The 54450-nt window shown below is 68.2% G+C and carries 61 protein-coding genes and 1 pseudogene (2 of these 62 cut by a window edge); 25 read left to right on the top strand and 37 right to left on the bottom strand.

Annotation, left to right across the window (positions count from 1 at the left end; all coding sequences use genetic code 11):
- The 5 genes in view from ACFXKA_RS30655 to uraD are tightly spaced (at most 42 nt apart) and all read right to left on the bottom strand, a layout consistent with a single transcriptional unit that may run on beyond the window.
- On the bottom strand, positions 1 to 201 hold the 5' portion of the coding sequence (locus ACFXKA_RS30655) for an 8-oxoguanine deaminase (protein ID WP_379429953.1). The gene continues 1152 nt to the left of window position 1, outside the view; the window shows 201 of its 1353 coding nt (coding positions 1–201); it begins with the start codon at positions 199 to 201; the stop codon falls past the left edge of the window.
- Complete coding sequence (locus tag ACFXKA_RS30650) at positions 198 to 671, bottom strand: (2Fe-2S)-binding protein (protein WP_354846807.1); 474 nt, start codon at positions 669 to 671, stop codon at positions 198 to 200. The genes ACFXKA_RS30655 and ACFXKA_RS30650 overlap by 4 nt, the downstream gene beginning before the upstream one ends.
- Positions 671 to 1543, bottom strand: a complete 873-nt coding sequence (locus ACFXKA_RS30645; protein WP_379429952.1) for an FAD binding domain-containing protein — start codon at positions 1541 to 1543, stop codon at positions 671 to 673. Before ACFXKA_RS30645 ends, ACFXKA_RS30650 begins: the two co-directional genes overlap by 1 nt.
- Positions 1544 to 1585: 42 nt before the next feature.
- Complete coding sequence (gene uraH, locus ACFXKA_RS30640) at positions 1586 to 1885, bottom strand: hydroxyisourate hydrolase (RefSeq protein WP_354846801.1); 300 nt, start codon at positions 1883 to 1885, stop codon at positions 1586 to 1588.
- Positions 1882 to 2397: a 2-oxo-4-hydroxy-4-carboxy-5-ureidoimidazoline decarboxylase gene (uraD, locus tag ACFXKA_RS30635; RefSeq protein ID WP_379429951.1), complete on the bottom strand. Its 516-nt coding sequence runs from the start codon at positions 2395 to 2397 to the stop codon at positions 1882 to 1884. Before uraD ends, uraH begins: the two co-directional genes overlap by 4 nt.
- A 164-nt stretch (positions 2398 to 2561) precedes the next feature.
- Here uraD and ACFXKA_RS30630 point away from each other — a divergent pair, with 164 nt between their 5' ends.
- The gene (locus ACFXKA_RS30630; protein WP_379429950.1) at positions 2562 to 4070 is read left to right on the top strand and encodes a PucR family transcriptional regulator; all 1509 of its coding nucleotides are present in this window, start codon (positions 2562 to 2564) and stop codon (positions 4068 to 4070) included.
- Between the two features lie 134 nt (positions 4071 to 4204).
- On the opposite strand, the gene ACFXKA_RS30625 is transcribed toward ACFXKA_RS30630, so the two are convergent.
- From ACFXKA_RS30625 to ACFXKA_RS30615, 3 genes are all read right to left on the bottom strand, one after another.
- Complete coding sequence (locus ACFXKA_RS30625; RefSeq protein ID WP_354846794.1) at positions 4205 to 4561, bottom strand: ferredoxin family protein; 357 nt, start codon at positions 4559 to 4561, stop codon at positions 4205 to 4207.
- Positions 4558 to 6153: an FAD-binding protein gene (locus ACFXKA_RS30620; protein WP_379429949.1), complete on the bottom strand. Its 1596-nt coding sequence runs from the start codon at positions 6151 to 6153 to the stop codon at positions 4558 to 4560. Before ACFXKA_RS30620 ends, ACFXKA_RS30625 begins: the two co-directional genes overlap by 4 nt.
- A gap of 149 nt (positions 6154 to 6302) precedes the next feature.
- Positions 6303 to 6734 carry a MarR family transcriptional regulator gene (locus ACFXKA_RS30615; protein WP_354846792.1) on the bottom strand — a complete coding sequence of 144 codons (432 nt, stop codon included), beginning with the start codon at positions 6732 to 6734 and terminating at the stop codon, positions 6303 to 6305.
- Between the two features lie 91 nt (positions 6735 to 6825).
- Here ACFXKA_RS30615 and ACFXKA_RS30610 point away from each other — a divergent pair, with 91 nt between their 5' ends.
- A complete protein-coding gene (locus ACFXKA_RS30610; protein WP_379429948.1) occupies positions 6826 to 8385 on the top strand; it encodes an MFS transporter in 1560 nt (519 codons plus the stop codon).
- Positions 8386 to 8692: 307 nt separating this feature from the next.
- Here the strand turns inward: ACFXKA_RS30610 and ACFXKA_RS30605 are convergent, their stop codons facing one another.
- Positions 8693 to 9151, bottom strand: a complete 459-nt coding sequence (locus tag ACFXKA_RS30605) for a MarR family winged helix-turn-helix transcriptional regulator (protein WP_379429947.1) — start codon at positions 9149 to 9151, stop codon at positions 8693 to 8695.
- A gap of 152 nt (positions 9152 to 9303) precedes the next feature.
- Here ACFXKA_RS30605 and ACFXKA_RS30600 point away from each other — a divergent pair, with 152 nt between their 5' ends.
- Positions 9304 to 9951, top strand: a complete 648-nt coding sequence (locus ACFXKA_RS30600) for a nitroreductase family protein (RefSeq protein ID WP_379429946.1) — start codon at positions 9304 to 9306, stop codon at positions 9949 to 9951.
- A gap of 150 nt (positions 9952 to 10101) precedes the next feature.
- The gene (locus ACFXKA_RS30595) at positions 10102 to 11091 is read left to right on the top strand and encodes a diiron oxygenase (RefSeq protein WP_379429945.1); all 990 of its coding nucleotides are present in this window, start codon (positions 10102 to 10104) and stop codon (positions 11089 to 11091) included.
- 130 nt (positions 11092 to 11221) lie between these two features.
- Here ACFXKA_RS30595 and ACFXKA_RS30590 read toward each other — a convergent pair whose 3' ends face one another.
- Complete coding sequence (locus ACFXKA_RS30590) at positions 11222 to 11521, bottom strand: Scr1 family TA system antitoxin-like transcriptional regulator (protein WP_379429944.1); 300 nt, start codon at positions 11519 to 11521, stop codon at positions 11222 to 11224.
- Positions 11522 to 12241: 720 nt separating this feature from the next.
- Between ACFXKA_RS30590 and ACFXKA_RS30585 the strand changes: the two genes are divergently transcribed.
- The 5 genes from ACFXKA_RS30585 to ACFXKA_RS30565 all read left to right on the top strand — a co-directional run bounded on the left by ACFXKA_RS30585 (position 12242) and on the right by ACFXKA_RS30565 (position 16111).
- Positions 12242 to 12706, top strand: coding sequence for a YbaK/EbsC family protein (locus ACFXKA_RS30585; protein ID WP_354846768.1), 465 nt, complete (start codon positions 12242 to 12244; stop codon positions 12704 to 12706).
- 223 nt (positions 12707 to 12929) lie between these two features.
- Positions 12930 to 13838 carry a Ku protein gene (locus ACFXKA_RS30580; protein WP_379429943.1) on the top strand — a complete coding sequence of 303 codons (909 nt, stop codon included), beginning with the start codon at positions 12930 to 12932 and terminating at the stop codon, positions 13836 to 13838.
- Positions 13839 to 13912: 74 nt separating this feature from the next.
- Positions 13913 to 14491, top strand: coding sequence for a GNAT family N-acetyltransferase (locus ACFXKA_RS30575; protein ID WP_354846763.1), 579 nt, complete (start codon positions 13913 to 13915; stop codon positions 14489 to 14491).
- A 30-nt stretch (positions 14492 to 14521) separates the two neighbouring features.
- On the top strand, positions 14522 to 15016 hold the full coding sequence (locus tag ACFXKA_RS30570; protein ID WP_379429942.1) for a hypothetical protein: 495 nt from the start codon (positions 14522 to 14524) through the stop codon (positions 15014 to 15016).
- 171 nt (positions 15017 to 15187) lie between these two features.
- On the top strand, positions 15188 to 16111 hold the full coding sequence (locus ACFXKA_RS30565; RefSeq protein ID WP_379429941.1) for an SMP-30/gluconolactonase/LRE family protein: 924 nt from the start codon (positions 15188 to 15190) through the stop codon (positions 16109 to 16111).
- A 2-nt stretch (positions 16112 to 16113) separates the two neighbouring features.
- Here ACFXKA_RS30565 and ACFXKA_RS30560 read toward each other — a convergent pair whose 3' ends face one another.
- The 3 genes from ACFXKA_RS30560 to lexA form a co-directional block, all read right to left on the bottom strand.
- A complete protein-coding gene (locus tag ACFXKA_RS30560; RefSeq protein ID WP_379429940.1) occupies positions 16114 to 16737 on the bottom strand; it encodes a hypothetical protein in 624 nt (207 codons plus the stop codon).
- Positions 16738 to 16847: 110 nt separating this feature from the next.
- Positions 16848 to 17303: a DUF4189 domain-containing protein gene (locus tag ACFXKA_RS30555; RefSeq protein WP_354846753.1), complete on the bottom strand. Its 456-nt coding sequence runs from the start codon at positions 17301 to 17303 to the stop codon at positions 16848 to 16850.
- 52 nt (positions 17304 to 17355) lie between these two features.
- Positions 17356 to 18018: a transcriptional repressor LexA gene (gene lexA / locus ACFXKA_RS30550; protein ID WP_379429939.1), complete on the bottom strand. Its 663-nt coding sequence runs from the start codon at positions 18016 to 18018 to the stop codon at positions 17356 to 17358.
- Between the two features lie 323 nt (positions 18019 to 18341).
- Between lexA and ACFXKA_RS30545 the strand changes: the two genes are divergently transcribed.
- On the top strand, positions 18342 to 19430 hold the full coding sequence (locus ACFXKA_RS30545) for an ADP-ribosylglycohydrolase family protein (protein WP_379429938.1): 1089 nt from the start codon (positions 18342 to 18344) through the stop codon (positions 19428 to 19430).
- A gap of 188 nt (positions 19431 to 19618) precedes the next feature.
- Here ACFXKA_RS30545 and ACFXKA_RS30540 read toward each other — a convergent pair whose 3' ends face one another.
- Genes ACFXKA_RS30540 through ACFXKA_RS30510 form a run of 7 tightly spaced genes read right to left on the bottom strand, consistent with a single transcriptional unit; the run spans position 19619 to position 25997 of the window.
- The gene (locus ACFXKA_RS30540; RefSeq protein WP_354846745.1) at positions 19619 to 19975 is read right to left on the bottom strand and encodes a metal-sulfur cluster assembly factor; all 357 of its coding nucleotides are present in this window, start codon (positions 19973 to 19975) and stop codon (positions 19619 to 19621) included.
- 2 nt (positions 19976 to 19977) lie between these two features.
- Complete coding sequence (gene sufU, locus ACFXKA_RS30535) at positions 19978 to 20451, bottom strand: Fe-S cluster assembly sulfur transfer protein SufU (RefSeq protein WP_364612878.1); 474 nt, start codon at positions 20449 to 20451, stop codon at positions 19978 to 19980.
- A 3-nt stretch (positions 20452 to 20454) separates the two neighbouring features.
- Positions 20455 to 21708 (bottom strand): cysteine desulfurase, encoded by a 1254-nt coding sequence (locus tag ACFXKA_RS30530; protein ID WP_379429937.1) that lies wholly within the window; start codon positions 21706 to 21708, stop codon positions 20455 to 20457.
- A complete protein-coding gene (gene sufC, locus ACFXKA_RS30525) occupies positions 21709 to 22506 on the bottom strand; it encodes a Fe-S cluster assembly ATPase SufC (protein WP_354846736.1) in 798 nt (265 codons plus the stop codon).
- A gap of 37 nt (positions 22507 to 22543) precedes the next feature.
- Positions 22544 to 23722, bottom strand: coding sequence for a Fe-S cluster assembly protein SufD (gene sufD, locus ACFXKA_RS30520; protein ID WP_379429936.1), 1179 nt, complete (start codon positions 23720 to 23722; stop codon positions 22544 to 22546).
- Positions 23722 to 25158: a Fe-S cluster assembly protein SufB gene (sufB, locus tag ACFXKA_RS30515; protein WP_354846731.1), complete on the bottom strand. Its 1437-nt coding sequence runs from the start codon at positions 25156 to 25158 to the stop codon at positions 23722 to 23724. The genes sufD and sufB overlap by 1 nt, the downstream gene beginning before the upstream one ends.
- The gene (locus ACFXKA_RS30510; RefSeq protein ID WP_354846728.1) at positions 25155 to 25997 is read right to left on the bottom strand and encodes a metalloregulator ArsR/SmtB family transcription factor; all 843 of its coding nucleotides are present in this window, start codon (positions 25995 to 25997) and stop codon (positions 25155 to 25157) included. Before ACFXKA_RS30510 ends, sufB begins: the two co-directional genes overlap by 4 nt.
- Positions 25998 to 26143: 146 nt before the next feature.
- On the opposite strand from ACFXKA_RS30510, the gene ACFXKA_RS30505 reads away from it, so the two are divergent.
- The gene (locus ACFXKA_RS30505; protein ID WP_379429935.1) at positions 26144 to 26971 is read left to right on the top strand and encodes an NAD(P)H-binding protein; all 828 of its coding nucleotides are present in this window, start codon (positions 26144 to 26146) and stop codon (positions 26969 to 26971) included.
- A gap of 130 nt (positions 26972 to 27101) precedes the next feature.
- The gene (locus ACFXKA_RS30500; protein ID WP_379429934.1) at positions 27102 to 28109 is read left to right on the top strand and encodes an LLM class flavin-dependent oxidoreductase; all 1008 of its coding nucleotides are present in this window, start codon (positions 27102 to 27104) and stop codon (positions 28107 to 28109) included.
- 17 nt (positions 28110 to 28126) lie between these two features.
- On the opposite strand, the gene ACFXKA_RS30495 is transcribed toward ACFXKA_RS30500, so the two are convergent.
- From ACFXKA_RS30495 to ACFXKA_RS30475, 5 genes are all read right to left on the bottom strand, one after another.
- Complete coding sequence (locus ACFXKA_RS30495) at positions 28127 to 29395, bottom strand: glycosyltransferase 87 family protein (RefSeq protein WP_379429933.1); 1269 nt, start codon at positions 29393 to 29395, stop codon at positions 28127 to 28129.
- 485 nt (positions 29396 to 29880) lie between these two features.
- Positions 29881 to 30450: a peptide deformylase gene (locus ACFXKA_RS30490; protein WP_379429932.1), complete on the bottom strand. Its 570-nt coding sequence runs from the start codon at positions 30448 to 30450 to the stop codon at positions 29881 to 29883.
- Positions 30451 to 30519: 69 nt separating this feature from the next.
- Complete coding sequence (locus ACFXKA_RS30485; protein ID WP_379429931.1) at positions 30520 to 32262, bottom strand: pyruvate dehydrogenase; 1743 nt, start codon at positions 32260 to 32262, stop codon at positions 30520 to 30522.
- 116 nt (positions 32263 to 32378) lie between these two features.
- Positions 32379 to 33698: a cryptochrome/photolyase family protein gene (locus tag ACFXKA_RS30480; RefSeq protein WP_379429930.1), complete on the bottom strand. Its 1320-nt coding sequence runs from the start codon at positions 33696 to 33698 to the stop codon at positions 32379 to 32381.
- 47 nt (positions 33699 to 33745) lie between these two features.
- Positions 33746 to 34177 (bottom strand): DoxX family protein, encoded by a 432-nt coding sequence (locus ACFXKA_RS30475; RefSeq protein WP_379429929.1) that lies wholly within the window; start codon positions 34175 to 34177, stop codon positions 33746 to 33748.
- Between the two features lie 29 nt (positions 34178 to 34206).
- Between ACFXKA_RS30475 and ACFXKA_RS30470 the strand changes: the two genes are divergently transcribed.
- On the top strand, positions 34207 to 35103 hold the full coding sequence (locus ACFXKA_RS30470; protein ID WP_379429928.1) for a sigma-70 family RNA polymerase sigma factor: 897 nt from the start codon (positions 34207 to 34209) through the stop codon (positions 35101 to 35103).
- Here the strand turns inward: ACFXKA_RS30470 and ACFXKA_RS30465 are convergent.
- The 5 genes from ACFXKA_RS30465 to ACFXKA_RS30445 form a co-directional block, all read right to left on the bottom strand.
- Complete coding sequence (locus ACFXKA_RS30465) at positions 35093 to 36112, bottom strand: zinc-binding dehydrogenase (RefSeq protein ID WP_379429927.1); 1020 nt, start codon at positions 36110 to 36112, stop codon at positions 35093 to 35095. The genes ACFXKA_RS30470 and ACFXKA_RS30465 overlap by 11 nt on opposite strands.
- A gap of 40 nt (positions 36113 to 36152) precedes the next feature.
- The gene (locus ACFXKA_RS30460; RefSeq protein WP_354846702.1) at positions 36153 to 36746 is read right to left on the bottom strand and encodes a TetR/AcrR family transcriptional regulator; all 594 of its coding nucleotides are present in this window, start codon (positions 36744 to 36746) and stop codon (positions 36153 to 36155) included.
- A 59-nt stretch (positions 36747 to 36805) separates the two neighbouring features.
- Positions 36806 to 37201 carry a DUF302 domain-containing protein gene (locus tag ACFXKA_RS30455; RefSeq protein WP_379429926.1) on the bottom strand — a complete coding sequence of 132 codons (396 nt, stop codon included), beginning with the start codon at positions 37199 to 37201 and terminating at the stop codon, positions 36806 to 36808.
- Entirely contained in the window at positions 37201 to 37437 is a 237-nt protein-coding gene (locus tag ACFXKA_RS30450; protein ID WP_379429925.1) for a DUF2892 domain-containing protein, read from the bottom strand. The genes ACFXKA_RS30455 and ACFXKA_RS30450 overlap by 1 nt, the downstream gene beginning before the upstream one ends.
- 61 nt (positions 37438 to 37498) lie before the next feature.
- Positions 37499 to 37768, bottom strand: a complete 270-nt coding sequence (locus tag ACFXKA_RS30445; RefSeq protein ID WP_354846695.1) for a metal-sensitive transcriptional regulator — start codon at positions 37766 to 37768, stop codon at positions 37499 to 37501.
- A 230-nt stretch (positions 37769 to 37998) separates the two neighbouring features.
- Here ACFXKA_RS30445 and mptB point away from each other — a divergent pair, with 230 nt between their 5' ends.
- Positions 37999 to 39681, top strand: a complete 1683-nt coding sequence (mptB, locus tag ACFXKA_RS30440; protein WP_354846692.1) for a polyprenol phosphomannose-dependent alpha 1,6 mannosyltransferase MptB — start codon at positions 37999 to 38001, stop codon at positions 39679 to 39681.
- Positions 39678 to 40610, top strand: a complete 933-nt coding sequence (locus ACFXKA_RS30435; RefSeq protein ID WP_354846689.1) for an ABC transporter ATP-binding protein — start codon at positions 39678 to 39680, stop codon at positions 40608 to 40610. The genes mptB and ACFXKA_RS30435 overlap by 4 nt, the downstream gene beginning before the upstream one ends.
- 29 nt (positions 40611 to 40639) lie before the next feature.
- On the opposite strand, the gene ACFXKA_RS30430 is transcribed toward ACFXKA_RS30435, so the two are convergent.
- Positions 40640 to 41884, bottom strand: a complete 1245-nt coding sequence (locus ACFXKA_RS30430; protein ID WP_379429924.1) for an RNA-guided endonuclease InsQ/TnpB family protein — start codon at positions 41882 to 41884, stop codon at positions 40640 to 40642.
- A 59-nt stretch (positions 41885 to 41943) separates the two neighbouring features.
- On the opposite strand from ACFXKA_RS30430, the gene ACFXKA_RS30425 reads away from it, so the two are divergent.
- From ACFXKA_RS30425 to ACFXKA_RS30410, 4 genes are all read left to right on the top strand, one after another.
- The gene (locus tag ACFXKA_RS30425; protein ID WP_354846684.1) at positions 41944 to 42726 is read left to right on the top strand and encodes an ABC transporter permease; all 783 of its coding nucleotides are present in this window, start codon (positions 41944 to 41946) and stop codon (positions 42724 to 42726) included.
- A 130-nt stretch (positions 42727 to 42856) separates the two neighbouring features.
- Positions 42857 to 43834: a heme A synthase gene (locus ACFXKA_RS30420; protein WP_379429923.1), complete on the top strand. Its 978-nt coding sequence runs from the start codon at positions 42857 to 42859 to the stop codon at positions 43832 to 43834.
- Between the two features lie 52 nt (positions 43835 to 43886).
- Complete coding sequence (locus ACFXKA_RS30415; protein WP_379429922.1) at positions 43887 to 44117, top strand: hypothetical protein; 231 nt, start codon at positions 43887 to 43889, stop codon at positions 44115 to 44117.
- A 117-nt stretch (positions 44118 to 44234) separates the two neighbouring features.
- Positions 44235 to 45386, top strand: coding sequence for a serine hydrolase domain-containing protein (locus ACFXKA_RS30410; RefSeq protein WP_379429921.1), 1152 nt, complete (start codon positions 44235 to 44237; stop codon positions 45384 to 45386).
- A 117-nt stretch (positions 45387 to 45503) separates the two neighbouring features.
- Here the strand turns inward: ACFXKA_RS30410 and ACFXKA_RS30405 are convergent, their stop codons facing one another.
- The gene (locus tag ACFXKA_RS30405) at positions 45504 to 46052 is read right to left on the bottom strand and encodes a TetR/AcrR family transcriptional regulator (protein WP_379429920.1); all 549 of its coding nucleotides are present in this window, start codon (positions 46050 to 46052) and stop codon (positions 45504 to 45506) included.
- A gap of 173 nt (positions 46053 to 46225) precedes the next feature.
- Here ACFXKA_RS30405 and ACFXKA_RS30400 point away from each other — a divergent pair, with 173 nt between their 5' ends.
- From ACFXKA_RS30400 to ACFXKA_RS30390, 3 genes are all read left to right on the top strand, one after another.
- Positions 46226 to 47041, top strand: coding sequence for an alpha/beta fold hydrolase (locus ACFXKA_RS30400; protein WP_379429919.1), 816 nt, complete (start codon positions 46226 to 46228; stop codon positions 47039 to 47041).
- A 115-nt stretch (positions 47042 to 47156) separates the two neighbouring features.
- Positions 47157 to 48122, top strand: a complete 966-nt coding sequence (locus ACFXKA_RS30395) for a DUF1152 domain-containing protein (protein ID WP_379429918.1) — start codon at positions 47157 to 47159, stop codon at positions 48120 to 48122.
- 312 nt (positions 48123 to 48434) lie between these two features.
- A complete protein-coding gene (locus ACFXKA_RS30390; RefSeq protein ID WP_354846657.1) occupies positions 48435 to 48821 on the top strand; it encodes a hypothetical protein in 387 nt (128 codons plus the stop codon).
- Positions 48822 to 48827: 6 nt separating this feature from the next.
- On the opposite strand, the gene ACFXKA_RS30385 is transcribed toward ACFXKA_RS30390, so the two are convergent.
- Together ACFXKA_RS30385 and ACFXKA_RS30380 are read right to left on the bottom strand one after the other, a co-directional pair.
- Entirely contained in the window at positions 48828 to 49043 is a 216-nt protein-coding gene (locus ACFXKA_RS30385; RefSeq protein WP_379429965.1) for a hypothetical protein, read from the bottom strand.
- Positions 49044 to 49135: 92 nt separating this feature from the next.
- Positions 49136 to 49630, bottom strand: a pseudogene (locus tag ACFXKA_RS30380) (class I SAM-dependent methyltransferase); the annotation flags it as partial.
- A gap of 151 nt (positions 49631 to 49781) precedes the next feature.
- Between ACFXKA_RS30380 and ACFXKA_RS30375 the strand changes: the two are divergent.
- Positions 49782 to 50708 carry a sigma-70 family RNA polymerase sigma factor gene (locus ACFXKA_RS30375; RefSeq protein ID WP_379429917.1) on the top strand — a complete coding sequence of 309 codons (927 nt, stop codon included), beginning with the start codon at positions 49782 to 49784 and terminating at the stop codon, positions 50706 to 50708.
- A gap of 171 nt (positions 50709 to 50879) precedes the next feature.
- On the opposite strand, the gene ACFXKA_RS30370 is transcribed toward ACFXKA_RS30375, so the two are convergent.
- Complete coding sequence (locus ACFXKA_RS30370; protein ID WP_379429916.1) at positions 50880 to 51728, bottom strand: class I SAM-dependent methyltransferase; 849 nt, start codon at positions 51726 to 51728, stop codon at positions 50880 to 50882.
- Positions 51729 to 51799: 71 nt separating this feature from the next.
- On the opposite strand from ACFXKA_RS30370, the gene ACFXKA_RS30365 reads away from it, so the two are divergent.
- Together ACFXKA_RS30365 and ACFXKA_RS30360 are read left to right on the top strand one after the other, a co-directional pair.
- The gene (locus ACFXKA_RS30365; protein WP_379429915.1) at positions 51800 to 52390 is read left to right on the top strand and encodes a TetR/AcrR family transcriptional regulator; all 591 of its coding nucleotides are present in this window, start codon (positions 51800 to 51802) and stop codon (positions 52388 to 52390) included.
- Positions 52391 to 52530: 140 nt separating this feature from the next.
- Positions 52531 to 52902 carry a limonene-1,2-epoxide hydrolase family protein gene (locus tag ACFXKA_RS30360; protein WP_379429964.1) on the top strand — a complete coding sequence of 124 codons (372 nt, stop codon included), beginning with the start codon at positions 52531 to 52533 and terminating at the stop codon, positions 52900 to 52902.
- A gap of 3 nt (positions 52903 to 52905) precedes the next feature.
- Here ACFXKA_RS30360 and nagB read toward each other — a convergent pair whose 3' ends face one another.
- Entirely contained in the window at positions 52906 to 53688 is a 783-nt protein-coding gene (gene nagB, locus ACFXKA_RS30355) for a glucosamine-6-phosphate deaminase (RefSeq protein ID WP_354846641.1), read from the bottom strand.
- On the bottom strand, positions 53676 to 54450 hold the 3' portion of the coding sequence (locus ACFXKA_RS30350) for an N-acetylglucosamine-6-phosphate deacetylase (RefSeq protein WP_379429914.1). Its footprint extends 392 nt past the window's final position; the window shows 775 of its 1167 coding nt (coding positions 393–1167); its start codon lies off the right edge, out of view — the gene reads right to left on this strand; its stop codon occupies positions 53676 to 53678. The genes nagB and ACFXKA_RS30350 overlap by 13 nt, the downstream gene beginning before the upstream one ends.

Below are 54450 nucleotides of genomic sequence, written 5' to 3'. Positions count from 1 at the left end.
GAGGTGGTGGTGGGTATTCACCAGGCCCGGGGTCACCAGGCAGCCGGTGCCGGAGAGGCGTTCAGCACCCACCACCATCGGCGCAGGTCCTGCACCGAGAGCTTCGATCCGGCCGTCGTCGCCGACGATCAGATAGCCATTGGGGATCTCCGCACCGACAATCGGTGCGATATAAGCGTTTTCGATGACGAGCTTGCTCACTTGGCCGCAGCCTTCCGCTCGGCCGCCAGGCGAACGGCATCCAGAATCTTCTCGTAACCCGTACAGCGGCACAGGTTTCCGGCGAGCGCCTCACGGATCTCGACGTCCGACGGGTTCGGCACCCGATCGATCAGGTCGTGCGCCTGCACGATCAGACCCGGTGTGCAGAAACCACACTGGACCGCGCCGGCCTCCACGAAGGCCTGCTGCATGGGGTCCAGCTTGTCGCCGTCGGCCAGGCCCTCGACGGTGCGGACGGAACGGCCCTCCACCTGACCGGCGGCCACCAGGCACGAGCAAACGGGGGTGCCGTCCAGATAGACGGTGCAGGAACCACATTCACCCTGCTCGCAAGCGTTCTTGGAACCGGGGAGGCCGACCCGCTCACGCAGCAGGTACAGCAGGCTCTCGCCTTCCCAGACGTCGTCGGCGGTTTCCTGGGATCCGTTGACGGTGAAGTTGATACGCATCAGGCCGCCTTCCTCTCCGCGGTGTAGTCGTTCCACGCCCAGCCGAGGGTCCGGCGGGCCATCACCGACAGCGCGTGCCGGCGGTAGTCGGCGGTGCCGCGCACATCGTCGATGGGCTTGGCCGCGGCGCCGACCAGACGGCCGAACTCGCGGGCCAGCTCGTCGTTCAGCGCGCCGGCGTTGTCCCAGTCCAGGTTGGCGGCCAGGAAGTCCTGCGCCTCCACCGGACGGATCGGGGTCGGACCGGCCGAGCCGATGCCTGCACCGACGGTCCGCGAATCCGCGTGCAGCGCAACGGAGAACGAGCACACCGCGATCACCATGGCGTTGCGGGTGCCGACCTTCGAGAAGTACTGGGGGCCGCCGGCGGGCTTCAGCCACACGGCGCGAATGAGCTCGTCCGGCTCGAGCGCGTTCTTCTTGACCCAGACGTAGAAGTCGTCGATGTCGATCATGCGGGTGCCGCGGGCGGCCGACTCGACCTCGACCACGGCATTGGCGGCCAGCAGGGCCGGGTGGGCGTCACCGGCGGGCGAGGCGCCGCCCAGATTGCCGCCGACGGTGCCGCGATTGCGGATCTGCGGAGAACCCACGGTGCGCGACGCCTGGGCCAGACCGGGCAGGCGGTCCTGATACCGGTTGATGATCTTCACGAACGGGACGCCGGAGCCCAGCCGGATCCGGCCGTCCTCCTGCTCGTCGACGGTGAAGACCTCACGGCACGGGTTCAGGTCCAGAATGGCGGCCGGACGGTGCCGGTCGAAGTTCAGCTCGACCATCACGTCGGTGCCGCCCTGAATCGGAACCGCCTCGGGGCGTTCCGCTTTCAGCTGGAGCGCTTCGGCCCAGCTTCCCGGTTGTAGGAAATCCATTGCAATCCTCTAGATATCGGTTCGACGCAGGTACGACAGCACTCAGCTGCCCCGGTACGTAGAGAAGGAGTAGGGGCTCAACAGCAGGGGTACGTGGTAGTGCTCATCCGGATCGGTGACCAGGAAGTCGATGGTCACCGTCGGATAGAACGGGCTGACACCGGAGGTGTCGAAGATCAGGCGGTGGGCACCGGCGCTCGGGGCGGGCAGATCCTTGACCCGGCCGTCGTCATCGGTGTGGCGCTCGGCGAGGACCTCCCCCGCCGCGTTCTCCAGCCGCACCGCCATGCCCGCGGCCGGGCGTCCGGTCGCGGCATCGAGTACGTGCGTGGACAGACTCATTTGTCCTCCAGGAGTTTCCGGATCCGCAGGCCGGTGATGTCGGCGAGCTCGCGGCGGACCGTCAGCTGCTCGTCGGCGACCGAGTTGCCGAGACGACGCTGGAGCTCCGAGAGCATCTCGGTGGCGCTGCGCCCGGCGGCCCGGATCAGGAAGACATGGCCGAAGTGTTCCTCGTAGGTCACGTTCCAGGCGGCCAGATCGGCCTTCACCTGATCGTCGGCGTCGGAGGCTCCGGACTGTTCGTCGGCGGACCACTTCGCCTCACGCTCGGACTGGTGGGCGGCGGCCGTGCGCTCGCCGATCCGGGGGTGCGCCGACAGCGCCTCCTCGACATCGGTCCAACTCAGCTCGGTGACCCCGGTCACCGCCGCGGCGATCAGACTCGACTCGTCCGCGTACGGCCGGTTCGCCACCATCTTGCGTGCCCAGGTCCGCGACGCATTGCAGGTCAGCAGGTGCGTCTCGGCCTCTTCCAGGGGCAGCGAACCGAGCCATTCCAGGCGACTCGACATCCGACCTCCATCCGTCATTGGCGTGTGTCAACCACTTAACCCGGCGGGCGGTCATGCCCGAAAGGACGAGACCTCCGAACCTGTGGCCTGCTTCACAGGGGCGCGTTCGTAGTTACATCCAAGTTCGGTAACCGGGCCGTCACCGACTGTTAGCCTCGGGCATCATGCGGTTACGTTCCCTGCTGACCATGCACGATCTGGGCTTGCGGCTCGTCACCGGAGAGGACGAGCTGGACCGCTTCGTACGCTGGGTGGTAACCACCGACATGCTCGATCCCGGTCGATACCTCTCCGGCGGCGAATTCGTCCTGACCGGGCTGCAATGGCGGCATTCCCCCGAGGACAGCGAGACCTTCGTGAGCGCGCTCGCCCGCGCCCGGGTGGCCGCGCTCGCCGCGGGTGACGCGCTGTACGGCGAACCGCCCGACGATCTCGTCGCGGCCTGTAAGAAACACCGAATCCCGCTGTTCCGGGTCGAGGAGCAGATCGCCTTCGCCACCGTCACCGAGCAGATCAACCGGAAGCTGTCGTCCGGACGGGCCGCCGACCTGAGCGCGATCCTGGACCGGCACCGGCAGCTGGTGTCCGGCGGCGGGCTGGATTCGGTGCTCGACCTGGTGCATCGCACGCTGGGCACGCGCTGCTGGGTGGTGTCCGCACTCGGCCGCGTGGTGGCCGGGCCGACCCGCGACCTCCCCGAACAGGTGCGGTCGGCGTTCCTGGGCGCGCGGCGGATGCCGCATGTGCTTTCCCACAATCAGGTGCGGTACTCGCTGTTCGCGGTGGACGCCGACGGGACCTCACGCATCGCGGACTGGTTCCTGGTGTTCGAGAGCGACTACAAGGATTGGCCCGAGGAGCGGCGGGCCCTCATCGGGGAACTGGCCGCGGTGGTGTCCCTCGAACGTGCCCGGCAGGACGATCGGCACAGCGCCGAGGGGCGGCTGGCCCAGGAACTGATCGAGCTGATCATGTCCGACGCCAAATCCGCCGACATCATCTCCCGGCTGGAGTTGACCGGGCTGGGACTGTCCGACCGGTACCTCGCGGTCGCCGCGACCGCGGATTCCGGGGCCGTGCGGCCCGGTGAGTTGCGCGCCGTATTGCGCGAAATCCTTTACGGCAGAAGCCCTGCCGTCGGTGTGGTCGACGGCGAGGTCATCGTGCTGGTCGCCCTCGGTGACGACAAGGCCCTCGACGACCGCATCCACCGGGCCATCGAAGCCCTCGAACCCGGGCTGCAACTGAGCCGGCTCTCGGTCGGCATCAGCGGCGCGGTCGACGGCGAGGGGCTGCGCGGCGCGGTCGAGGAGGCCCGCTACGCACGGCGCATGGCCGCCGAACGGCAGCAGCCCACCAGCGTGGTCCGCCACGACGAGCTCGCCACCCACATGCTGCTGCTGGCCAGCGTCCCCGACGAGGTCCGGCGCATGTTCCGGGTGCGGCTGCTGGATCCGCTGCGGGTCTACGACCAGGACAATCGTGCCGATCTGGTGCACACCCTGGAGACCTTCCTCGAGGTGTCCGGGTCCTGGACCAAGTGCGCGGATCTGCTGCACCTGCACGTGAATACGCTGCGCTACCGCATTCAGCGCATCGAGGAACTCACCAACCGCGACCTGTCCCGGCTCGAGGACCGCGTCGACTTCTTCCTCGCCCTCGCCCTGCGGTGACCGCGCGCCCGGATCGACGGGCGCGATCTCCGATCACTGTGCCGGACACCGTAATCGACACACCGGCTCGGCTGGGTACAGCTCGGCCGGAGACAGGTGCGAGCAGCAGCGCTCCGAGTATGCGCGGCGGCCACTCATCGAACCAGTCGACCGGGCTCGATCAGCCGCGGTGGCAGGGCGCCGTGCGGCAGGGCCGGGCCGAGGGCGACGAGGCTGCCCGGTGTGCGGCCCCGGCCCCAACCGAGTTGCTCACGGTAGCGACCGATGTGGGATTCGGGGATCGCGCTGCGGTCCGCGAGCGGCGCGGCCTCGGGTGAGACGTAGAGGGCGTCGGCCGGGCAGTACGCCTCACACATGAAGCAGGTCTGGCAGTCGGATTGCCGTGCGATGACCGGTATTCCGCTGTCGGTGCGGTCGAAGACATCGGTCGGGCAGACGTCGACGCACTTGTCGCAGGCGATGCAGTCCTCGGCGCGAACCAGTTCGATCACGACGCCACCACCGAGGTGAGACCGGTGGCCGCGGCGGTCGAGGTCCACACCCGGTCCAGGCCGCCGGACAGGATGTGGTGGTGCTGCGCCGGATCCAGGTCCGGGTGGTCGGCACGCTTGCTCATTCCGCGAGTTTCCTTGCGCGCCAGCGTGGATCGGTACATCAGTCGGCCGACCGCGGTAATGGCGGCGGCCTGCCGGGCCCGGATCCGCTCGGCGCCGGTTCCGCCGCCGAGCCCGCGCGCGGCCCGCTCCCAGAGCTCGTCCAGTTCGGCCAGGGCGGGGCGGATGCGGTCACCGTGACGCAGATAGTTCTTCTCGAACGGGATGAGTTCGCGCTGCGCGGCCGACACGACCTCGTCGGCGGACACCGATTCCGTTGTCTCCGGCCGTAATCCGACCCGCCCGGCTCCGTGGACGCCGGAGGGATCGACGCGCCCCGATCGCCGGGCGAAGGCCGCCGCACCCCGGCCCGCCCAGCTTCCGGAGGACATGGCCCAGGCCGAGTTGTGGCTGCCGCCGCCGGTGAATCCGCCGCAGATTCGTTCCCGGGTCGCGGCGTCGCCCGCCGAGTAGAGACCGGGAACCGTTGTCGCGCAGTCGTCGTCGACGATATCGATGCCCCCGGTTCCGCGCACCGTGCCCTCGGCGAGCAGATCCACCTCGAAGCGGTCGGTGAACGGGTCGATCCCGCGCCGGTCGAACTGGAGGAAGAAGTTGGGCTGGCCCAGCCGCATCCGCGCCTGCACCTCGGCGTCGGCGCGGTCCAGCTGCGCGAACACGGGCTCCGACAACAGGGTTCGCGCGATGACCGACCGGCCCTTGGCGGAGCCCGCACCCTCCAGCACCCGGCCGTCGGCGTGGAAGAAGGTGGCGTAGCCGTAGTAGGCGGTCTTGGTGATGGTCGAGCCCTTGGGCACGATGGCGTAGGCGTTGGAGAACTCCATGCCCGAGAAACGCGCGCCGGCCTCGGCCGCCATGAGCGCGCCGTCGCCGGTGTCGACATTGGTGCCCAGCGCCCGCGACAGGAAGGCGCATCCGCCCGTGGCCAGCACCACCGCGCCGGCGGTGATCCAGTAGTCCTGCTCCGCCTGCCGCCGATAGCCGGCCGCCCCGCGCACCACCCCCTCGGCATCGACCAGGAGTTCCAGCGCGGGCGAATGGTCGAGGATCCGCACGCCGAGGCGTTTCACCCAGGCCCGCATCCGGCGCATGTATTCGGGCCCCTGCACCCCGGTGCGCACCGGCTCGCCGGTGCCGGGATCCACCGGGAACGGGTACCGGCCCTCGACGGCCAGCCGGTTCATGTTCACGTAGGTCTGGTCGAGGACCCGGTCCATCCAGTAGTGGTCGGCCAGATGCCCGCCCAGCGCCTCCCGGGCAGCCTTGGCATTGGCGCGCGCTGCGGCCTCGGGCGCGACGTACCAGACGCCGGTGCCGGAAGGCGCTGTGGCGCCGCTGGTTCCGCAGTAGCCCTTGTCCACCAGCACCACCTCCGCGCCCGCTTCCCGGGCGTGCACCGCCGCCCAGCACGCGGCGGGCCCGCCGCCGATCACCAGCACGTCGGTACTGATCTGCCATGGTTCGCTCATCGGCACGTTCCTCCCGGGAGAGTTGGTGTCCGGAACGGTAAGGCGGCCGGTCGTACTCGCCGAAGGGTTCGAATCAGGACGATCCTATGGCGGCGGAATTTTCCATATCGTGGAAAGCCGCTTGCTTCTCGCGGCGGGATCGGCGCGGGTCAGCGGCAGGCTTCGGCCATGCCGCTGAGCCATTCCCGGACCGCGACGCGTTGTTCGGGGGTGAATCCGGCTTCCAGTTCGGCCTCGCGGCGACCGACGGCGGCGTGGGCCTCGGTGTAGATGGCGCGGCCCGCGTCGGTCACGTAGATCTGGTGGGTCCGGCGGTCGGTGGGGTGCGGGCGGCGCTCGATCAGGCCCGCCTTCTCCAGGCCGCCGAGCATCTCGTTCGCGGCCTGCCGGGTGCTGCCGACATCGCGGGCGATATCGGTGACCGACTTCCCGGGCTGTTTCTGCGTCATCATCAGCGTCGCGTACTGCGAGGTCGTGAGGCCGAAATCCTTGAGTTCCTCACCGATGGCGGAACGCATGCTCAACCACACCGTGCGGACCATGAAGGTCAGGGATCCATCCTGCGATCCGGAACAGCTCACCGCGACAACCCTTTCCAGAGATTGACAGGTTCCTGACATTCACGGCACACTGGCGATCGTCAGGTTCCTACCAATCTTATCGAAGGCATCCATGACCGTGCCCGCGACGCTGCCGAGATCCCGGCAGCGGCTCATCCTCGCCGTCCTCCTGCTGTCCTCCCTGCTGATCTGGCTGGACAACACCATCCTCGCCACCGCGCTCGAGACCCTCGCCGATCCGGCGCGCGGGCTGGGCGCGAATCCCGCTCAGCTGCAATGGGCCTCGGGGTCCTACACGCTCGTGTTCGCCGCGCTCATGTTCACCGCCGGGGCGCTGGGCGACCGCTACGGGCACCGGACCGTGCTCGTCGCCGGATTGATCGTCTTCGCCGCCGCCTCGGTCTGGGCGGCCTATGCGGGTGATCCCGGAGGGCTCATCGCCGCCCGTGCGGTCATGGGCGTGGGCAGCGCGCTCATCATGCCGGCCACCATGGCGACGGTGACCTGGACGTTCACCGGTCCGGCGCGGGCATCGGCCATCGGGCTGTTCTCGACCTCCGCGGGGGTCGGACTGGCGGCCGGGCCGCTGCTGGCCGGGGTCCTGCTCGACCACTTCTGGTGGGGCTCGGTGTTTCTCGTGAACGTGCCCGTCGTCGCGGTCGCACTGATCGGGATCGCGGTACTGGTCCCGAACTTCCGCAGCCCGACGCCGCGGCCGCTGGACCTCGGCGGACTGACACTGTCGGTGAGCGGATTGGCGGCCCTCGCCTACGGGCTCATCCGGGCGGGTCAGGTCGCCGCGTGGACACCGGTGCAGGTGTGGGCGCCCATCGCCGCCGGGCTGGCCCTGCTGGCCGCGTTCGTCGTCGTCGAATTGCGTTCCGGACAGCCGAGTTTCGATCCACGGCTGCTGGCGCAGCGGGTCTTCGGCGGCGGCAACGCGGCCCTGGGCCTGCTGTTCCTGGCCATGACGGCGGCCGGCTTCTACGGTGCGTTCTACCTCCAGGGCGCCCGCGGCTTCTCACCGCTCGCCGCGGGTCTGATCAACTCCCCCGCCGCCGTCGGCGTCATCATCGGCGGTCCGCTCGGCGTCCGCCTGGTCCGCCGCTTCTCCCTGCGCGCGGTGACCGCGACCGCCCTCACCGTCGGCGCGCTCTGCATGGGCAGCGCGGTCTTCTTCGGACTGCACACGCCCATCATCTGGAACGTGGCACTGGCTGCGGCACAGGGCTTCTCGATCGGCATGGTGATCGGTTCGGTCACCAGCGCCCTCATGAGCACGCTCCCACTCGACCGCGCCGGCGCAGGATCGGCCGTCACCAATACCGTCCGGCAAACCGGCAGCGTCCTGGGTATCGCGCTCGGCGGCACCATCATGGCCATCACCTACCGAACCGGCATCCAGGGCGCGCTCACCGGCCTGCCCGACACCGCCCGGGAACCCGCCCAGGTATCCGCCGAACAGGCGCGCCATGTGGCCACCGCCATCAACCGCCCCGACCTGTCCCACGCCGCCGATAACGCCTTCATCCACGCCATGCACGTCGGCGGTATCTGGACCATGATCTTCGCACTCGCGGGAGCCGTCGTCCTGGCCCTCACCCTGCGACCCCGCCCCACTCCGCCCACCCCGGAGCCCGAGCCGACCCTCGCGGCCGCCGGTCGGAACTGAGCCGACCGGCCCGCTCTCACCGAGCGCCACGCCACGCGTCCTGCGCCACCCGACGGCGGCGCAGGACGCTGCGGTCGTCATCCCGACCCCGATGGGCCTGCACCAGTTTCGAGCGCACGCGCCGTGCGTGCCGCAACGATTTCCGGATCGACATGGCCCGGCTACCTTCCGTTCCGCGGGCACGGTGTTTGCGCCTTCTGCCTCGTAAGACGGTCCGGGACAGGGAAAATCAGCGCCTCGGGCAACCCGGTTCGGCGGATTTCCCTGTCCGCGCGAATCACGCACGCGCGCAGCGGTGGAACGTTTGCTACTCGGATGCCCCTTCGGTACCGAGGAGCTTCCCGAGCAAGGTCGTCAGCTGGACCCGCTCCTCGGGAGTGAGCGCGGCGAAGGCGCCGGCCAGGAAACCCGGGATCGCGACCTCGGCGGTCCGCAATCGCGCCCGCCCCGCGGCGGTGATGGTGACCGCGTACGAGCGCCGGTCCTTCGGGTTGCGTTCCCGGCGGATATGTCCCGATCGCTCCAGGTCGTCACAAACGGTCACCATGACGCTGCGATCGATGCGGAGTTCGGCGGCCAGCGTCTGCTGGGCGCAGTCGCCGACCGCGTCCAGCATCTTCAGCACCAAATGCTGTCCGACCCCCAGTTCCGTTGCGGCGGCATGGGCTTCACCAGCCTTGGCCACCGCGGCAGAGGCGCGGCAGAGGGCGATATCGGGGCGTTCGGCGGCGAGAGCCGGGAAGTAGGACGGTCTGGCGGCAGGCATGGTCTCCTCGTTCGATCACGGCCAGCCTACCAAAACCATCTGTGTACAGATCATTTGACAGCAGATGATTACCACGCCTACCGTCCAATCGTCTGGGCGCAGATGATTTTCGCGCAGACGATCTCGGAACCCGTTGGGCCACAGGAGCTGCCATGACGCTTGATCTCTCCCCCGATGAACTGCTGTCGACTACCCGGGCCGTGCGTCGCCGGTTGGACTTCGACCGGCCGGTGCCGCGCGACCTCATCGAGGAGTGCGTCGATCTCGCCACCCAGGCGCCCACCGGACGTAACCGCCAACGCTGGCACTTCCTGGTCGTCACCGAGGCCGCGCAGCGCCGGGAGGTGGCCGAGATCTTCCGCCGGGCGCTCGCGCTCAGCGAGGCCGCGCCGCTGTCGCGGGACGACCTGGCGCGCATGCACGTCCGGCCGGGCAGTATGGCGCGGGTGTTCGACGGCGTGCGCCATCTGGCCGACAACATCCACCGCGTGCCCGCGTTCGTGATCCCCGCCGTCGAGGGCCGCACCGACGCCGCCTCGGTCCAGGTCCAGTCCGGCACCTGGGGATCGATCCTTCCCGCGGTCTGGAGCTTCATGCTCGCCGCCCGCGCCCGCGGTCTCGGGACCGTATGGACCACGGCCCAGGCTCCACTCGAGCGCGAACTGTCGGCAATCCTGGGCGTGCCCTACGACGAGGTCATGCTCGCCGCGTTCCTGCCGCTGGCCTTCACGCTCGGCACCGAGTTCAAGCCCGCGGTCCGCGTCCCCCGCGACCGGGTCCTGCACTGGCAGCACTGGTGACGGGCGGGGCACCGGGCGATCCTGGGACTCGCGGGCATTCCAGGGTTGTCTGTAACCCTAGTTAGCACTTACCTTGGAGTGTGTCGCACCGCACAGAGCGGCCTCGGCTTCGGCTTCCGGGCGGCGCGGCACAGAGACGAGGAGGCAATGATGGCTCTGACTACGATGTCGGGCTCCGTTCCGGCGGCACGAGACTACGCGGATGTGCTGCACACCCTGTCGGAGGGATCGGTGTACCGCCGATTCGATCCGTATCTCGATATCGCCTGGGACTCACCCGAATTCGCGATCGACCCCCAGGACCCGCGCTGGGTGCTGCAACCGGACATCGATCCGCTCGGCGCGACGCAGTGGTATCAGAACCTGCCCCTGGAACGGCAGATCGAGATCGGGCGGTGGCGGATCGCCAATGCCATCAAGGTCGGCGCGGCCTTCGAGAGCATCCTGATCCGCGGCATGATGCAGTACATCATGAAGCTGCCCAACGGGTCGCCGGAGTTCCGCTACTGCCTCCACGAGATGACCGAGGAGTGCAACCACATCCAGATGTTCCAGGAGCTGGTCAACCGGATCGGGGTAGACGTCCCGGGGATGCGGCCCATCTTCCGGAGACTGTCGCCGTTCATCGGCGTGGCCGGCGGTTACGCCTGGCCGATTCTGTTCATCGGCATTCTCGGCGGCGAGGAACCGATCGACCACTACCAGAAGGCGGTCATCCGCAATGGCGCGAAGCTGCCGCCAGCGGTGGTGCGCTGCATGGAGATCCATATCGCCGAGGAGGCCCGGCACATCTCCTTTGCCAATGAGTTCCTGAAAGAGCATGTGCCAGGTTTCAATCCGCTGTATCGCAATGTCTGCGGTATCGCCTTCCCACTCGCCATGCGGTGGCTGGCCGGTGAGATCATGGCTCCCCCACCGGAATTCGCCCGCACCTTCGGCATCCCCCGCGAGGTCATCAAGGAAGCGTTCTGGCGCTCCCCCACCGCCTCGAGAATCCTCTCCGGATACTTCGGCGACATGCGCTCCCTCGCCGGCGACCTGGGCCTGATGAACCCGGTCACCAAACGGCTGTGGAAACTCCTGCGCATCGACGGCGACCAATCCCGCTACCGCAGCGAGCCCGAACGCCGGGCCGCCTGACCCTCGGGGATACCCACCGGAATCACGCGTCCGAAGTACGATGGGGAAGTGCGGTCCATTTGGAAGGGCTTTCGGTAGCGACGAAATCGCGAATACCGAAGGCCCACGCCAGGACCGACAAACAATCAGCTCAAAGGATGATGCCGAGCGAGATGTTCGGTAGCGACATCGACTCGAGTAGCCGTCCGAGCTGCCCCGCCTGAACTTCGGCGTCACCGAACCGCGTTCGCAGCGCTTGTTCCTCGAGCACCGTCACGAACCGCTTGCCACCTCGCTGCAGGATCCGCTGACGCTCCATCCTGACGGCGACCGCGGCATCGATGTCGTTTGGTGTACCCAGGAACCGAATCCAGAACGACAGCATGGCGGCGGAGTGCTCGGCAGTTCGACACAGGCCCGGGATCACGTTGCGCTCATAGATCCGGAACACCTTCGTCGCCTCATACCGCTGCTGGGTGTGAGCGCCGAGATCTCGCTTCAGGCCGGCTCGGCTCCCGGAACTCGAGGTAGGCCGAATCGGCTGCCCGCAATGCCGCGATGAGATCGGCCACCCGGTCTCGGCGCCGCAGACGCGACACCGCCGATGAAGCTGTATGCCTGCTTGCGGTACCAGCGGGCTTGCGCGGCCATGAGTTCGGCGGCGGCGTAGCGGGCGAGCTCGGGAGTGCAGAAACATTAGCCCCGCTAAATATGCTGATTCGTGCCATTTGCAGCATTCCCTATGGACATAGGCGTCCCGATATGAATTCATTCCGATCAGGCAAGGTCAGTTACCTATAAACGGATTTGCAGGATGCCTCGCCAACGCGCTTCCCCGCGTGTCACCGAGACCATACGACAGCCAATCGCACACGACTCGCTTTCGAGGCGAAATGCCGACACGACACAGGCGTTTCACCGCTTCTCGATTCTCCGGCCGAAGGGCTGGATGCGATCCGAGGCAGATTCGGGGTGAGCGGGGTCGCAGGCTCGAGCAACCCTGCTGGCCGCCCTGGATAATCTAGGCGTCGGGTTGATTGCCAGGCTTTGGGCCGACGTGAAGGCAAAGGGGTGCAACGCGATTCCATCCGCGCGAATGCGATCTATGCTGAACGACACCGGCACAAACACAATATTCACCCGAGACGTTGAGACGAGGTGTGCCATGTCCATGTCTCCTACCCTGCAGGATTGCCTGCGTCAGAAATCCTCGCGGTACGAAGTCGTGAACCACCCTCATAGCGATACGAGCCTGCAGACGGCCACGGCGGCGCACATCCCCGGCGATCGCCTCGCGAAAACCGTGCTGCTCGAGGACGACAACGGCTATGTCGCAGCTGTGCTGCCGGCGACGCAGGCGGTGCGCCTGTCCGATCTCTGGGCGCGGACCGGCCGGCATCTGGTGCTCGCGAAGGAAGCCGAGCTGCACAAGCTGTTCACGGACTGCGATACAGGCGCGTTGCCGCCGGTCTGCATGGCCTACGGCATGCAGACGTTCCTCGAGCAGGATCTGGCCTTGGAGCCGGAGGTCTATTTCGAGGCCGGCGATCACGAGGCGCTGATCCATATGGCGCAGCGCGAATTCCTGTTGCTGATGGAAACGGCGGAAGTCGCACATTTTTCGTACAGGATGTAGCGCATCGCGTCTCGCGAGCGGCAACCAGTGCATGACCGCAAGTAGCGGATCTCGAGTGCCTGCCAGCACGCCGGCCGGACGGCAGGCGTCCGCGAGCCCAAGCCGTCCACAAGCCGTCGGACGCTCACCGGCAGCCACCAACAAGCACCAACGACCAGGCGAAACCGCCAGGTCGCGGTGGGTTGCGGTAGAACGCCGACCTGGTACGACGTACTCTGACCAAATGCGGTCCATTTGGAAGGGCTCCATCGCGTTCGGACTGGTGAATGTCCCCGTGAAGGTCTACACCGCCACGGAGGACCATGACATCAAGTTCCACCAGGTGCATGCCGCCGATGGCGGGCGCATTCGCTACGAGCGGTTGTGCACGGTGGACGGGCAGCCGGTGCAGTATTCCGATATCGACCGGGCCTACGAATCACCCGACGGGGATCGGGTGATTCTCACCGACGAGGACTTCGCCAAACTTCCGGCGGCCGAGAAACACGAAATTCCAGTGTTGCAATTCGTGCCGTCGGAGCAGATCGATCCGATTCTCTTCGACAAGAGCTACTACCTGGAACCCGATTCGAACACGCCGAAAGCCTATGTGCTGCTGGCGAAGACCCTCGAGCGGGTGGACCGGGTGGCGCTGGTGCATTTCACGCTGCGCCAGAAGACCCGGCTCGGCGCGCTGCGGGTACGTGACGGGGTGCTGGTGCTGCAGACGCTGCTGTGGCCGGACGAGGTGCGGGCGGCGGCGTTCGACAAGCTCGAGGACGTGACCGAGCCGAAGTCTCAGGAATTGCAGATGGCCGAGACGCTCGTCGACACGCTGTCCGACGATTTCGATCCCAGCCTGTACGTGGACGAATATCAGCTCGAATTGAAGAAGCTGCTCGACGAAGCGATCGCCAGCGGTTCCAGCAAGGTCACCCGGGCGCCCGAGGCGGCGGTTCCGGCAATGGATGCCGAGGTCGTGGACCTGGTCGCGGCCCTGCAGCGCAGTCTCGAGGCCTCCGGACGCAAGGCGGGTACTGCGCCTGCCAAGGCCACCAAGGCAACGAAGGCCGCCAAGGCCACTGCGGAGAAGAAGCCCGCCAAGAAGGCCGCGAAGAAGGCTCCGGCCAAGCAGACCCGCAAGGGCGCCTGATAGCACGCCACCTGCGCGGCCTCGCTACCGGCGGGCGCCCGGGTAGCCAGCACCCACCTGGCAAACTGTCGGGCATGGATTCCGACATATCCAGCCATCCGGATATCGCCGTCGTGCCCATGGGGCTCGGGCATCTGCGTCAGGTCATCGACCTCGGCTACCAGGTGTTCGACACCCAGGCCAAGCCCTACACCTCGTGGTCGCTGACCTCGGTGGCCGAGCACCTCGACAGTGCCGGCCGGTCCTGCTGGGTGGCGGTGGATTCGGATCGGGTCGTCGGATTCGTGCTGGCCTCCATGGAATTCGAGCTGCGCGAGGACTGGGCGTACCTGGAGTGGATCGCCGTGGCGCCCGATATGCAGGGGCGCGGTGTCGCCGGCCGGCTCATGACCGCGTGCTGCGATCTGCTGTTCCGGCACGGTGCGGTCCGCATCGTGACCGACGTGGAGAACCACAACACGGCCTCGGCGTCCATGATGCGCAGGAACGGGTTCACCGAGGGCACCACGGTGACACTGTTCGTGCGGCCCAATCCGGACGAGGCCGTGGCCGGGGCCGACGAGCAGGTCACCCTCGGACCCGGCACCAAGCGCGATCTCATCCGGCGCGGCCGGATCACCGGGGACGGGCGGCACGGGCGGCCCGCCCGCTAATTGTCGGACCCTGACGCTACGGTCGCGGGCATGACCGCCGTCGACGAGACCATGACCGCCATCAACGACGCCGTAACCCTTGGCCGCCAAGGTGATACGGCGACGGCGCGGAAGCAGCTGACCGCGCTGTGGGACACCATCGGCGCGGGCGGCGACCCGCTGCACCGGGTCTCGCTCGCCCATTTCCTGGCCGACCTCCAGGTGCATGCGGCGGACGCGCTCACCTGGGACATCCGGGCCCTGGATGCCGCCGACGCGCTGACCGACGAGCGGGCCCAGGCTCACCATGCGGGGTTGAGTGTCCAGGGCTTCTATCCGTCGCTACACCTGAATCTCGCCGACAATTATCGGCGCCTGGGGGCGTTCGACACCGCCCGGCGCCACCTCGACCACGCCCGCGACCGGCTCGACGCCCTCGACGAGGACGGCTACGGGCTCGGAGTCCGGGCCGGCATCGCGAATGTCGAAGCAGCACTGGCGGAACGCTCCACCGAGCAGCTACCCACGCACCCCGCCGCGTCATAACGGCCGCCTGACCTTCGAGAATGTCGACCCGGTGATCATTGCCGGGCTGGACCAGGCGATATACGCTGGCCGCGACCACCGCCCAGTGAAGGGAACGCCTCGATGCCGGAGCCGCGATCGGAAGTAGCTGCGCCGCAAGCGGATCCCAGGGGACGACGTGCCGGATTGGGCGTGACCCTCCTGCTGGCCGTCGCCGCGGGCGGACCCGTCGCGGTGGCCGGCCCGGCCGTCGCCGACGCTCCCGGCACGGCCACGCCGGTTTCCTGCTCCCCCGCCGAACCAGCGACAGGCCTGCCCGCCCGCACGCCGGTGGGCGACTGGTCGGAGAATCTGGGATTCGACACGGCCGGGGACCTCTGGGTCGCGCGCACCTACCGCAATGCGGTGGAGCGGTACGACCGGGGCGGTCACCTCGTCGTCAGTGTGCCGGTATCGAGCCCGGGCGCGGTCCGTCTCGGCCCGGACGGGCTGATGTACGTGACATACGGCAACTCACCGTTCGCCGGGCTCGCCGGGCAGGGTGGCGTGCTCCGATTCGATCCCGCCGCGGCCGTTCCGCAGCCCGAGGTCTTCGTCTCCGGGCTCGGCCAGGCCAATGGGGCCGCCTTCGATGCGGCCGGGAATCTGTTCGTCGCCGACACCACCGCCGATACCGTGGAGCGGATCCGGCCGGACGGGACCCTCGACACCGAGTGGACCGAGCGGGCCCGGAACGCGCTGGCGGCCAAGGGATCCGGCGCCGACGGGATCGCCGCGGCCGGGAACATCCTCTATGTGACGCTGCTGGAGAGCCCCACGGCACGCATCGTCGCATTGCCCATCGACGATCCGGCCCGGGCCGATGTCGCCGTCGATCTGGCGCCCGCCCCGCTCACCGCACCGCTGCTCCCCGACGATCTGGCGGTCGCTGCGGATGGGTTGCTCTACATCGCCACGGGCAGTGGGCAATTCGTACGGGCCGATCCGGTTACCCACACCAGCTGCACGCTGTTGTCGGGACAGCCGCTGACCTCCGTGGCCGTCGACCCGTCCGACGACCACACCTTCATCCTCGGCACCGAGGGCGGCGATGTGCTGAAGGCGCACCTGCGCTGACGTCAATTGTCCTGCGCGGCACGGGCTCTGCCCTCCCGGAAGAACTCCAGCAGGCCCTCGACCGTCGCCACCTCGGCGCGCGGTCGCATCGCCCCGAAGGACATGTGCCAGAACTCGCCCTCGCGCCGGGTCCACGGCCCGACATACGCGTAAGGCTGTGGGTTGTCCCAATCCCCCGGGGAGACTCCGTAATTCACCTCGTCGACGGCAACGGACAGATCGAAGTGCTCGGGCCACAGCACCGGTTGTTCCTCGGCGAAGCGCCGTAATGCGATGTCTCCCACCGCGAACCAGTCGTGCACCGTGGTGGCGGCATCGGCGTCGACGCTGAAGGGTTCGTCCGGATCCATGCGGGTGCCATCGGAATACAGGCCCGCGGGCGGGGCGTCGGCCGCGAATCCGGCGGTCGAAGCGAGGTCACTGTAGGTGCCGTGCAGACGGATACGGCCCTGCGGCCACACCAGATCGGTGCCCGTCACCGACACCGGCCACTTGATGCCGGTGAAGCCGCCCAGCACGATACGCATGCGGATACTGCCGAATCGGCGATACTGCGGGCCGGCGATCAGCAGTTCGGCCGCCGCGTGCATTGCGAACCGGGTGTCCTCGTAGGTGATGTCGTCCACCGGGAAATCATCTCCGTCCGGCCGGGCGTGTTGCTGGAAAATGGACTCCGGCAAACAAAACAGCGCCACACCGGACGAATCCGGTGTGGCGCCGGGTGATTCGCGATCGGTCAGCTCGCGTTGTCGGTGCACGCCGACAGGATGACCTTGGCCTGGCGCGGCGAGGACGACCCCGTGTCCGGGAAACCCGGGGCGCTCTTGCCGAGCACGTTGATGGCGGCCGACTCGGCCTCCACCTTGGACGGGGCCCACGCCCAGCCGAAGCGGGTGTCGGCGCCCTGTGCGACCGCGCCGCAGGCATTGGCGAAGTGCACGACGACCGCGCAGTCGCCGCCGCCGCACTTGTCCACGGCGGTGCTGTCCGCGCTGTCCCAACTGCCGTAGTTCACGGCATAGGCGACGTTTCCGGTGCTCTTGGACAGCGCGAGCGCGCCGTACAGGTCACCGGAGGTGGCGACGAAGACCGGTTCACTGTCCGCCGCGGAGGCGGTTCCGGCGGCCACGGTGCCGATCGCGGCCATCGACGTAACGGCGAGGCCTACACCGGCCTTGCGCAGCAACGACATTCGATACTCCCCGGGGATGGAAGGTAATAACGGCCGTCATCATGCCAGACGCTCAGACCCTGCGCATGACCGAGACAACCTTACCCAGCACCTGGGCGTGGTCGCCATCGATCACCGGGTAGGCCGCATTGCGCGGCTCCAGATACACATGACCATTGGCACGGCGGTAAACCTTGACCGTGGCCTCGCCGTCGATCATGGCGGCCACGATCTCGCCGGTGTGCGCCTCCTGCTGCTTGCGCACCACCACGATGTCGCCGTCGCAGATGGCGGCGTCGACCATGGAGTCACCGCGAACCCGCAGGCCGAAGACGGTGCCGCGGCCGACCAGCTCACGCGGCAGGGACAGCACGTCGTCGGTGTGCTCCTCGGCCAGAATCGGCGTACCGGCCGCGATATCGCCCACCACGGGCACCGGCACCGAATTCTCGTCCTGCTGCCGCTGCGGCCCGGCCGCGCGCAGGAACAGCCGCACATCCATGGGCCGGGTCACCGATTCACTGCGCTTGAGAAACCCCCGCTCCTCCAATTCGCGTAAATGCCTCAAAACAGACGAAGCCGACTTCAACCCGACCGCATCGCCGATCTCCCGCGTACTCGGCGAATACCCGTGCCGCTGCACCCAATCGCGAATACTGCACAGAATCCGCTGCTGCCGCTCCGGCAATGTGGAGGTGTCGAGATGCTCGAACCCGTCGAAGTCGTCATAGGTCACCGGAGAATCCTACGGTCCGAACCGGCCGTTCCCCCCACGACCGGCCGTGTCACTCCCGGTCACGACAGGCTGCGTCATTCCGGCGACGACGGTTGCGTCACTCCCGGCGACCGCGCGAGTGCCGCCTCGGCCTCGGCGGCGAGAGCGCCAACCAGGCCGGCCGCCGGTTGCACACAGCGACGGCCGCCGACTCGGAAAGGCTGTCCGGCAGCGGGATACGAGCCAGACGGACCTGCTTGCCGGGCCACCGTTGCCAGGTACTGCCCACGACGGAGGCGGCGCATCGTGACGGCTCTGCGGGCGACGCGCATAGGGTGGGTCGCGTGCAAGATCACGAGAGGCTGTTCGACCGGGTGCGCGGGGCGCTGCTGGGTGGGGCGATCGGGGACGCGCTGGGGTGGCCGATCGAGTTTCTGTCGCTGCAGCAGATCCGGGGGCGGTACGGGGCGGCGGGGGTCACCGGATTCCTGCCCGGCCCGGATCCGGCCGCGCCACAGCAGATCACCGACGACACTCAGATGACGCTGTTCACCGCCGAGGGGCTGCTGCGCTGTCCGCCGGGTGCGGACCCCGCGCCGGTGCTGCGCCGTGCCTACCTGCGGTGGCGGGATACTCAACAGCAGGAGAAACCTGCGGCCGATGTGGACGGGTGGCTGGCGGGACACCGATTCCTGTATGCCATGCGGTCTCCCGGCAATGCCTGCCTCACCGGGCTGCGGCGGCAGGCCGAAGGGTTCGTGCCGCCGTTGGAGTTCGGGGAGCCGGGGCCGGTGAATCCGAAGTCGAAGGGGTGCGGGACCGTGATGCGATCGGCGCCGTTCGGGCTGGCCGGATTCGGCGCCGACCGCGCGTTCTATACCGCCATGCGATGCGCCCAGCTCACCCACGGCCACCCGACCGGCTACCTCGCGGCGGGCGCCCTCGCCATCTTGATCGACAGCGTCCTGTCCGGAACCGAACTACCGATCGCGGTGCAGGACACCATCTCCCGGCTCGCCCCGATGCCCGCGAGCGCGGAAACGATCACCGCCCTGGCCTCCGCCCTCACCATCGCGCATCTGGGTGACCCCACCCCGGAGCGGCTGGAGCGAATCGGCGCGGGGTGGTGCGCCGAGGAGTGCCTGGCCATCGCCGTGTACTGCGCGCTGCACACCTACCGCACCGGCGACATCCGCACCGGGCTCCTGCTGTCGGTCAACCACTCCGGCGACTCCGACTCCACCGGCGCGGTGGCGGGCAACCTCATCGGCGCCATCCACGGCCTCGAGGCCCTCCCCATGGAATGGGTGGCCGCCGTCGAGGGTCGCGACGAATTGTTCCGAGTCGCCGACGATCTCGTCCTCAACTTCTTCTACAACGATCGCACGGCCCTGGCCGACCGCTACCCCCTCGACCGAGGTCTCGACCAGTGAGCGGGAGGGCGTCGCCCACGAATTCAGGGCCGTACGAACCGAATCGCCGAATCCCTTCCAGATCAACGGCGCAGGGGCCTGATTCCGCAGGACAAGGCTTCCTCCCCCGGTGAAAGCGTCGGCCCACACAACGATGCGGGCCGATCCGCATCGGATCGACCCGCATCGTAGGCGGATTGCTGGTCCCGCTAGACCGTGAAGCCGAGGGCGCGCAGCTGTTCGCGGCCGTCGTCGGTGATCTTGTCGGGGCCCCACGGGGGCATCCAGACCCAGTTGATCTGGAGGTCTTCGGCCAGGCCGGAGCGCACGAGGGCGTTGCGGGACTGGTCTTCGATGACGTCGGTCAGCGGGCAGGCCGGGGAGGTCAGGGTCATGTCGAGTTTGGCGATGCCGTCCTCGAAGGTCATGCCGTAGACCAGGCCGAGGTCGACGACATTGATGCCCAGCTCGGGGTCGACGACGTCGCGCATCGCCTCCTCCATGTCCTCGAGGTGCTGGATCTCCTCGGGGGTGAGTTCCTTGGCCTGCTGGTCGGTTTCGCTCATCTCTACTCCCCGTTGCCCATCGTCTTCTTGGCTTCCTCGGCCGAGGCTATCCGCACCACGGCATCCTTGAAGGCCATCCAGCCCAGCAGCGCGCACTTCACGCGGGCGGGGTACTTGGCGACGCCGACGAACGCGATACCGTCGCCGATCACCTCTTCGTCGCCCTCGACGGTGCCGCGGCTGGTGACCATCTCGTCGAACGCCTCGACCACCTTCAGCGCCTGCTGCACCGGCAGGCCGATGACCTGGTCGGTGAGCACCGAGGTGGACGCCTGGCTGATCGAGCAACCCTGGCCGTCGTAGGACACGTCCTTGACGTCGCCGTTGTCGTCGATGTGCACACGCAGCGTCACCTCGTCACCGCAGGTGGGGTTGACGTGGTGCACCTCGGCGCCGAAGGGCTCGCGCAGCCCTCGGTGGTGCGGGTGCTTGTAGTGGTCCAGGATGACTTCCTGGTACATCTGCTCCATGCGCATGGTCTATGCAACTCCGAAGAAGCTCTGGGCCTTCCGCACTGCGGCCACCAGCTGATCGACCTCGTCGAGGGTGTTGTACACCGCGAACGAGGCCCGCGCGGTCGCGGCGATACCGAAGTGCCGGTGCAGTGGCCACGCGCAGTGGTGACCCACCCGGACGGCGACACCCTGGTCGTCGAGGATCTGGCCGACGTCGTGGGCGTGAATACCGTCCACCAGGAACGACACCGCGCCACCGCGGTTCACGTTCTCGGTCGGGCCGATGATGCGGACGCCGTCGATCTCGCCCAGGCCCTCCAGTGCCGCGCCGATGAGCGAGTGCTCGTGCGCCGCAACGGCTTCCATGCCGACATCGCTCAGATACCGGACAGCCGCGCCCAATCCGACGACCTGCGAGATCATCTGCGAGCCCGCCTCGAACCGCTGCGGCGGCGGGGCGAAGGTCGAATGATCCATGAACACGGTCTCGATCATGGAACCACCGGTGATGAACGGCGGGGTGTCCTCGAGCAGCTCACGGCGGCCGTACAGGATGCCGACACCCGAGGGGCCCAGCATCTTGTGGCCGGAGAAGGCGGCGAAGTCGACGCCCAGCGCCTTGAAGTCCACCGCCATGTGCGGCACCGACTGGCAGGCGTCCAGCACCACGATCGCGCCGACTTCCTTTGCCCGGCGCACCAATTCGGCGACATCCGCGACCGCGCCGGTCACGTTCGACTGGTGGGTGAAGGCGACCACCTTGGTGGCCGGCGACAGCTCCAGCGAGTCCAGGTCGATGCGACCCTCGTCGGTGACCCCGTACCACTTCAGCGTCGCACCGGTCCGGCGCGCGAGCTCCTGCCACGGCACGAGATTCGCGTGATGTTCGAGCTCGGTGATGACGATCTCGTCGCCGGGCCCGACGCGGTACGGGAATCGGTCGTCGGAGAAGGCGTAGGCCACCAGGTTCAGCGACTCGGTCGCGTTCTTGGTGTACACGATCTCGTCCGCGCCGACGCCGACGAACGCCGCGATCGCCGCGCGCGCCGCCTCGTAGGCCTCATTGGCCTCCTCGGCGAGCTGGTGCGCGCTGCGATGCACGGCCGCGTTGTGTTCGAGCAGGAATTCCCGCTCGGCGTCGAGCACCTGCAGCGGACGTTGCGACGTCGCACCGGAATCCAAGTACGCCAGCGGTTTTCCGTCGCGCACGGTCCGGCTCAGGATCGGGAAGTCGGCCCGGATCCTGGCGATGTCGATAGTCCCCACGGTGCTGGTCATTTAGGCTCCTACGACAGAATCTGATTCGCGGCTCGCCGCGGATGAAGTGAAGCGCACGTAGCCATTCGCATCGAGTTCCTCGGCCAGCTCGGGGCCGCCCTCGGCCACGATGCGGCCGTTCACGAACACGTGAACGAAGTCGGGCTGGATGTAGCGCAGGATGCGGGTGTAGTGGGTGATCAGCAGGATGCCGCCGGTCTCCCGCTCCTTGTAACGGTTCACACCCTCGGAAACAATCCGCAGCGCGTCCACGTCCAGACCCGAGTCGGTCTCGTCGAGGATGGCGATCTTCGGCTTGAGCAGGCCCAGCTGCAGGATCTCCTGGCGCTTCTTCTCACCGCCGGAGAAACCCTCGTTGACCGAGCGCTCGCCGAAGGCCGGATCGATGTCCAGCTCGGACATGCCGTCCTTGACTTCCTTCACCCAGGTGCGCAGCTTGGGGGCCTCGCCGCGGACGGCGGTCACGGCGGTGCGCAGGAAGTTCGAGACCGAGACACCCGGGACCTCGACGGGGTACTGCATGGCCAGGAACAGGCCCGCCCGCGCACGCTCGTCGACCGACATCTCCAGCACGTTCTCGCCGTCGAGGGTGATGGTGCCCTGGGTGACGGTGTACTTGGGGTGCCCGGCGATGGCGTAGGACAGGGTCGACTTGCCGGAGCCGTTGGGGCCCATGATCGCGTGGGTCTCACCGGACTTCACGGTCAGGTTGACGCCCTTGAGGATCTTGATGGGCTCGGCGGTCTCGTCCGGGTTGGCGACCTCGACGTGCAGGTCCTTGATTTCCAGGGTGGTCATCGAATTCGAATTCCTTTGCGGGGATGGGAAGTTGGTGTCAGGCGCCGACAGCGGCGAGCTCGGCCTCGATGGCCGCCTCGAGCCGCTCCCGGACCTCGGGAACCGTGATCTTCTGAATGATCTCGAAGAAGAAGCCGCGCACGACCAGACGTCGGGCCGCGTCCTCGCTGATACCGCGCGAGCGCAGGTAGAACAGCTGCTCGTCATCGAAACGCCCAGTGGCCGAAGCATGTCCGGCGCCGACGATCTCGCCGGTCTCGATCTCCAGGTTCGGCACCGAGTCGGCGCGCGCGCCATCGGTGAGTACCAGGTTGCGGTTGGCCTCGTAGGTGTCGGTGCCCTCCGCCGCCGCGCGAATGAGCACGTCGCCCACCCACACGGTGCGCGCGTCCGGCTTGCTGGAGGACGGATCGCCCTGCAGCGCACCCTTGTACAGCACGTTCGACTTGCAGTGGGGCACCCCGTGATCAATCAGCAGGCGCTGTTCGAAGTGCTGGCCGTCATCGGCGAAGTACACGCCGAGCAGCTCGGCGTCGCCGCCCGGGCCGTCGTAGCGGACAGTCGCGGTCAGGCGCACCAGATCGCCGCCGAGGGTGACATTGGTGTGCCGCAGGGTGGCGTCACGGCCCAGCTCGGCGTGGTGCGCGGTCGCGTGCACGGCGTCGTCGGCCCAGTCCTGAATGACGGTGACATTCAGCTTGGCGCTGTCGCCGAGCACGAATTCCACGTTCTCCGCGTAGGTTCCGCTGCCGCGCTGGTCGAGGACCACGTTCGCGTGGGCGAAGTTGCCCAGTCGGATCTGGGTGTGCCCGTAGGCGGTCTTGCCCTCTCCCGGACCGGTGATGGTGACGACGACCGGTTCGGCCACTTCGGTTTCCGCACCGATCGACACGATGGTCGCGTGCTCGAAACCCGAGTACGCCTGCGCGGCAACGCGATCGGTGGGGGTACCGGCGACGCCGAGGCGAGCGTCGTCACGGCCGACGGTCTCCACCGTCACGCCCTCGACAGCGTTCGCCTCGACGACGGCCTGACCGTCGCGAACGGCGGTGCCGTCGTGCAGGCCACGCAGGCGACGCAACGGGGTGAAGCGCCAGACCTCGTCATGCGCGGACGGCACTTCGAAGGCGTTCACGTCGAAGGACGCAAAAACCTCACCCTTGTTGATCGCCGGCACACGGCCCTCGGCGGCAACGGCAACATTCTCGACCGTCATCAGCCGACGGCTCCTTCCATCTGCAGTTCGATCAGGCGGTTCAGCTCCAGGGCGTACTCCATCGGGAGCTCCTTGGCGATCGGCTCGACGAAGCCGCGCACGATCATGGCCATGGCCTCGTCCTCGGTGAGGCCGCGGCTCATCAGGTAGAACAGCTGGTCCTCGGACACCTTCGACACCGTGGCCTCGTGGCCCATGGTCACGTCGTCCTCGCGGATGTCGACGTACGGGTAGGTATCGGAGCGAGAGACGTTGTCCACCAGCAGCGCATCGCACTTCACGGTCGACTTCGAGCCGTGCGCACCCTTGTTCACCTGTACCAGGCCGCGGTAGGAGGCACGACCGCCGCCGCGCGCCACCGACTTGGAGATGATGGTCGAGGAGGTGTGCGGCGCCAGGTGCAGCATCTTCGCGCCGGTGTCCTGGTGCTGGTCCGGGCCGGCGAACGCGATGGAGAGCACCTCGCCCTTGGCGTACTCACCGGTCATCCACACGGCCGGGTACTTCATGGTCACCTTGGAGCCGATGTTGCCGTCGACCCACTCCATGGTCGCGCCCGCCTCGGCCTTGGCGCGCTTGGTCACCAGGTTGTAGACGTTGTTCGACCAGTTCTGGATGGTGGTGTAGCGGCAGCGGCCGCCCTTCTTCACGATGATCTCGACCACCGCGGAGTGCAGCGAATCCGAGGAGTAGATCGGCGCGGTGCAGCCCTCGACATAGTGGACGTAGGCGTCCTCGTCGACGATGATCAGCGTCCGCTCGAACTGACCCATGTTCTCGGTGTTGATCCGGAAGTACGCCTGCAGCGGGATGTCCACGTGCACGCCCGGCGGCACGTAGATGAACGAGCCACCCGACCACACCGCCGAATTCAGCGCGGAGAACTTGTTGTCACCCGACGGGATGACCGAGCCGAAGTACTTCTGGAAGATCTCCGGGTGCTCCCTGAGACCGGTGTCGGTGTCGAGGAAGATGACGCCCTGCTTTTCCAGGTCCTCACGGATGGAGTGGTAGACGACCTCGGACTCGTACTGCGCGGCGACACCCGCGACCAGCCGCTGCTTCTCCGCCTCCGGGATGCCCAGCTTGTCGTAGGTGTTCTTGATGTCCTCGGGCAGCTCTTCCCAGGACGCGGCCTGCTTCTCGCTCGAGCGCACGAAGTACTTGATGTTGTCGAAGTCGATGCCCCCGAGGTTGGAGCCCCAGCTCGGCATGGGCTTCTTGTCGAAGATGCGCAGTGCCTTGAGGCGGAAGTCGAGCATCCATTCGGGCTCGTCCTTCTTCGCCGAGATGTCGCGTACGACGTCCTCGGACAGGCCGCGCTTGGCACTGGCACCGGCGACATCCTTGTCGGCCCAGCCGTACTCGTACGTGCCCAGGGACGCGATGGTCTCTTCCTGGGACAGCGGCTGCACCTGGTCGGTGGTCGTCGTCATTCGGCACTCCTTCCGGAGTCATCTGTAGAAGTCGTTGCGGGCTGTGCAACGGGGGTCGATGCGGAATTCTTTTGGGCGGTATTCGATATCGGGGGCACTGCGACGAGCGGGACGTGCGTGGTGCAGGCGCAGTCGCCATTGGCGATGGTCGCCAGGCGCTGCACGTGCGTACCGAGAATCTCCCGGAAGGCTTCGAGCTCGGCCGCGCACAGCTCCGGGAACTCCTCGGCGACATGCGAGACCGGGCAGTGGTGCTGGCAGATCTGCACGCCCGCACCGACCTTCCGGGTCGAGGCCGCGAATCCGGCGTCGGTGAACGCGTCCGCGATCTCCTCCGCCTTGGCCTCGGTCTCGGCCGGGGTGTGCTCGGCGAGCGCGCCGACCCCGGACACGATGGTCGCCACCCGCTTGCGCGCGAACTCGGTGATGGCCTGCTCTCCGCCGATCTCCCGCAGCTGCCGCATGGCGGCTCCGGCGAGGTCATCGTAGGCGTGCCCGAGGCGGCCACGGCCGGTGGCCGTCAGCTGGAACTGCTTGGCGGGACGACCACGCCCCTTCTGCTGCCACGGCGCCGACCGCATCGCGCGTGCCTCGCCCGATTCGATGAGCGCGTCCAGGTGCCGGCGCACGCCCGCCGGGCTCAGGCCCAGGCGTTCGCCGATGGCGGTCGCGGTGATCGGGCCCTCCTCCAGCAGCAGCTTGATGACGGCTTCCCGGGTATGACCCTCACCCGCCGGCACGGGCACGACAACGGACCGGGCACCGTCGTTTTGGTGCCCGGCCTGTTCCGCGTTCCGCAAACCCACGGTTTTCACAACATCAGTGTGACGGAATTCCATCCCTCGTTCCAGTAAGGGTCACCTGACCTGATCTTCGCGACCTGGGGCGATGGGGTCGGGTGTGATCCGAGCCACCATATATATCCCGGCATTCAGGAAATTCGACCCGGTCACGGTGGGTTTCCGAAGACGTGAACAGTGTGCTCGTGGTGGGTGCGACGGGAAACGTCGGCCGGCAGGTGGTTGCCCAACTGGTCGCGGCGGGGGTCCGGACACGGGCGCTGGCTCGTGATCCGGAGACCGCCGGCCTGCCGCCCGGAGTCGAGGTGGTGAGCGGGGATCTGGCCGAGCCGGAATCGCTGGCCGCGGCCGCGGACGGGGTCGACTCGGTGTTCCTGGTGTGGCCGTTCCATGGGGCGGAGGGCGCGGCGCAGGTGCTGAAGGTGCTCGCCGGGCACGCTCAGCGCGTCGTGTATCTGTCGTCCACGACGGTGAACGACCAAGGGCCGCAATCGGATCTGATTCCGCAGTTGCATGCCGAGATGGAGGCGCTCATCGAGGGCTCAGGGCTGCCGTGGACCGTGCTGCGCGCGGATACCCTCGCCTCCAACGCGCTGGGCTGGGCGGGGCAGATTCGCGCCGGTGACGTGGTGCGCGCGACCGAGGTCGCGCCGAGCGCGGTGGTGCACGAGGGCGATGTCGCGGACGTGGCGGCGCGACTGCTCACCGATCACTCGCACACCTGGCGGAAATACCTGGTGACCGGGCCGCGGGTGGTCGGGCGGGCGGATCAGGTCGCGGCGATCGGCGAGGTGCTGGGTCGTTCGCTGCGGTTCGAGGCGCTGCCGCTGGAGGTGGCCCGGGAGACGATGACCGGGGCCGGGCTGCCGGCGCGGCTGATCGAATCACTGCTGTCGATGGCCGAATTCCGGCCACGCTCGGATCTGGTCACGACGACGGTGGCCGACCTCACCGGGCGGCCGGCGCGGGATGTCCGGGACTGGGCCGCGGAGCACGTGGAGAAATTCCGGTAGCCGACCGGTCGCCCGATGGCGGCTCGGTGCGGAACGGGCATAAGTTCGATGACAATCGAATTATCACTGAGGTGCGGCCGCCACAGCGTCCGCCCTCCAGAACACGACATCCACGAAAGCCGGTGCCCGCATGCCCATCGCACTGTCCCTCCTCGACCTGGCGGCGATCGCGCCCGGTCAGACCGCGCGTGACAGCTTCCGGAACAGCGTCGCGCTGGCGCAGGCGGCGGAACGCAGCGGGTACCGGCGGGTCTGGTATGCCGAGCACCACAATATGAAGTCGATCGCGTCCAGCGCGACCAGCGTGCTCATCGGCCACGTGGCCGGGCATACCGAGACGATCCGGCTCGGCGCGGGCGGAATCATGCTGCCGAACCACTCGCCGCTGGTGATCGCCGAGCAGTTCGGCACCCTCGAATCGCTGTACCCCGGTCGCATCGACCTCGGGCTGGGCCGCGCGCCGGGCAGCGATCAGGAAACCATGCGGGCGCTGCGGCGTAACCCATCCTCGGCGGACACCTTCCCGCAGGACGTACTGGAGTTGCAGGGGTACCTGACCGGGAACTCGCGGATTCCGGGCATTCAGGCGGTGCCGCGCGCGGAAGGCGTTGTGCCGCTCTACATTCTGGGATCGTCGCTGTTCGGCGCGCAGCTGGCCGCGCACCTGGGCCTGCCCTACGCCTTCGCCTCGCACTTCGCGCCCGATTCCCTGCACGAGGCCGTCCGCGAATACCGCGACCGGTTCCGGCCCTCCGAGCAACTGGCCGAGCCGTATGTCATGGCCGGGGTCAATGTGTTCGCGGCCGAGGATCGCACGCAGGCCGAGGAACAGAAGACCCTCTCCTACCGGGCGCGCACCCGCGCGTTCATCAAGCGCGGCGCGGCGGGCACGGACTTCTCCGACGAGGAGATCGACGCCTTCCTGGCCTCGCCCAATGGCCGTCATCTGGCCAGGATGACCACGTACACGGCCGTCGGTACACCCGCCGACGTCGTGGCGTACCTGGAGGATTTCGCGGCCGGCATCCAGGCCGACGAACTCATCACGGCGCATCACGCCCAGAACATCGACGACCGGGTGCGCTCGATCGAGCTGACCGGCGCGGCGATGGAAGCACGCGAATCCGTCACACGCTGAAGGACATCAGCCGACCTCTATGCCGGCCCGTCGCTCTCCGCCGGGGTATTTCGCCGGAGAGCGACGGCGATGACAGCGAAAAGGACCAGGGCGAGCCAGATAAAGGCATTGTGGTCGAAGAGTGCGACAGGGCCCCGGTTCGGGAAGTCGAAGACACTCTCGCGGTGGACGCCGAACAGGATGAACATACCGCCCGAACAGACGAGGAAAACGGCGAGCAGGCCCGCGACGGTGGGGACGGAACGGTGGCGATTCGCCAGGTGGGCCAGGTAGATCTGCAGGGGCGCGAGCCAGACCCAGTGATGGATCCAGCTGTACGGGGAGACGACGGTGCTGGTCAGGCCGCACAGGACCACGGCGGGAAGTTCGCGGCCGGATCCGGAGAGACGGCGGGCCAGCACCAGGCAGACGGCGGTGATGACGAGAGCTGCTGCGAGCCACAGCACTTGGATGCCGCCACCCGAACCCAGCGACCGGGCGAGCATGCCGCGCAGCGATTCGTTGTCCGGGTTCTCGGGGGCGCCGACGCGGGAGGGGTCGGCGAACCCGCCGCTCCAGAAGGTCAGTGAATCCTTCGGCAGCACAGCCAGACCGATCACCATCGTGGTCACCAGAGCGCCGGTCGCGGTGGCGGCGGCCCGGAATCGCCGGGTCACCAGCAGGTAGAGAATGAAGAACGCCGGAGTCAGCTTGATGCCGACCGCGATGCCGGTCAGTACGCCTTTCACGCGTGACGAATCGGGCAAGGCCATATCGGCCAGGACGAGGAGCAGCAGCAACATGTTGACCTGGCCGAACGCCATGGTCTCGCGGATCGGCTCGCACAACAGCAGCAGCCCGGCAGCGGTCGGTCCCACGATCAGCATGCGACGATCGCGGCGATAGCCCAGCATCGACAGGGCTGCCCACACCGATCCGGTGAGCAGAAGGAAATTCGCGAGCCCGCCGACCCAGGTGAACGCCGCTCCGTGCAGTGCCGCCAGGGGCACGAACATCAGTGCCGCGAACGGGGTGTAGACGAACTCCCAGACCCCGCGCGTATGGCCGTGCAGCGGTGTGTCGTACACCGAAACACCGTGCACCACCCGGTCCGCCGCAATCCGATAGGCATCGAGATCGACCAGGTGCAGCGCCATCCGCGGTGCCACGATCGCCAGCTGGAGCCAATACGCCCCGGCCAGCGCGCCCAGCACCGCTACCGGCCACACCACGACCAGGGGAATCGAGTGCCGCTGCGGCGCAGCCTGATTCGCGGCCGTCGCCTGATCAATGGCCGGCAACGGCATGCGCACCCCCATGGTCCCGGGTTTCGATTGCCCGCCCGACCGTAGTGACAGGACCCCCCGGCCGCGAGCCCCCATTTACTCCTGCGGCGCAACAGGGTTCGATTCGGCGCGGCCGAGTGGTCCCTCGCGGTCATGGCGCCGGACAATGCTGTCTTCGCGGTCGCCGCGGTACTGAAGAGCCTGCGCACGCGGGCGGGCCTGCGCACGCGGGCGGATCCGCGCCGCAGACGGCGTGTGGCCATCGCGTGATCGGGTTCGTCGCGCCCGGCGGTTCGGTCTCGCCAATTTCACCCTGATCGCCGGGGTGGTGAGTCGCTACGTCGTCGTCTTCGCGGCCCCGTTCACGCTTCGCCGACCATCCGGCCCGCGCGCCCTCGGCCGCCCGCGTATTCCTCACCGCCCTGGCCGAATTCGCGCTGTCGGCGATCACCGGGATTGCCCTGGGTGTCGAGGCCTATGCATTCACCCGGTCGGGAGACCGGGACCTAGTCGTGGAACGGGTCGGCGTCCTGGCCGGGCAGCCAGGAGCGGCCCGCTTCGGTCCAGCCATTGGCCTTGATCATCTTCTTGGCGGCGCGCTGATTGCGGCCGATGAGGCGGTCCAGGTACAAGTGGCCGAGCAGGTGGTCGGTCTCGTGCTGCAGGCAGCGGGCCAGGTAGCCGGTGCCGGAGACGGTGACCGGCTGGTTGTGGATGTCGACGCCCGAAACTTCGGCCCAGTCGGCACGCCCGGTCGGGAACCACTCGCCGGGCACCGAGAGGCAGCCCTCGGCGTCGTCGTCGGGGTGGGGCATGGTCTCCGGGATCTCGGAGGTCTCGATGCTCGGATTGATGACGTACCCGCGCCGGCGGCCGTCGCCGGTCATCAGGTCGTACACGAAAACCGCACGGGGATCGCCGATCTGATTGGCCGCCAGGCCCGCACCCCGGGCCGCGGTGTTCGTCTCGAACAGGTCCTCGACGAAAGCGGCCAGCTCCGCGTCGAATTCGGTGACGGGCTCGGCCGGGGTGGACAGTCTGGGGTCACCGGCGATGAGGATCGGTCGAACAGCCATGCCCCTATTTCTTCCAGAAGCAGGCCGACCGGTTTCCGCCGGGGTCCGGCAGCGGGAATTCGCGACCCGCTACGGGCGCGGAATATTGCGCAGGTTGCTGCGGGCCATGTCGAGCATGCGGCCGACGCCGCCGGCCAGCACGATCTTGCCCGCTGCCAGGGCGAAACCCTTGACCTGTGCGGCGTCGATCCGGAGCGGGAGGGACAGGGCATTGGGGTCGGTGACCACGTCCACCAGCATCGGCCCGGGCTCGGCGAACGCCGTGGCCAGCACGGCCCGCGCCTCGGCCGGGTCGGTCACCCGCAGCGACGGAATGCCCACGGCCGCCGCGATATCGGCGTAGTTCACCGGCTCCTGGTCGGTGCCGAAGTCGGGCATGCCGTCGACCAGCATCTCCAGCTTGACCATGCCGAGCGTGGAGTTGTTGAACACCACGATCTTCACCGGCAGCCGGTGCCGCCAGACGGTGAGCAGCTCACCCATGAGCATGGCCAGACCGCCGTCTCCCGACAGCGAAATCACCTGCCGGCCCGGGTAGGCCGTCTGGGCGCCGATGGCGTGCGGGACGGCATTGGCCATGGTGCCGTGCCGCCACGAGCCAATGATGCGGCGGCGGCCGTTCGGGGTGATGTAGCGCGCCGCCCAAACATTGCACATGCCGGTGTCGACGGTGAAAACCGCGTCGTCGTCGGCGATTTCGTCGATGAGCGCGGCGACGTACTCCGAGTGGATGGGCGTGTGGTGGTCGATATCGCGGGTGTAGGCGGCCACCACGTTCTCCAGCGCGGAGGTGTGCCGGCGGAGCATGGCGTCGAGGAAGGCGCGGCTCGGATTCTGGTGCAGCAGCGGCAGGACGGCGTCGATGGTGGCGGCCACGTCGCCATTGACGGCGACATCGACCGCGGCGCGGCGCCCGATGCGGGACGGGTCGCGGTCGATCTGGGCGATCCGGCCGTTCTGCGGCAGGAAGGTGTCGTAGGGGAAGTCGGTGCCGAGCAACAGCAGCAGGTCGGCTTCGTGCGTGGCCTCGTACGCGGCGCCGTAGCCGAGCAGCCCGCTCATGCCGACGTCGTACGGGTTGTCGAACTGGATCCACTCCTTGCCGCCGAGCGCGTGGCCGATCGGGGCGTGCAGTCGCTCGGCCAGGCTCATGACCCGGGCGTGTGCGCCGCGCACGCCCGCGCCCGCGAACAGGGCCACCGTGTCGGCGTCATTGAGGGCCTCCGCGAGGCGGTCCACCTGGGCGGCGGGCGGGACCACGGTCGGCGCTTCGGTCACCAGATCCGACTGCCGGCCGCGGTTCTCGGCCTCCGCGCCGAGCACGTCACCGGGGACCACCAGCACCGAGACGCCGTGCCGGCCGAGTGCGGTCTGCATGGCGATGTAGGCGAGCCGCGGCATCTGCTCGGGGGTGCCGACCATCTCACAGAAGTGGCTGCACTCCACGAAGAGTCGCTCGGGGTGGGTTTCCTGGAAGAATCCGGTGCCGATCTCACGGCTGGGAATGTGCGAGGCGATAGCCAGCACCGAGGCACCATTGCGATGTGCGTCGTAGAGCCCCTGGATCAGGTGGGTGTTGCCGGGTCCGCAACTGGCCGCGCAGACCGCGAGCCGGCCGGTGAGCACCGATTCCGCGCCGGCCGCGAAGGCCGCGCTCTCCTCGTTGTGGCAGTGCACCCAGTCGATGCCCTCGGTCCGGCGCACCGCGTCGACGAAGGGGTTCAAGCTATCCCCCACCAGTCCGTACACCCGTTGGACCCCGGCGGTGACGAGGGCGACGACCAGCTGGCCGGCGACCGAATTCCGGCCCATGATCGCTCCGTTCGCAGTGTCGAGACCGAGCATGACCGGAGGCCACCGACGCACTCTACCGAAATCGGACAGTTAGGGTTGCTGAATAGTAGCCATATCGCGAATCGGGCCGACGGTCACATGCCGTTGAACTCCACCAGCGGAGCCGGGTAGCCGGCCACGGGAGGTGTTGCGCGCCAAGGCTTGTGGATGCGCGCACCGGGCAGATGCGCGAGCTCGGGGAGCCAGCGACGGACGTACTCGCCATCGGGATCGAACCGCTCGGCCTGGCGGATGGGGTTGAGAACCCGGTTCGGGCGGGTGTCGGTGCCCGTGCCCGCGGCCCACTGCCAGTTCATCTGATTGTTGGCGATATCACCGTCGACCAGCCAGGTCAGGAAGTGCGCCGCGCCGAGGCGCCAGTCCACACCCAGCGACTTGGTGAGGAAGCTCGCGACCAGCAGCCGGGCGCGACCGGGCATCCAGCCCTCGGCCAGCAGCTGCCGCATGGCCGCGTCGATGACCGGGTAGCCGGTGCGTCCGTCCCGCCAGGCCGCGAAGGCGTGTGGGTCATCGCGCGGGGCGGTGGGGCGCGGGCGGAAGTCGGTGTGGGCGAGGTCCGGCCGGGCCGCGAGGATCTGGTGGTGGAAATCGCGCCAGGCCAGCTGACGGGCGAAGGCTTCGCCGCCGGGGGTGGCGAGATCGGTGCGGCGGACCACCTCGACCGGGGAGAGGCAGCCGAAATGGAGGTAGGGCGAGAGGCCGGAGGTGGCGCCGGCCAGGATGTCGCTGTCGGTGTGGTAGTGGTCCACCGGCCCGGAGAGCCAGTCGCGCAACAGTTTCCGGCCGGTGCGCTCGCCACCCACGGACAGGTGCGGGGAGGTCGGCTCGGCGCACAGATCCGCATAGGCGGGCACCGGCTCGCCGCCGATGTCCGGACCCGCGAGTCGTCGTGGGCGCGGGGCCTGCGGCCGCAGCGGCGTGTCGAGCCAGCGACGGAAATACGGCGTGAAGACCGCGAAATGGTCGCGGCCGGTGGCCGGACGCAGCTCCGCCGGGTCGACCACGGTCACCGATGCGGGCTGGACCACCAGCCGGCACCCCGACTCCCCCGCGCGAACGCGCAACTCCCGCTCACGGTTTCGGCTGTACCGGCTGACATCGGCGGCCACCTGCACACTCCTCGCGCCGGTTTCGGCGATCACCCGGGCCACCTCGTCGGCGACCGGGCCCCGGCGGATCACCAATGGTGTGCCGAGCCCGCGTAATTCGGCGTCGAGGTCCGCGAGCGCCGCCGTCAGGAAGCGGAGCCGGTTGGGCGCGACCGGGTTTCGCTCGATGATGCCGGGGTCCAGCACGAACAGCGGCACCACCGCCGCGCCCGCGGCGGCCGCCGCCAGCACCGGATTGTCGTGCACCCGCAGGTCACGGGTGAACAGGGCGATCGCCACCTGCATCGAGCACTCGCTTTCGGATCGATCGGGTCGAACGGGAACGCGGTGTTCTACGGGAGATTCCGCCGGAAACCTATCAGCCGGTCCCGGACTTTCCGCCCGGCCGGGCGCGTCGCCCACGAGACGACCGTGAGCACGAGCAGCAGCGCGAGCACGGCCACCTCGCCGCGGGCATAGCCGACCGTCAGGTGCGAGACGATGCCGCCGCTGTCGACGAAGACGACGCCCGCGTAGGCCCACTCCTTGACCAGGGGAAATCCCGGAACCAGCAGCGCGAGCGCGCCGAGCAGCTTCCAGATGCCCAGCAGAACCAGGAAGTAGGTCGGATAGCCCAGGTGCACGATGGTGTCGCGGGCCTGCGGGTAGCGGGTGATGTCCCACCAGCCGCCGACCACCAGTTCCGCCGCGACCAGCACGGTGGCGGTCCAGTAGAGCACCGAGCGGTCGAGAGCTTGTCGTGTGACGATGGTTTGTGTAGTCATGACACCGTGACGTTCGGCGAGCGCGAAATATGTCGGACAGCGACTCGGGATTCCCGGTAGAACGTTTCGAACAACGGCGCGCCAGGCTGAACGCGCTGGCATTCCGCCTGCTCGGCGCATCCAGCGAGACCGAGGACGTCGTGCAGGAGACGTGGATGCGGTTGCACCGCACCGACATCGACGGCATCCGCAATCTCGACGGCTGGCTGACCACCACGCTGTCCCGGGTCTGCCTGGACCGGCTGCGCGCCCGCGGGACCAACCCCGAACGCCCGCTCGGCGACGTCGTGCCCGGACCGCTCCCCTCCACTGCGACCGCCGGTGAACCCGAAGAACACGCAGTACTCACCGACGAACTGGAGCGAGCGGTCCTGGTGTTGCTGCGGCGGCTGCCACCGGCCGAACAGATCGCCTTCGTCCTGCACGACATGTTCGCGGTGCCGTTCTACGAGGTCGCCGACATCCTGCAGCGGTCCCCGAACGCGGCCCGGCTGCTGGCCAGCCGCGCCCGGCATCGGGTGATCGACGCCTCCGACGAGCTCCGGCCGGACGCGCTGCGGGAACGCCGTGTCGTGCGGGCGTTCCTGGCAGCGGTCCGGGCCGGAGACATCGCCGCGGTGCTGGCGGTCCTGGCCGCCGACGTCACAGTGTCCGCGGACCGGACCGCCGCGCCGGGGCCGGTGCCGGTCACCGCACGGGGCGCGCCGATCGTGGCGCGGCTGGCGGCCGGGTTCGCGGCGCGCGCCGATTTCTCGGCGATGGTCCTGGTCGACGGGCGGCCGGGAGCACTGGTCGCCGGCCGCGACGAGCCACCGGCGGTCATGGCGTTCACCGTCGAGGGCGAGCGCATCGTCCGGATCGACGTGCTCGCCGACCCGGAAACGCTGGCGCGACTACCACTCTCGATATCCGGCTTCAGCGCGTAGCGACGAGTTTGACCGGCGCCTCGAGCAGCGCGTCGATCGAATCCTCCCAGGCCACGGTGCGGGTGGTCACCACGCTCGGATCGAAACGCCCGGCCGCCACCAGATCCAGAATGTGCGGGATCGACGGGCGAGCGTGCGCCCGGCCGGTGTGGAAAGTGCAGCAGCGCGAATACATTTCGAGCATGGGCAGGGCGACATCCTGGGCCTGGATGCTGACGCTGGTGCAGAAGCCATCATTGGCCGTGGCACGGATGGCGGCCACCAGGGCTTCGGAGCCGCCCACGGCTTCGACGGTGACCGGGAACCGGCCGACCCGGTCGGTCGGCCTGCCCTCGACGGGCTCCGCGCCGAGTTCGGCTGCGATGGCGAGCCTTTCGGGGTCGGTGTCGAGGTAGACGGCCCGGGCGGAGCCGAGCGCCACCGCGAGACCGGCCGCATACAGGCCGATGGATGGTGCGGCCGGACCGCTCAGGACCAGGACTTCGGCGCCGGGGCGGGCGGCGAGTTGCGGGGCGACCGATCGGTAGGCGTCGGCGATATTGTCGCTGGCGCTGGCGACCGCGGCAGGATCCACTCCGGCCGGCAACGGGACCAGCATGGCGTCGGCGTGCGGGACGGCGACCAGGTCCGACCACAGCCCGCCCCAGCTCAGCCCGCCCATCGGGCCGAGGCCGTAGCTGGACATGAACGGGTGGGTGGTGCAGTTGCCGGTATGGCCGCGGCGGCAGGAATCGCAGGCGCCACAGGAGATCTGGAACGGGACCACCACCTTGTCGCCAGCGCGGACGGTGGTGACGTCGTCGCCGACGGCCACCACCTCCGCCACCCCCTCGTGGCCGAAGGGGTAGGGGCCCGCCAGCGGGAACCGGCCCTGCAGGATCGCGGGGTCGATATCGCAGGTGGCCACGGCGATGGGGCGGACCAGGGCCTGATCAGGGGCATCGAGGGTGGGTTCGGCGGCGTCTTCCCAGCGCAGTGCGTGCGGGCCGTCGAGCACGAGTCGCTTCATGGATCGATCGTCGCTAGAACATTCTTTCCAGTCAACCCCCCTAGGATGAATTCGACTCGGCAGCAGCGACTTCCGCGAGACTCAGCCGGATCAACCGGGCCATGGCCGCCGAAACCGTGTGCAGCGGCTCATCGGTGCGGCGCACCCGGGCCAGGACGGTCGCGCCCTCGTAGGCCGCGACCACCGTGGTGGCCAGATCACGCGCGTCCCCCGGTGCCAGGCCCAGCTCGGTGAGCAGTTCGGCGAAACCGTGTGTCATCGCCTCGAAGGCCGACACGCACGCGGAGCGCACGGAGTCGACATCACTGCCGCCGTCGAGGGCGGGGGTCCCGACCGGGCAGCCCGCGGCCCAGTCGGTCTCGGCCAGTTTGGTGGCCATGAAGTCGAACAGCGTTGCCGCGGTACCGAACACATCGCCCGGGGCCTGCCGGATCATGCGCCCCACCAGCACGCCCGTGCCGGTGATGGCCGAGACGGCGATCTCCTCCTTGCCGCCCGGGAAGTGATGGTAGATCGACCCATACGGCAGCCCTGCCGCCTCGCTCAACTTCTTCAGCCCGAATCCGTGATAGCCGTGCCGGGCGAGCAGCCCGGCCGCAGCCACCTCGATTCGCCGTTTCGAATCGGACACCATTCATCCAGAGTATGAGCGGGGTCCGACAGGGGCAGCGCGAATCGTGTTCGGGCAGTGGATCAACCGAGCGCCGCGATGGCCGCGCTCAGCATCGCGGTGGCGCAGTCGGCGACCTCTTGCAGCGCCGGATCGCCCGCGACCTGCACCAACACCTCCGGATTCATGGCTTCCACGATCATCGTGCCGGCGTCCGAACGATCCGCGCGCACAACCACATTGCACGGCAGCAGCAGGCCGATCCGACGGTCCACACCGAGGGCGGTGTGTGCCAGCGCCGGATTGCACGCGCCCAAGATCAGGTAGTCCTCCATGTCCGCGTCCAGCTTCTGCTTCATGGTCGCGGTCACGTCGATCTCGGTGAGCACGCCGAAGCCCTGCTCGGACAGGGCCTTCCGGGTGCGTTGCACCGCATCGGCGAAATCGGTGTGCAGGGTGGCCGAGAGGGCAGGGGTCATCACGAAGTCCTTTCCGTGGCGGGGCTGCCGGTCCGGGGCACGCCCAGGCGTTGCAGGAGCAGGGTCATCGGACACCAGCCGACGACCCCGAAGAGCACCAGGTTGGCCGCCACCAAGGCGGTCAGCAGCAGCCACCAGGGCGAGAACGCGAGCACCAGCACGAGGCTGAGCAGCACCACGGTGCCCGCCAGACCCGGCACGATGCGGTCGATGGACCAGTGGCGGATCGCGGTCATCTTGACCTCCTTTCGCTCCGGGCGCTGGGCGATCCCTCGGCAGGGATCGCCCGGAAGAGCATCAGGCCAGCGCCAGGAAGAGTTTCTCCAGTTCCTCGACTGTCATCGGCTCGGAGTTCTCGGCCCGCTCCCCGGTCAGGCAGTCCCGCAGTCCGGTGGCGACGATCTTGAACCCGGCCCGGTCGAGAGCGCGAGAGACCGCGGCGAGCTGGGTGACCACGTCCTTGCAGTCGCGGCCCTGCTCGATCATGGAGATGACGCCCGCAAGCTGTCCGTGCGCGCGGCGCAGCCGATTGAGGACCAGTGCGATGCTGTCTTCGTCGCCGATCATTGGGGGTTTCCTTCCCTGAGTCCGATAACTTCAGTATACCCCTAGGGGTATGAGAGAGTCATGAGAGAGGGCTCACCCTTTCCCGCGACCCCACCCGTCAGTGCGCGGAGCCAGCGGGCGTGATCGGCCATGCGGGCCCCGATCGGCAACTCGCGAGCACACCGGTCGAACCCGCGCTACGGCCATGCGATCGGCGTCCGACCCGCGGCTCCGGACTAGGCTTCGCAGCTGTGGCGGTAGTGGAAGGCGCGCGGCGCAGAGTCATCGATATCGGACGCCGGGCCCTGGGTCTGGACGTTCCCGCCGCCGATCACACCGTCGCCGTCCTGCACGGCGTCGACGCCGACCGGCCCGGTCTGGACCGGCGCGAAACCCTGCAATTGATGCGGATCCGGCTGCTCGGCGCGACCGGGGCCGTGATCATGGCGGTGTCCGCGCTGGGTGTCGGAGCCCAACCGGTGCACCAGAATCCGATCTCCGGTATGCGGGTGCTCGGATTCTTCGCGCGGGCCGGCACCTCGACGCTGGCCATGTGCATGATCGGCACCATCCTGGTGATCATGGCGTGGCTGCTGCTGGGCCGCTTCGCCGTCGGCGGGTGGGGCGGCGATCCACGCCACCGGCTCAGCCGCTCGCAGATGGATCGGACGCTGCTGCTGTGGATCATTCCGCTCAGCGTCGCGCCACCCATGTTCAGCAACGACGTCTATTCGTACCTGGCGCAGAGCGAAATCGCGGCCCGGGGCATGGACCCGTATTCGGTCGGCCCGGTGGCCGGGCTCGGGCTCAACAATGTGCTCACCAACAATGTCCCCACCATCTGGCGGGACACCTCCGCGCCCTACGGGCCGCTGTTCCTATGGATGGGACGCGGCATCGCGCAGATCACCGGTGACAACATCCTTCTCGGGGTGTGGCTGCATCGGTTGCTGGCATTGGCGGGCGTGGCATTGATGGTATGGGCGCTGCCGCGGCTGTCGCGACGCTGCGGAATCGCGGGGGTGAGCGCGCTGTGGCTGGGCGCGGCCAACCCGCTGGTGCTGTTCCACCTGGTGGGCGGGGTGCACAATGACGCGCTCATGCTCGGGCTGATGCTGGCGGGAATGGAATTCTGCCTGCGCGCCATCGACGATTGCCCGCAGTTCAATCAAAGGGCTTGGGCGCTGCTGGTTTTCGGTGCCGTGCTGATCACGCTGTCCTCGTCGGTGAAGATCATCTCGCTGGTGAGCCTCGGATTCGTGGGCATGGCGCTGGCGCGGCGGTGGGGACGCGGGCTCAAACCGGTACTCGTCGCCGGCGGTGTACTCGGTGCCATCGCCGTGATCACGACACTTTCGGTGAGCTATGCCAGCGGACTCGGATTCGGCTGGGTCAATACCGTCGGCACCGCCACCTCCGTGCGCAGTTACCTGTCGCTGCCGACCGCCGTCGGGATCATCACCGGGTTCGGCGGCGTGCTGCTCGGACTCGGCGACCACACCACCGCCCTGCTCGACATCACCCGGCCCATCGCGGAACTCATCGCGGGCTTCGTGACCCTGCGCATGCTCATCGCCGCCTGGACCGGGCGCTTGAATGCGATCGGCGCGCTGGGTGTTTCGCTCGGCGCGATCGTGCTGCTCTTCCCGGTGGTGCAACCCTGGTACCTGCTGTGGGCGATCGTGCCCCTCGCCGCGTGGGCCAACCGGCCCGCCTTCCGGGTGCCGGCGGTGGTGCTGTCGGTCGTGGTGTCGGTGATGGTCATGCCGCGCGGCGCGGACTTCTACGTCTTCCAGATCGTCGAATCCGCCATCGCCACCGTGATCGTGGGCCTGTCGCTGATCTTCCTCACCCGAAATGTGCTGCCGTGGCGCAATCAGCCGGGGGTGTCGGCTCGGTCACAGCAGCCCACGCCTTACGGTGTCTCATCGTGACCGCAGCTTCCGGACCCGCCGTACGCGTCGACGGCGTCGTGAAACGCTACGGCGAGACCACCGCGGTCGACGGCATCAGCTTCGATATCGAACGCGCACAGGTGCTGGCCCTGCTCGGACCCAATGGCGCCGGCAAGACCACCACCACCGAGATGTGCGAAGGCTTCGTGACTCCCGACGCCGGGACCGTGCGGGTGCTGGGCCTGGACCCGATCGCCGACTCCGATCAGCTCCGACCCCGCATCGGCGTGATGCTGCAGGGCGGCGGCGCGTATCCGGGGTCCAAGGCCGGGGAGATGCTCGATCTCGTCGCCTCCTATTCGGCGAATCCGCTGGACCCGGCCTGGCTGCTGGACACGCTCGGACTGAAAGACGCTCGGCGGACGCCCTATCGGCGGCTCTCGGGCGGGCAGCAGCAGCGGCTCGCGCTGGCGTGCGCGCTGGTCGGGCGGCCGGAGATCGTGTTCCTCGACGAGCCGACCGCCGGATTGGACGCGCAGGCACGGCATCTGGTGTGGGAACTCATCGACGCGCTGCGCCGCGACGGGGTCAGCGTGCTGCTGACCACGCACATGATGGACGAGGCCGAGCAGCTGGCCGACCAGCTGGTGATCATCGACCACGGCCAGGTCGTCGCACAGGGCACGCCCGCCGAGGTCACCTCACACGGGGCCGAAGGGCGGCTGGCGTTCACCGCACCACCCAAACTCGACCTGTCGCTACTGGAAGCCGCACTGCCGGAAGGGTTCACCCCGCGCGAGACCGCGCCCGGTTCGTACCTGCTGCAGGGCGACATCACCCCGCAGGTGCTGGCCACCATGACCGCGTGGTGCGCGCGAATCGACGTGCTGCCCACCGACATTCGCATCGACCAGCGCCGGCTGGAAGACGTGTTCCTCGAACTGACCGGGCGGGAGCTGCGCGGTTGACGTCCTTCCCTACGATAGAGACGGGAGTCCTAGCCCTCACGGGCTGGGGCTTTCTGCTTCGCGGACGATCGCCTGCCCGGAGTACTCCGTTGGGGTCTTACACCATCTCCACAGACTGTCACCGCCCGTCCGGCGGCCAGAATGTTCTTTGCGGCGTTCACATCTCGGTCCTGAGCTGCACCACATCCGCTGCAAACCCACGCCCTGACCTCCAAAGACATGGACTCGGCAAGAAGCCCGCAGGACGAGCACAGCTTCGACGACGGGAACCATCGGTCGATCACAATCAACTTGCGGCCGTACCAGCTCGCCTTGTACGCGAGCATCTCGCGAAACTCCCTCCAAGCGACATCGGATATGTCACGAGCGAGGTGCCGATTTCGGACCATGTTGCTGACCGTCAGGTCCTCGATCACGAGCGTTTGGTTCTCACGCACGAGCCGAGTGGTCACTTCGTGCAAATGGTTCCGCCGCCGGTCTGCAACACGCGCATAGATGCGCGCGGCCTTATGACGGGCCTTCTCCCGATTACGAGAGCCAGGAGCTTTCCGCGATACCGCTCGTTGTGCGCTGGCGAGCCGGACATAATCGCGTCGTTCATGCTTCGGGTTGGCGATCTTCTCTCCGGTCGAGAGAACCGCCAGGTGACGCAAACCAACATCTATGCCCACGGATCGGCATACAGCCGGGAGCGGTTGAACTCGTGGGTCTTCACACAGCATCGATACGAACCAGCGACCAGCACTATCGCGAGTGACAGTCACCGTAGAAGGTTGCACGCCGGGCGGCAGCGACCGCGACCAAACGATGTTCAGGGGTTCATCCATCTTGGCAAGCGTGAGCTCACCAGATTGATAGCGGAACCCACTCCGTGTGTATTCCGCTGCATCGCGAGATCGCTTGCGGGACTTGAACCGCGGGAATTCGGAACGACGTTCCCAGAACGCCGCAAACGCAGCCTGGAGATGTCGCAACGCTTGTTGCAACGGCACCGAGGACACATCGTTGAGATACGCCAACTCATCGGTTTGCTTCCAGAGCGTCAAGAACGCCGAGGTCTGGTAGTAGTCGATCCTCGTCGCGTGATGATGCCACTCCTCCGTGCGCACCTCCAGCGCCAAGTTGTACACCTTCCGGACACAGCCAAATGTCCGCGCGAGTTCAGCGGCTTGGACAGCGGTCGGATAGAAGCGGAATTCGAAGGCCCGCTTCAGTACAGCGGAGGACATGACCACAGTAGTAGCACACTTGTTCGAATGACTGGCCGATTTCATGCGAGAACGGCAGTCTTTCCGCCGATATCAGGTGGATGCACCCAAAGAGGAACAGTCCGATGACCGAGACCGGGAATCGATTCGCGGCGGGCACCTTCTCCCCCGCGCCGCAGCCGACCACGCGCGCCAAGATGCTGGCGGCGCAGACGCGCATGGAGCTGATCCTGTTGCTGCGCAACGGGGAACAGCTGCTGCTGACCATGTTCATTCCGATCACGCTGCTGATCGGGCTGAGCCTGCTGCCGGTCACTGGGCTGGGCGAGCACCGGGTGGACCGGGTGGTGCCGGCGGTGATGATGGTGGCGATCATGTCGACCGCGTTCACCGGGCAGGCGATCGCCGTCGGGTTCGATCGGCGGTACGGGGCATTGAAGCGGCTGGGGGCGACGCCGCTGCCGCGGTGGGGCATTGTCGCGGGCAAGTGCTCGGCGGTGCTGATCGTGGTGGTGCTGCAGTCGATCCTGCTGGGGGCCATCGGGTTCGCGCTCGGCTGGCGGCCGTCGCTCACCGGGCTGCTGCTCGGCGCGGTGGTGATCGCGCTCGGGACGGCGACCTTCGCGGCGCTGGGGCTGCTGCTCGGCGGGACACTCAAGGCCGAGGTGGTGCTGGCGCTCGCCAACATTCTATGGTTCGTCATGCTCGGGACTGCGAGCCTGGTGTTCATGTCCGACGACCTGCCGCACGCGGTGAGCCTGATCGCGCGGATCATTCCGTCCGGGGCGCTGTCGGAGTGCCTGGAGCAGGCGATGCGCACCAGCATCGACTGGTACGGGCTCGCGGTGCTGGCCGGCTGGGGCGGGCTCGCGGGGTGGCTGGCCACCCGGTTCTTCAAGTTCGATTGAGGCCGTCCGGGCGGCGGTCACCTCCGTAGGCATCGGAGTTGACCGAAAGTTCGCGCCCGCCCGGGTGTTTAACGACACGTTGTAGTAGGGCCGGTGACGGGGCGAAATGCGGCCCCGCTACCATCGGTGCGTGCTGTCTCGCGCCTTCCAGCGACTTGCCGACCTGTTCCCGATGCCTTCCCTGCGGGTGCAGCGACTGCTCGCCTTCCTGGTCATCCTGTCCCAGGCCGGAATCTCGGTGACCGGCGCCGTCGTCCGCGTCACCGCCGCGGGTCTGGGCTGCCCCACCTGGCCGCAGTGCTTCCCCGGCAGCTTCGTGCCGACCGCGGTGGCCGAGGTGCCGGTGCTGCACCAGGTGGTCGAATTCAGCAACCGCATGCTCACTTTCGTGGTGTCGCTGGCCGCGGCGGCCATCGTGCTCGCGGTCACCCGGGCGCGGCGGCGGCGCGAAGTCCAGGTGTACGCGTGGCTGATGCCCGGCGGCACCGTGCTGCAGGCGGTGATCGGCGGTATCACCGTGCGCACCGGGCTGCTGTGGTGGACGGTCGCGGTGCACCTGCTCGCGTCCATGCTGATGGTGTGGCTGGCGACGCTGCTGTGGGCCAAGGTCGGGGAACCCGACGAAGGCATCGACACGGTTCAGGTTCCCAAGCCGCTGCGGCTGCTGACCGCCCTGTCCGGTCTGGCCCTCACCGGAACGCTGATCGCGGGCACCCTGGTCACCGGCGCGGGCCCGCACGCGGGTGACAAGAGCGTCGAGAAGCCGGTCGAACGCCTGCAGGTCGAGATCGTCACCCTGGTCCACCTGCACGCCGAACTCCTGGTCGCCTACCTGGCCCTGCTCGTCGGCCTCGCCTGCGGCCTGGCCGCGGTCGGCATGAACAAGACCATCCGCAATCGCCTCATCCTGGTGATCGCCCTGGTGTGCTCCCAGGCCCTGGTCGGCATCGTCCAGTACTTCACCCACGTGCCCGCCGCCCTGGTCGCCGTCCACGTCGGCGGCGCCGCCGCCTGCACCGCCGCCACCGCCGCCCTCTGGGCCGCCATGCGCACCCGCGAAACCCTTCCCACCTCGGCTCCGGCGCCCGTGGACAAGGCCGCCGCCTGAATCGGTCGGCGGCTCCGCACCGCCGTCGACCGCACCGGGCAGGATGTCCTGTGTGCCCGAGCTACTCGACGACACCCACCTGGAACAGACGGCGGTGGTGGCGAACTCCGCCATGAACCGCGACCGCCGACTGCCCGCCTACCGGCGCGAACTCGCCCGTCGCCTCTCATTACCGGCTCTGACGGCGCACCGTTCGAATCTGCGCTCCCGCAGGACGGGACAGCGGGTTTTCCCCGACCGGCACTACGTCTCAGGGATGAGCTCGGGTGAGCGTTGCGGGTGACGCCCGGATCGCGGCTCGGAGCTACCATCCGGTTATCGATCCGTGAGCTGCGAATCCGGCTGCGCAGCAGCGCATTCCGGCCGAGCGCTCGCGGCCATTACGCCAGAAGGAGAGCATATGAGGCTCGTTCGCCGGATTGCCGCCGCTGTCGCGGTCGCCGGAGTGGTCTGCGCGGTGGGGGCCTGCGGTGATGATGCGACGCGACAGCCGGGAGCGCCGTTGTCGGCCGATGCGCGTGCGGAGGTCGGGCGCGCCCTCGACGCTGCCGTGGCGGCGGGAGTACCCGGGCTGCAGGTGGTCGTCACCGAGCACGACCGGGAGTGGAGTGCGACCTCGGGTGTCGGTGACGTCGCTACCGGCGCGGCCTTTCCACGGGGCGCGCATGTGCGAGTCGGCAGCAATACCAAGACGTTCGTCGCGACCGTCATGATGCAGCTCGTCGCGGAGGGTGCGGTGGATGTGGGCGCGCCTGTCGAGCGTTACCTGCCCGGCGTCGTTCAGGGCGCGGGCATCGACGGCAACCGGATCACGGTCCGGGATCTCATGCAGCACACCAGCGGTCTGCCCGAGTATCTGGAACTACCCGAGCTGCAAGGTGATTCGCCTGATCTGCTGACCATGCACTTCGACACGGCGGACCTGGTCCGGCGCGCCATGACCCTGCCCGCGCACTTCGAGCCGGGCGCGAAAGCCGAATACAGCAATACCAACTACCTCATCGTCGGCATGATCGTGGAACGCGTGACCGGGCATCCGGTGGGCGAGGAGGTCACGCACCGCGTCATCGACCGACTGGGGCTGCGCGACACCTACTTCCCGGCCTCCGGCGACACCGACCTCCGCAGTCCGCACCCGCAGGGCTACGAGGCGGTCGACGGGAAGCCGACCGACGTCACCCGTTTCGATCCGTCGTGGGCGGGCAGTGCCGGCGCGCTGATCTCCACCGGCTCCGATGCGAATCGGTTCTTCGGTGCGCTCCTCACCGGGGACCTGCTGCCCCCGGCCCAGGTGGCCGCCATGCGGACCGATCCGAAACCGCTGACCAACCGCCCGGGTTACTCGTACGGCCTCGGATTGACCACCGCCACCGCACCGTGTGGCATCCAGGTGTGGGGACACGGCGGTTCCATCCCGGGCTTCCGAACCTTCAATGCCGTCACCCCGGACGGCCGCGCGGTCACCCTCATCGCCAATCTCCGGCCCTCGGATCCCACCGTCACCGCTGCCCTCCAGAAGGCGTTCGACACGGCGCTCTGCGCAGCCGACTGAGCCCGGAGCGCATCGGGTGCGCGCCGCACAGCACCAGAGCCGCGCTCGAGATTGCAGAGCTTGCCTACTGTGTGCTGGGCGGACCACCGTGGGGGCGAGACAGGGACCGGGCGGGTCTCAGACGGGGAGGAACTGCCACAGGGCGTTTCGCACCGACCCCTGCTCATGACCGGCCTGCAATTCCAGCAGGGCGGCTTCGGCGACCAAGCCGACCCACAACCGGGCCCCTGCCTCCGGGTGCGGCCAGCCCAGGACCTTGAAATCGGGTTCGATCAGCGCGGCGTTGTGGGTGTTGCGAGCCGTCACCTCGTCCACGATCAGAGGCTCGGCTCGGGCTTCGAGGAGCAGGGCCTTGACGCCGCGGTCGCGCAGGCAGGCGTCGAGATAAGCGGTGGATCCGGCCAGGAGACGGTCCCGGCCCGGGGCGAGACCGGAGGTGGCGGAGTCGATTACGGCCTGCAGGCGCTCGTGGAATTCGCGATGCAGGGCCAGCAGGTAGTTGGCGCGGGTGCCGAAATGATGGAAGAACGTCCCTTTCGAGACGCCGAGCTCGGCCACCAGGACGTTCACGCTGACACCGCCGAGTCCCAGCCGCTCGGCCAGCAGCAGACCGCTGTCGACGAGCGCGGCGCGGGTGCGCGCGGCGGAATCCTCCCGCAGATTCATCAGATTCAACCCTCACCGGGGCGGTGCCGGCTCGCCCTGTGCTGCGCCACAGGCGATTCGGCGTCCCCCTTGCGTGTGTTCCGGACCGATTGTATGGTCACATCATATCTGACCGACCGGATGGTCAGTGAACGACCGATCGGTCACCACAATCGAATGAAGGGTTGTTGCGTATGCACATCATGCGCACGTCGGCCGGACGACTGGCCTACGAAGACATCGGCACCGGGCCCACCGTGGTCCTGCTGCACGCCACCCTGCACGACCACCACGACTTCGATCCGATCCTCCCGGCGTTGACCGCGGAGCATCGGGTGATCGCCATCGATTGGCCGGGACACGGTGCATCCGAACCGAATTCGACCATCACCGCTACCGGGATCGCCGACACGCTCGCCGAGGTGGTCACGACACTGGAGCTGGATCCGGCGGTGTTCATCGGCAGTTCGGTCGGCGGATTCGCGGCCGCTCGCCTGGCGCTGGAACAGCCCGCGCGCGTCGCCGGGCTCGTCCTCGTCAACACCGGCGGCTTCGTCCGGCAGACGCCGCTGACCCGGGCCTACTGCAACGTCTACGGCTCCAACCTGATGGCCCGCCGCTGGCTCCCCCACAGCATCCGCAACTACATGAAACCCGTGACCTCGCACGACGACGCCGTCGTAGAGCGCGCGATCCGCGTGGCGGGCACCGACATCGGCCGTGCCACCTACTCCGCCCTGTGGCACAGCTTCAACGATCCCCGCTACGACCTCACCGGCCGCGCAACCGAAATCACGGCACCGACCCTGATCGTATGGGGCCGCCGCGACCCGGTCCTCCCCCTCCGCTACGGCAGCAAAGCCCACGCCCTGATCTCCCGCTCCGAGCTCCAGGTCCTCCCCACCGGCCACCTGCCCTTCTCCTCCGCCCCCGAGCAGTTCCTGGACGTCGTCCGCCCATTCATCGAATCCGCCTACGCGACACCGGGACCCAGCCCGTCGACCAAATGAAGTGCGGCACCCATCAAGATCAGGGAGCTCTCAGCACGGAATGCTGTCCGGGTAGCCGCAGTGAGAACTCCCCCGATTCGGGCGCGGACGGCGGAAGTGCTGAATACTTCGACGGATGGGTGCGCTCTCGCTGTTCGACACACCGGCACTGCATCGACTGCGGGATTGCGAGCGGGTCCTGGTCGCTGGAGCTGGGGGCGGGTTCGACGTGCTCAGTGGATTGCCGGTGGCGTTCGCGCTGCAGGAGCAGGGCAAGTCGGTGATGCTGGCGAATCTCACGTTCACGCCGGTCACGCGGACCACGGCCCGGCAGGTCGCGCCCGGGCTGTTCGAAATCGACGCGGAGACCGAAGGTTCGGACGCGTACTTTCCGGAGAAGCACCTCGCGGTGTGGTTGCGCGACCACGGCTTTCCGGATCGGGTGTTCCTGATTCGCAAGGGTGGGCCCGCCGATGTCCGGGCGGCCTACGCGTGGTTGGCTCACGAACTCCGGCTGGACGGGGTGGTGTTGGTCGATGGGGGTACGGATCTCCTGATGACCGGCGATGAGGCCGGATTGGGTACACCGGTCGAGGATGTGACCAGCCTGTTGGCGGCGCAGGCGCTCGACCTGCCCGTCAAGCTGGCCATATGTGTCGGGTTCGGCGTCGATGCCCACCATGGCGTCTGCCACGCGCATTTCCTGGAAAACGTTGCCGCACTTGCCGGACTCGGCGCATATCACGGCGTCTTCGCTCTCACACCGGGCATCGCGGCCATCGATGCCTGGCTGGCGGCCGTCGACTGGGTTCAGCAGCACACCCCCGGTAAGGAGAGCATCGTCTGCGCGTCGATCACCGACGCCGCCCGCGGCGAATTCGGTGATCACCACTCCCTGGCCCGCACCCGCTCCCAAAGTGCCGAACTCTTCATCAACCCCCTCATGTCGATGGTCTGGGGATTCGACCTGGACCCCGTCGCCGAGCGGGTGCTCTACCGCGACGACATCGCGCACGCCACAACACCATTCGAAGTCGCCGCGGCAATAGAAGCCTTCCGCGCCCGCACACCCCTACGGCCCCGCCGGACCATCCCCGTCTGACGATCGATCTTCACCAGACAGCCGATCGGTCGCTGCGCCGCCTCTCGGCCGAATTTCCGCGCGGCCGGGCCGTCGAATGCCTGACGGATTGCGAAGAACAGAGTCGCGAGATCGCGATTGGGCACGTGGATATCTCGGTGTGCGCGGTGCGGGAACGGCTGGGGGTGATCGCTGCGGATCCGATGGAAGGGGACGAGAATCGCCGGGTCGCGGCGACAAGGATTTCATAAGAGACCCGCTGGGTGCGGTGGATAACTTCGTCTCATCCAATCAGCCATTCGGGCGGTGGAATTCACACGGAGGTCGGGCATCATGTGGAACGTTCCCAGCGGCGGGCGTGGTCTGGTGGCGAAGGCAGCGGCACCGGTGGCCGCTGCCGCGGTCGGGGTGGCGGCCATCGTGCTGGCCGCGGCACCGGCCCAGGCTCAGTCCAATCATCCGAATTCGTGCATCGTGGTGCAGAACCACGCCGGCCGCACCACCACGGTGACCATGAACTACCCGGCGGGCTACAACGGGTCCTGGACGATCTACCCGGACGACCTGAGCCTGCTGCTGTACAACGGTGAACCGGTGCAGTCGCCGACGGGTGATTTCAATATTCAGAAGGATTCGGACCTGCAGGCGGTGTGGAACTACGACCCGAACCGCGACACCAACCGCGGCTGCAACGGCTCCTGGGTCGTCACGCTGAACTGACCTGGGTCAGCGCCGATCGGCGATGACGATGTGACCGTCGGCGCGGACCGAGGTGCGTTTGCCCTCGATTCCCGCCTCGACCGCGACCGATTGCAGGTCGCGGTCGGCGGTGACGGAGAAGCCGCGCTCGGCGAGCAATGCGGCCATCGCTTCGGGGGTCCAGCTCGAACGCTGCGGTTCACCGGCCATGGGATTGGTGCGGCCGGAAACGGACAGCAACATCTCCATGGCCTTACGGCCGAAGTGGTACACCCGATTGGGGTCGGGTAGGTGATGATCAGGCGGCCGCCGGGGGCACTGCGCTTTGCCACCTCGGTGACGGTCTCGGCGACCTCGGCGGGCGTCAGGTAGGGGACGACGCCCTCCCAGATCCAGGTGGTGGGCCTGGTCTCGTCGTGGCCTGCCGTGGTGAGTGCGGCCCCCAGGGAGTCCTTACCGAAATCGACCGGGACGAAACGAACGTCCGCGAGGGCTTCCCGCTCCCCCAACCGGTCCCGCTTCTCGGCCTGGGACGCAGGATGATCCACCTCGAATACGGCGACTCCCGCCAGTTCGGGCATGCGCCAGGCACGCGCGTCCAGCCCCGCGCCCAGAATCACCAGCTGCGGATGCGCACTCTCCCGCACCGCCTCGTCGATGGCGACCGTGCGGGCCGCCAGCACTTCCGAAGTGGCGGAGAGCAATTCGTACTCCATCCGCGCGCCGAGCCCCTTCGGCACCGCGCCCGCGCGCACGAGATCGACCAGTTCGCGTTCACCGTCGACCAATAATTCGACCGCGATCGGGTCGGAGAACCGCCCGCCGCCCATTCGCCCGTCCGCTACGGCGCGGCCCTGGCAGACCAGGACCGCTGTCCGGCTCGCTGCACGCTCGATCACCGGTTCATTATCGGCGCTGCGGCCATGGTTCGCCCGCCGCCGGGTCGATCCGGGATTCGCGCCAGAGCGGGCTGTCGACGAAGTGATTGTCGAAACGCTGCTGGGTGCACGGCCACCGCACGCGGCCTCCGACGAGGTCACCGCGCGCTTTCTCGACTACCGCGAACTGCTGTTCGCGGTCGGATACAACATGCTCGGCAGCGTCGCCGATACCGAAGACGTGCTTCAGGAAGCCTGGCTGGCGTGGGCGGCGCGCCACCGTGACCCCGCCGCGGCACCGGTCGACAATGCCCGCGCCTACCTGGTCCGGGTGGTCGCCAATCACGCCCTGGCGCGGCGCACCGAGATCGGCAAACGACGCGAAACCTATGTCGGCCCTTGGCTTCCCGAACCGCTCGTCACCACCGAGGACGAGGTGTCCGGCGTCGCGGAACGCAAGGAATCGCTGTCCATGGCGGTCCTCGTGGTCCTGGAAACCCTGTCCCCGCTGGAGCGTGCGGTCTTCGTCCTGCACGATGTGTTCGGCTTCGGCCACCCCGAGATCGCGGCCATGCTCGACCGCTCCCCCACCGCGGTCCGCCAGCTCGCCTCCCGCGCCCGCAAGCACATCCACGAGCGCCGGCCTCGCCAGCGAGACCAGCACTTCCAGGCCGGACTGAGCGAGCGCCTGGCCGAGGCCACCCTGCGTGGTGACCTCGCCACCATGCTCGAGGTCCTCGCTCCCGACGTCACCCTGTGGACCGACAGCGGCGGCGCGGGCCGGGCCCAGAGCCTGGAACCCGTCCATGGCCGCGACCGGGTCGCCGCGGTGTTCATGGCCGTGGCCGCCGACCTCCCCGCCGGGCACCTAGCCATTCGCTACCGCTGGGTGGCCGAAGACCCCTGTGTCCTGGTGTTCTCCGACGAGAGCCCCTTGGCGGCCGTCGTCGTCGACCTGGACCCGGCCGGTAGCCGAATCCAGACGATCTACTCGATCACCAACCCGCACAAGCTATCCCGGATCACCTGATGGCACGCCGGACAGCCACCGCAACGAGGGCACGCAAACGGCCACGGTGAGCATGGACCCGGCAATGCGGGCGCTCCCGGACGCAGGCCGCAGGGGTCGCGGTGCACAGCCGAGCAGGCGACCGGACTGCGTCGAGCTGCTCGATCACGAACCCGCGCAGGCTTTTCCGGATCAGCTCGGTGTGGCCGGGGCGGATCGGCCGGGTCGCAGTGCGGCTGTCACGACGACCGTGGCGTAGGAGGCGGTGAAGGTGCCGCCCAGGGTGTCGATGGCCGCGCCGATGCCGTCGAGGACGGCGGCGAGGGTGTCGGGTGGTGCCTGGGTGAGAGTGCCGTGGGTGGGGATCTGGTCGAGCCATTCGTCGCGGGTGTAGGTGCGGTGCCAATCGAACTGCCACTGCTCGGGGTCGGTGAAGGCTCCGGATTCGCGGATTCCCTTGGTCACCGTGTCGAGTATCGGCTGGTAGATCTCGAGGGCGGGGCGGTCCGCGACCCGCGCGACGGGTGTGTCCGGCAGCAGGCGCCGATAGACCGCGGCGAAGGCCGCGGCCGCGTCGGGCGGCAGCTGGGCGAGGGGCCAGAAGGCGGCGAGCCGGCCGCCGGGGCGCAAGACCTGCGCCGCCCGGGCCGTGCCCCGCACCGGATCGACCCAGTGCCAAGCGGTTCCGGCGATCACCGCGTCGAAGGTGCGGCCGGCCGGATCCCAGTCCTCGAAGGTCCCGACCTCGACGTCGACGCCGGTCTCGCGTGCGAAATCGGCCATGCGGGCATCGGGTTCGACGCCGAGCACCGTGCATCCGGCATCGCGGAACTGCCTGGTCGCAATACCGGTTCCGCAGCCGACATCGAGGACGTCCGTGCCGGGGCTTGCCGCGAGGATGCGCTCGATCATGGCGGCGGGATACGCCGGGCGGGTGCGGTCGTAGCGGGCGGCGTCGATACCGAACGACTCCGCGATGTGCCGGGCTCGATGGGGGCTCTGGTCTGCGGGTTCGGTGCCCGAGGGCGGTAGAGTGACCATGCGCCCACTTTAAGTGGGCACTTGCCCACTCCGCAAATGGATTGGGTCCGGCCGACATGAAGGAGTGCGGGGTGCCCACCGGGGTGGCCATTCGGGATGCACGGGAGCAGTTGTTCGACGCCGCCGAGCGGATTCTGTTGCGGGACGGGCCGAGCGGGCTGACGAGCCGGTCCGTCACCGCCGAGGCCGGGTGCGCGAAAGGCGTGCTGCACCGGCATTTCGCCGACTTCGACGGGTTCCTCGCCGAGCTGGTCGAGGATCGGATCGTCCGGGTGGAGCGGCTCGGCGCCGCACTGCGCGACCGGGCAGGGGAGGCCACGGTGCCGGGCAACCTCACCGAGGCACTGACCGCCGTGTTCGAGACGGTGGCGGTGGCCATCGTCAGCCTGGTCACCTATCGGGACGAGCTGCGCGCCCGGCTGCGGCAGCGCCGGCCGGTCGGTGTCCCCGTCCTGACCGAGGCCACCGAACTGATCGCCGGATACCTCGCCGCCGAGGTCGGCAACGGCCGCCTCGCGGCCACCTGCGACACCGATCTACTCGCTCGCACGCTGATCGGATCGGGACACCTGCTCTTCGCCGACCGCACCGCGGCCCGGCCCGAGACCGAAGCCGTGCACGCCATGGTGACCGCGATCCTGGGTGGCGCGCTGACGCCCTGAAACACCGAGACGCGGACGGGTGAATGTCTCACTGCGAGAACACCCTTGACACCATCGGGGCCGCCGGGAACTTTGGCCCCTGCAGTTCAGGTCACCCGCACGAAAGGTCTCCCACCGCAGTGAGCATCGACCACACGACCCTGTCCCCCGCCGAGGTCGTCACCGCGCTGTGCGCCGAATGGCGCACCGGCACACCGGAATCCATCGCCGAGTTCTTCACCGAGGACGCTGTCTACCACAACATTCCGATGCAGCCGTTCGTCGGCAAGGCCGCGATCCTGGAGTTCCTGCGCGGCTTCATCGGCGCGTTCGGCGGCATCGACTTCATCATCCACCACCAGGCCGTCACCGGCACCGTCGTGCTCAACGAGCGCACCGACCGATTCACCCTCGGCGACAACCACATCGAGCTGCCGGTGACCGGGGTGTTCGAGGTCCGCGACGGCCGGATCTCCGCGTGGCGCGACTACTTCGACATGGCCCCGCTCACCGCCATGCAGCAGGGCGCGTAGGGGTCAGAAGCTCTGCCAGGAGGGCTTGTTCGCCACCGCGAACCGGTAGTAGTCGGCGGCCTTCAGGCGCGCCGCCGCGTCCGGGTCCACGATGACCGTGACGTGCGGGTGCATCTGCAGGATCGACGCTGGGCAGAACGCGGAGAGCGGACCCTCCACCGCCGCGGCGACGGCCTCGGCCTTGCCCGCGCCGGTGGCGATCATGAGCAGATGGCCGGCGTCGCCGATGGTTCCGAGGCCCTGGGTGAGGACGTGGGTGGGCACCTGCGCCAGGTCGTCGTCGAAGAAGCGCGCATTGTCCTCGCGGGTCGTCGGGGTCAGAGTCTTGACCCGGGTGCGCGAGCGCAGTGAGGAGCCCGGCTCGTTGAAGCCGATGTGCCCGTTCGCGCCGATGCCCAGGATCTGCACGGCGATGGGCCCGTTCTCGGCGATGGCGCGTTCGTAGGCGGCCGCGGCCGCCGGGATGTCGGCGGCATTGCCGTCGGGGCTGTGGACGTCGGTGTCGGCGAAGTCGACATGCGAGGTGAACTCGTCACGGATGAACTGCCGGTAGGACTGCGGATGTCCCGGCGGCAGGCCGATGTACTCGTCGAGCAGGAACGCCTGCACGCCTGCGAAACTCAGACCCTCCTCACGATACTGCCGGATGAGCTCCCGGTAGGCGCCCAGCGGTGAGGAGCCCGTGGCCAGCCCGATGGCGCGGGCGCCGCGGCGCACGTGGTCGGCCATGATGCGGCCGGCCAGCACACCGGCCTCGGCCGCGTTGTCGGTGATCACGAGTTCCATGGCGCTCCATCCTTGTACACGGTCACGGGGTTGAGGTGGTGGTCGGCGACCAGGACGTCGGCGCGCATACCCGGAGCCAGCGCGCCGATGTCGTCGGCCATGCCGAGCAGGCGGGCCGGGGTGGCACACGCGGCGGTGGCCGCCGCGGTGAGCTCGACGCCCGCGTGGAAGACGGTGCGGCGCAGCACTTCCGCGGCGGTGGCGGTGCCGCCGGCGATGGCGCCCTCCCCGCCCGGGTCGTAGATGCGCGAGATGCCTTCCCGCACCACGACATCCAGGCTGCCGAGCTGGTAGCGCCCGTCGGGTTGCCCGGCGGCGGCCATGGCGTCGGTGATGAGGGCCAGATTGTCGGGACCGATGGTGTCGAAGACCATGCGCACGGTGCCGTCGGCCAGGTGCACGCCGTCGCCGATGACCTCGGCCACCACATCCCCGCGTCCCGCCGCGGCCATGGCGGCGGTGAGGAAGTTGGCGTCGCGGTGCGCCAGCTCGGGCATGGCATTGAACAGGTGGGTGATGGACACCCGTCCGCCGCGGCGCATGGCGTGCACGGACTGCGCGTAGTCGGCGACGGTGTGTCCCAGGGAGAGAATCACATTCGCGTCGGCGAGCACGTCCGCGAGGGCGTCGAAGTTCGCTGTTTCCGGGGCCACGGTCACCGACACGACGCGGCCGCCCGCGTAGTCGAGGAGCCGTTCCAGCAACGCCGGATCACCGGCGATGATCCGATCGGGATCGTGGGCGCCGCGCCGGTGCTCGCTG

Origin of the sequence: Nocardia sp. NPDC059228, assembly GCF_042754245.1 — a bacterium.
Lineage (GTDB): Bacteria > Actinomycetota > Actinomycetes > Mycobacteriales > Mycobacteriaceae > Nocardia.
This window is presented reverse-complemented; position numbering and strand designations above follow the sequence as displayed.

Bases quoted from the DNA above. Each gene is read 5' to 3' on its own strand.
- ACFXKA_RS30645 (WP_379429952.1), bottom strand. From the start codon at position 1,543: ATGGATTTCCTACAACCGGGAAGCTGGGCCGAAGCGCTCCAGCTGAAA.
- ACFXKA_RS30585 (WP_354846768.1), top strand. From the start codon at position 12,242: ATGTCTCCTACCCTGCAGGATTGCCTGCGTCAGAAATCCTCGCGGTAC.
- sufU (WP_364612878.1), bottom strand. From the start codon at position 20,451: ATGCGCATGGAGCAGATGTACCAGGAAGTCATCCTGGACCACTACAAG.
- uraD (WP_379429951.1), bottom strand. From the start codon at position 2,397: ATGTCGAGTCGCCTGGAATGGCTCGGTTCGCTGCCCCTGGAAGAGGCC.
- ACFXKA_RS30580 (WP_379429943.1), top strand. From the start codon at position 12,930: ATGCGGTCCATTTGGAAGGGCTCCATCGCGTTCGGACTGGTGAATGTC.
- ACFXKA_RS30410 (WP_379429921.1), top strand. From the start codon at position 44,235: ATGAGGCTCGTTCGCCGGATTGCCGCCGCTGTCGCGGTCGCCGGAGTG.
- ACFXKA_RS30455 (WP_379429926.1), bottom strand. From the start codon at position 37,201: ATGACCCCTGCCCTCTCGGCCACCCTGCACACCGATTTCGCCGATGCG.
- sufD (WP_379429936.1), bottom strand. From the start codon at position 23,722: ATGACGGTCGAGAATGTTGCCGTTGCCGCCGAGGGCCGTGTGCCGGCG.
- ACFXKA_RS30405 (WP_379429920.1), bottom strand. From the start codon at position 46,052: ATGAATCTGCGGGAGGATTCCGCCGCGCGCACCCGCGCCGCGCTCGTC.
- ACFXKA_RS30480 (WP_379429930.1), bottom strand. From the start codon at position 33,698: ATGCAGGTGGCGATCGCCCTGTTCACCCGTGACCTGCGGGTGCACGAC.
- ACFXKA_RS30470 (WP_379429928.1), top strand. From the start codon at position 34,207: ATGTCGGACAGCGACTCGGGATTCCCGGTAGAACGTTTCGAACAACGG.
- uraH (WP_354846801.1), bottom strand. From the start codon at position 1,885: ATGAGTCTGTCCACGCACGTACTCGATGCCGCGACCGGACGCCCGGCC.
- ACFXKA_RS30450 (WP_379429925.1), bottom strand. From the start codon at position 37,437: ATGACCGCGATCCGCCACTGGTCCATCGACCGCATCGTGCCGGGTCTG.
- ACFXKA_RS30630 (WP_379429950.1), top strand. From the start codon at position 2,562: ATGCGGTTACGTTCCCTGCTGACCATGCACGATCTGGGCTTGCGGCTC.
- ACFXKA_RS30530 (WP_379429937.1), bottom strand. From the start codon at position 21,708: ATGACCAGCACCGTGGGGACTATCGACATCGCCAGGATCCGGGCCGAC.
- ACFXKA_RS30575 (WP_354846763.1), top strand. From the start codon at position 13,913: ATGGATTCCGACATATCCAGCCATCCGGATATCGCCGTCGTGCCCATG.
- ACFXKA_RS30430 (WP_379429924.1), bottom strand. From the start codon at position 41,884: ATGAAATCGGCCAGTCATTCGAACAAGTGTGCTACTACTGTGGTCATG.
- ACFXKA_RS30540 (WP_354846745.1), bottom strand. From the start codon at position 19,975: ATGAGCGAAACCGACCAGCAGGCCAAGGAACTCACCCCCGAGGAGATC.
- ACFXKA_RS30400 (WP_379429919.1), top strand. From the start codon at position 46,226: ATGCACATCATGCGCACGTCGGCCGGACGACTGGCCTACGAAGACATC.
- ACFXKA_RS30650 (WP_354846807.1), bottom strand. From the start codon at position 671: ATGCGTATCAACTTCACCGTCAACGGATCCCAGGAAACCGCCGACGAC.
- ACFXKA_RS30465 (WP_379429927.1), bottom strand. From the start codon at position 36,112: ATGAAGCGACTCGTGCTCGACGGCCCGCACGCACTGCGCTGGGAAGAC.
- ACFXKA_RS30555 (WP_354846753.1), bottom strand. From the start codon at position 17,303: ATGTCGTTGCTGCGCAAGGCCGGTGTAGGCCTCGCCGTTACGTCGATG.
- ACFXKA_RS30395 (WP_379429918.1), top strand. From the start codon at position 47,157: ATGGGTGCGCTCTCGCTGTTCGACACACCGGCACTGCATCGACTGCGG.
- ACFXKA_RS30495 (WP_379429933.1), bottom strand. From the start codon at position 29,395: ATGCCGTTGCCGGCCATTGATCAGGCGACGGCCGCGAATCAGGCTGCG.
- sufC (WP_354846736.1), bottom strand. From the start codon at position 22,506: ATGACCACCCTGGAAATCAAGGACCTGCACGTCGAGGTCGCCAACCCG.
- ACFXKA_RS30485 (WP_379429931.1), bottom strand. From the start codon at position 32,262: ATGGGCCGGAATTCGGTCGCCGGCCAGCTGGTCGTCGCCCTCGTCACC.
- ACFXKA_RS30390 (WP_354846657.1), top strand. From the start codon at position 48,435: ATGTGGAACGTTCCCAGCGGCGGGCGTGGTCTGGTGGCGAAGGCAGCG.
- ACFXKA_RS30600 (WP_379429946.1), top strand. From the start codon at position 9,304: ATGACGCTTGATCTCTCCCCCGATGAACTGCTGTCGACTACCCGGGCC.
- ACFXKA_RS30605 (WP_379429947.1), bottom strand. From the start codon at position 9,151: ATGCCTGCCGCCAGACCGTCCTACTTCCCGGCTCTCGCCGCCGAACGC.
- ACFXKA_RS30425 (WP_354846684.1), top strand. From the start codon at position 41,944: ATGACCGAGACCGGGAATCGATTCGCGGCGGGCACCTTCTCCCCCGCG.
- ACFXKA_RS30500 (WP_379429934.1), top strand. From the start codon at position 27,102: ATGCCCATCGCACTGTCCCTCCTCGACCTGGCGGCGATCGCGCCCGGT.
- ACFXKA_RS30385 (WP_379429965.1), bottom strand. From the start codon at position 49,043: ATGTTGCTGTCCGTTTCCGGCCGCACCAATCCCATGGCCGGTGAACCG.
- ACFXKA_RS30570 (WP_379429942.1), top strand. From the start codon at position 14,522: ATGACCGCCGTCGACGAGACCATGACCGCCATCAACGACGCCGTAACC.
- ACFXKA_RS30445 (WP_354846695.1), bottom strand. From the start codon at position 37,768: ATGATCGGCGACGAAGACAGCATCGCACTGGTCCTCAATCGGCTGCGC.
- ACFXKA_RS30510 (WP_354846728.1), bottom strand. From the start codon at position 25,997: ATGGAATTCCGTCACACTGATGTTGTGAAAACCGTGGGTTTGCGGAAC.
- ACFXKA_RS30610 (WP_379429948.1), top strand. From the start codon at position 6,826: ATGACCGTGCCCGCGACGCTGCCGAGATCCCGGCAGCGGCTCATCCTC.
- ACFXKA_RS30370 (WP_379429916.1), bottom strand. From the start codon at position 51,728: ATGGTCACTCTACCGCCCTCGGGCACCGAACCCGCAGACCAGAGCCCC.
- ACFXKA_RS30620 (WP_379429949.1), bottom strand. From the start codon at position 6,153: ATGAGCGAACCATGGCAGATCAGTACCGACGTGCTGGTGATCGGCGGC.
- ACFXKA_RS30460 (WP_354846702.1), bottom strand. From the start codon at position 36,746: ATGGTGTCCGATTCGAAACGGCGAATCGAGGTGGCTGCGGCCGGGCTG.
- ACFXKA_RS30595 (WP_379429945.1), top strand. From the start codon at position 10,102: ATGGCTCTGACTACGATGTCGGGCTCCGTTCCGGCGGCACGAGACTAC.
- sufB (WP_354846731.1), bottom strand. From the start codon at position 25,158: ATGACGACGACCACCGACCAGGTGCAGCCGCTGTCCCAGGAAGAGACC.
- ACFXKA_RS30475 (WP_379429929.1), bottom strand. From the start codon at position 34,177: ATGACTACACAAACCATCGTCACACGACAAGCTCTCGACCGCTCGGTG.
- nagB (WP_354846641.1), bottom strand. From the start codon at position 53,688: ATGGAACTCGTGATCACCGACAACGCGGCCGAGGCCGGTGTGCTGGCC.
- ACFXKA_RS30490 (WP_379429932.1), bottom strand. From the start codon at position 30,450: ATGGCTGTTCGACCGATCCTCATCGCCGGTGACCCCAGACTGTCCACC.